Below are 42,219 nucleotides of genomic sequence, written 5' to 3'. Positions count from 1 at the left end.
ATCACCCAGCGACTCCAGATGCTGGATGTTCACCGTCGAGACGACATCGATCCCCGCCGCCAGCAACTCCTCCACGTCCTGCCACCGCTTCGCATTACGCGAACCAGGAACATTGGAATGGGCCAGTTCGTCCACCAGAGCGACGGCGGGAGCGCGTCGCAGCACCGCGTCCACGTCCATCTCGGTGAAGACCGCGCCCCGGTACTCCAGCTCCCGGCGCGGGATCTGCTCCAGCCCGTGCAGCATCACCTCGGTACGCGCCCGCCCGTGGTGCTCCACGAACGCCACCACACAGTCCGTACCGCGCTCCACCCGCCGATGTCCCTCGGACAGCATCGCGTACGTCTTGCCGACGCCCGGTGCCGCACCGAGGTAGATCCGAAGCTTGCCGCGTGTCATGTTTCCCATTGTCTTCCAGTGACTGCTGCGTACGCAGCGTCGACCTTACGGCCAACGATGTCGACAAAAAGAACGAGGAATGGGGCGGAGAGCGTCTTTGACGCAACTCTGACGCGGCGAGAACCCCGTGGAAAGCCCGGCTGGACGCGAAATGCCGGGCGCCGGATACCGGGCGCCCGGCCGAGATCGAGGCGGCGATCCGGTTCAGTTCGGGTTGTCGCCGTGGGTGAGCGTCTCCCAGGCGACGAACAGGTTGTTGCTGCCGGCCGGACGGTTCTGCTGGGTGAGCGTCTGGGTGTTGGTCATCGCGATGCCCAGCCGGTTGTGCAGGGCGTTGTATCCCACCTCGGTGACCGGCCCGAGTCCGAGGGTGAGGGAACCGCCGCACAGCCAGCTCGGGACGGCCGTGCCCAGCTGGTACTTGGACTGGAAGCCGAGCGCCTGCCGCAGCCGCTCGCCGACATCGGTGCCGTACAGGTCCTGGCCCTGGATACGGCTGGTCTCGGCGATGTGGGATATCGACGAGATGCCGTAACCGGTGTGCACGAAGTCGCGGCAGGTCTCCTGGGTGAGGCCGGTGACGAAGGTGGACTGGCCCTGCCAGTAGCTGACGATCTTCGCCGTGGTGTCGAGGTTCTGGCTCGGCACCGTCTTCGGCACCGCGCCGTCGGTGGAGAGGTAGACGTAGGCGGCCGTACGCGTCCGGAACTTCGCCATCGCCTTGTCGTACGACGTCTTGTCCTCGAGGAAGACGGAGATGCCGACGGCGGCCTCCATCATGGTCAGTTCCCAGTTGCCGTTGGAGTTGGAGCCGTTGATGATCTCGGGGAGGTAGACGTCACGGAGCGTGCTCGCGAAGCGGCCGGAGTTGGTCCACGTTCCGGTGTACGTGTACTTGATGATCTCGGCGGCCTTGGTCCAGGACGAGCCGGCCCAGCCGGTCTGTAGCGGCGCGTTGCTGTTGGTGTGGTCCTTGATCACGGCGGACCAGGCGTCCATGAGCGCGATGGACTTCTTCGCGTACCGGTCGTCCCGGGTGATGTACCAGACGAGGGCGTCGGTGTACGCCGCTATCGCGTCCTCACGCTCGTCGGTGCAGCCGTAGTTGGGGTTGGAGTACGAGCCGCACTCGACGGTGGCCCGGGGCTTGGGGGTGCGGTTCAGGTCGGCGTACTTGCTCGCCAGCATCTGGTCGTACGCGCCCTTCCAGGGCTGGGCGCCGGCGTTGACCTGGGTACGGGCGAAGTCCAGCTGCCCCCTGGAGACGGTGACTCCGGGGTGGACGAAGGTGGCGGGGGCGGCTTCGGCCGGACGGGCGGCGGGCCAGACGAGGGCGCCCGCGACAACGGCGGTGACGGTGGCGAGGAGTGCGGTACGGCGCATGGTGGGGGGCCATCCGTTCTCGTATGTGAACTGTGAGCGCCTGCATGAACAGAGGCGCTGGGCCGAGAACATAGGTACAGACCAACCGCCCGTCAAGGGATCGCGCACGAACGCCCGGGCGCACCACACACGCTCCGCCCGTGCGCCCGGGCGCACGACGAAGGGCCGCACCCCCGAAGGGAGTACGGCCCTTGTGTACGTCCGTGCTCAGCGCACCTCGGTGATCTCCGGTCCGCGCTGCAACTGGCCCATGCCGCCGGAGAAGCGCGAACCCGCCTCCTCCTGCTGGACGCCCTCGGGGACCATCTGGGCGTCGTTCGGCAGCTTCAGGACGATCGGGTCGCGGGGGGCCATCGGGCCCTCGCCCCGGACCACGACGGTGTCCCGGAAGATCTGCTCCAGCAGACCGGCCGCCTGCGGCTGCACCGCGCCCTGACCGGAGATGACCCCGCGCAGGAACCAGCGGGGACCGTCCACACCGACGAACCGCACGACCTGGAAGCCGCTCGTGCCGTCGGGCAGCTGCACCGGCACCTGGGCCCGCAGCTCCCAGCCCAGCGGACCCTCGACCTCGTCGACGATGCCGCCCTGCTGGGTGATGCCCGAGCCGATCTCCTCGCGCACCTCGCCCCAGATGCCCTCACGCTTGGGCGCCGCGAAGGCCTGGAGCTGGATGGCGCTGTCGCGCAGCACGACGGTGGCGGCGACGATCGCGTCACCGGCCACCTCGACCCGCAGTTCCATGCCGTCGACTCCCGGCACGAACAGACCGCCGAGGTCCACGCGGCCCTCGCCCGGTTCGCGCACCTCGGTGTCGTCCCAGGGTCCGTCGGGCCGCGGCTCGGGTTCGAGCCGCACGCGCTCGCGCACGCCCCCTTCGTCCGTCTCGGTGTCGACGCTGTCGACGACCTGCTCGGCCTCGCCGGCCGCGCCGTCGGCGGCATCCCTGTTCTTGCGACGTCCGAACACGTCACTGTCCTTCCCGGTCGGATACGACCGAAGCGTATCTATACCCACCCGTTGTGCCGCCCTTGGCGGCCTCACCGCTTGTGCCGCTCACGCCGCCCACCGCGGCATGGCCGCCGGTCGACCCGAAGCCCCCCTCGGCCCGCGCCGATCCGGGAAGTTCCGCCACCTCCTGGAAGCGGACCCTCTCGACCTGCTGGACAACCAGTTGGGCAATCCGGTCGAAGCGCTCGAACCGCACCGACTCGTGCGGGTCGAGATTCACCACGATCACCTTGATCTCCCCACGGTACCCGGCATCAACCGTCCCCGGGGCATTCACCAGGGCCACGCCGCAGCGGGCGGCGAGCCCGGAACGCGGGTGCACGAAGGCCGCGTACCCCTCGGGGAGGGCGATCGACACCCCGGTGGGGAGCACGCCCCGCTCGCCCGGCTTCAGCTCGCGGCTCTCGGTGGTCCGCAGGTCCGCGCCCGCGTCACCGGGCTGCGCGTACGACGGAAGCGGCACCTCGGGGTCGAGGCGCCGGATCTGCACGTCCAGGGGGGCACGGCCGCCGGCGCTCACGGGTTCACCTCGAAGGCACGGGCACGCCGGATCTGGTCCGGGTCGCTCATGGCGGCCCGGATCTCCTCCTCGCGGCCGTGGTTGACGAAGTGCTCGACCGCGACCTCGATGAAGAGGGCGTCGGCGCGGACGGCGACGGGCCCCTCCGGGCCGCCGATGCGTCCGGTGGCGGTCGAGTAGATCTTCCGTCCGGCCACCGCCGTCACCTCGGCCTCCAGGTGCAGCGTCGTACCCACCGGGACGGGCCGTACGAAGTCGGTCTCGAGCCGTCCGGTCACGGCGACGGTCCGCAGCAGCCAGTTCAGCGAGCCGAGGGTCTCGTCGAGCGCGGTCGCGAGCACACCGCCGTGCGCGAGCCCGGGAGCGCCCTGGTGGGCGGCCTGCACGGAGAACTCCGCGGTGATCGTGACGCCCTGTCCGGCCCGTGCCTCCAGGTGCAGCCCGTGGGACTGCCCGCCGCCGCATCCGAAACAGTGTTCGTAGTGGGCACCGAGGAGCTCGCCGGGTGCGGGAGCATCGGGGTGCCGCACCGGCTTCGCGGCGTCGGCGGGAGGCTGAAGAGCCAGGGAAGTACCACTCACAGCCGCAGACCTTACCCGCGCGTCGGTGCGACCCCGACACCGTGCCAAGCTTGGCCCCATGCAGCACACCGCCACCCCGTACGAAGAACGCCTGACCGCCCCCCGCTCGTGGTGGCTCATCTCGTTCCTCGTGGGCGTCGCCCTCGCCCTCGTCCTGCTCCCCTTCGGCCCCCTGCCGACGCTCGGCGGACTGGTGGGCGGAACGGCGGCCGCGGCGGTCACGGCCAGCGCGTACGGCTCCCTCCGCATCCGGGTCGTGGGCGACTCCCTGATCGCGGGCGAGGCGAAGATCCCGGTGTCGGCGCTCGGCGAGACCGAGGTCCTGGACGCCGAGGAGGCCCGTGCCTGGCGCACCCACAAGGCCGACGTGCGTGCCTTCCTCCTGCTGCGCGCCTACATCCCCACGGCGCTGCGCGTGACGGTCACCGACCCGGCCGACCCGACGCCCTACCTGTACCTGTCGACCCGCGAGCCGGAGCGCCTGGCGCAGGCTCTGAAGGCCGCCCGGGAGGCCGCGGCGTAACGTCCGGGTCCGCCGGGAGCCCGCGGAGGTCGCGACGGCCTGGAGACGGGCTGGAGGGCCGGGAACGGCTCACTGGGTCCGTCGGCGCCCTCGCCCGCCCGGTCTCAACCCCCCAGCTCCTTACGTCCCAGGTCCTTGGAGATGTCGCCGAGCTTCAGCGGGTCAGCCGGAGATTCCAGCGGCGGCAGCTCGGGCAGCTCGTCCCAGGGCACCTGCATCTTCCGCAGGTCCGTCCGGATCCGGGCGGCGAGTTTCTTGGTGTCGCGGCGGTTCATGACCGCGCCCACCGCGGCGCCGACCATGAACGGCATCAGGTTCGGCAGGTCCCGGACCATGCGCTTCATGATCTGCTGCCGGAGCTCGCGTTTCATGTGACCGCCCAGGGCGGCGTTGACGGTCGACGGCTTCATCACGTCGATCCCGCGCTCGCCCGACCACGAGCGCAGGTACACGGTGCTGCGGTCCTTCAGGGGACCCGGCGGCCGCACGCCGTACACCTCGTGGAGCTCGGCGATCAGCTTCAGCTCGATCGCCGCGACCCCGGTGATCTCCGCGGCCAGTTCGGTCGGCATCGCGGGCGGCACGGGCAGCATCGCGGCGGCCCCGACACCCGCTCCCACGGTCGAGGTCGCGTTGGCGGCGCCCGCCACGAGCTTGTCGGCGAGCTCCTCCGGCCCCAGGCCCGGGAACTGCCTGCGGAGCGCCTGAAGGTCCCGTACGGGGACCCGTGGGGCGATGTCGATGATGCGGTCGGCCAGGTACGCCAGACCCGCCCTGGCACGGCTGCCGCCCTTGCGGACGCCGTCCTTGGCGAGGTCCCTGGCCTTGTCGCGGATCGCCGCGGCCCGTCGCCTGGCGACGGGTGCGGGAGTCTCCACCGGCGCCGGGAGGTCACCCCGATCGCCTGCCGGTTCGAGCGAGGCCGAGCCGGGCGACAACTCTGTCGCACCGGATGAGCCCCGCTCGTCGTCATGCGCGCCGCGCGGGCCGTCGGACGGCCCGTGGTCCGCTCCCCGCAGGGGGAAGCGGCGCTTCCGAGGTGGGGTCGAGCCAGTCACGGCCGACCCGCCCTCAGTCGCAGTCGCGACAGATCGGCTGGCCGTTCTTCTCGCGGGCCAGCTGGCTGCGGTGATGCACCAGGAAGCAGCTCATGCACGTGAACTCGTCCTGCTGCTTCGGCAGCACTCGGACGGCCAACTCCTCGTTCGAGAGGTCGGCTCCGGGCAGCTCGAGGCCCTCGGCGGCCTCGAACTCGTCGACGTCGACGGCCGAAGCGGACTTGTCGTTCCGCCGGGCCTTCAGTTCTTCAAGACTGTCCGAGTCAACGTCGTCGTCGGTCTTGCGTGGGGTGTCGTAGTCGGTTGCCATGGTCGCTCTCCCCCTCTGGGTATCTGCGGTGTCTCCAGCGCACTAACGCGTGAGAGGCCGGACTTGTGCCCGACCTGAGGCGGAGATTTTGCCTCACATCAAGGTCTGTTACTCAATCGACACCCAACCGGACTCCTCAAGAGTGATCGGCTTGGATGGCGATCGGGACCGTACACGGTCCTCGTGCCGCTCTTCAAAGGCGTCTCACCGTGTACTTCCCGTGATCACGACGCCTGAAAACCCGTATTTTACCGGCTTTATGGCCTCAGTCATGATCACGGAGAGTAGATGGCGCGAAAATCGCTTTTGTGATCGATCACACAAGGAGCCGCTGGTCGACTGTCCCGAAAATTCAGCGCAAAGCGAACATCCCCGCGTGTGTCGGGGCCATGGTCTCAGATCGGTAGCGTGACCCGCATCACGAGACCGCCCCCTTCCCTCGGCTGGGCCGCGATGTGCCCGCCGTGCGCCCGGGCCACGGACCGCGCGATGGACAGACCCAGGCCTACGCCCTTGTCGCTGCCCGTGCGCTCCGTACGCAGCCGCCTGAACGGCTCGAAGAGATTGTCGATCTCGTACGCCGGAACGACCGGTCCTGTGTTCGACACGACCAGGACCGCCTGGCCGTGCTGGACCTCGGTGGTGACCTCGACCCAGCCGCCTTCGGGAATGTTGTAGCGCACGGCGTTCTGCACCAGGTTCAGCGCGATCCGCTCCAGCAGCACGCCGTTGCCCTGGACGACGGCCTTCTTCTGTTCGCCGCGGATCTGCACGCCCTTGGCGTCCGCCTCCGCGCGCACCTGGTCCACGGCCTGCTCGGCGACCTCCGCGAGGTCCACCGGCTTGCGCTCCACGACCTGGTTGTCGCTCCGGGCGAGCAGCAGCAGGCCCTCCACGAGCTGCTCGCTGCGCTCGTTGGTCGCCAGCAGCGTCTTGCCCAGCTGTTGCAGCTCGACCGGCGCGGTGGGGTCGGACAGATGCACTTCGAGGAGCGTGCGGGTGATCGCGAGCGGGGTCCTCAGTTCGTGCGACGCGTTGCCGACGAAGCGTTGCTGGGCGGTGAAGGCGCGCTGGAGGCGCTCCAGCATGTCGTCGAAGGTGTCGGCCAGCTCCTTCAGCTCGTCGTCCGGACCGTCCAGCTCGATACGGCGGGAGAGGTCCGAGCCCGCCACCGCGCGCGCGGTGCGGGTGATCCGGCCGAGCGGCGACAGCACCCGTCCGGCCATGGCGTAGCCGAAGGCGAAGGCGATGACCGCGAGGCCCAGCAGGGCCAGCAGGGACCGGCTGAGCAGGTCGTCCAGGGCGTGCTGACGCTGTTCGTTGACGCAGTCGTTCATCGCCTTGTTGAAGACGTCCGGCGCGGCCTGGGTGGGCAGGTCGCAGATCTTGCTGGTGACCTTGCCCTCGGTGATCTTGAACGGCAGGTCGCTGCCGACGTCGAGGGCCTGGGCGGCCAGCAGATAGATGATCGACAGCAACAGGATGCCGGCGATCAGGAACATGCCGCCGTACAGCAGCGTGAGCCGTATCCGGATGGTCGGGCGCAGCCACGGGAAGGGGGGCTGCGGCCTCCTGGGGTCCCAGGTGGGTTTCGGAGGCGCCTGGGGCGGCGCGGGCGTGGTGGCCACCGCCGGTCAGATCCGGTAGCCGGAGCCGGGGACAGTGACGATGACGGGCGGCTCGCCCAGCTTGCGCCGCAAGGTCATGACCGTCACGCGCACGACGTTGGTGAACGGGTCGGTGTTCTCGTCCCAGGCCTTCTCGAGGAGCTGCTCCGCTGAGACGACCGCGCCCTCGGAGCGCATCAGCACCTCCAGGACGGCGAACTCCTTCGGCGCGAGCTGGACTTCCTTGCCGTCGCGGAAGACCTCGCGGCGGTTGGGGTCGAGCTTGATGCCGGCCCGCTCCAGGACGGGCGGCAGCGGCACGCTGGTGCGCCGGCCGAGAGCACGCACGCGTGCGATGAGCTCGCTGAAGGCGAACGGCTTGGGCAGATAGTCGTCGGCACCGATCTCCAGGCCTTCGACCCGGTCGCTGACGTCGCCGGACGCGGTGAGCATCAGCACGCGCGTGGGCAGCCCCAGCTCGACGAGCTTGCGGCAGACGTCGTCGCCGTGGACGAGCGGGAGGTCGCGGTCGAGGACGACCACGTCGTAGTCGTTGACGCCGATGCGCTCCAGGGCGGCCGCGCCGTCGTACACGACATCGACGGCCATGGCCTCCCGGCGCAGTCCGGTGGCCACCGCATCGGCGAGCAGCTGCTCGTCCTCGACGACGAGTACGCGCACGTCGCTGGTCCTTCCTGTGTCCACCCGCACGGCGCCTCGGGCGCACGCGGGCAGGGGGTTCGTGGGTGTGGCGTCCATCCTGCCCGTTTCGGCCATAAGTCGGCGGTAAGGCGGGTGGGAGCGCTCCGAAGTCCGGGTGATCGGCCCGGGAATAGCGGATTTTCTCGTCGGGTTGAGGTTTCCACGGAAGAGAGCGGGGGGAGGACGCTTTACACCCCGCGATCACGCTCCGCTTGTGCCGCAACACCATGCGGTACGTCACCGTCCGCTTACCGCAGAGCGGTCGTGGGTGCCCGGCACCGTGGCCGCCCGGCAAGGGCTGCGCCGGGCATCCACAGGAGACGTGATCGCCCCTTCCGAACGGCACACCCCCGTGCCATCGACCCACGACCCTGGACGAGGGGGCGCAGCATGGACGCTTTCACCGCAGGACTTCTGCAGCGCATAAAGGCGACCGAGTCCGACCTGACGCGGGCTCGGAACGAGGGCGACGACTTCCTCGTCGAGGTGGAACAGGGCGAGCTCGACGACCTGCACCGCCTCGCCGCCGAACATGGCGTGGAAGTCGTGTCCGCCGCCTGAGCGGTTCGTACGCACGAGAGCGGGGCCCCGGGCGATCCAGTGCCGAGGCCCCGCTCTCGTGTTTTCGTGCCCGTACGGCGTCTTGTACGGCTCGCTCGCCCGCCGGCAGCCGTGAGCCGCCGGACTCGGCTCGCCTCGGCCGTCGTGCTCAGGTTCGGCCGTCGTACTCCGGTTCGCCGTGGCGGCTCCGGTCCGCCGTCAGTCGTGCCAGGCGCCGAAGTCCTCCAGGAGCCGCTGGAGGGGCTCGAAGACGGCGGGGGTCCCCGCGACCGTGAGTTCACCCGAAGGGCGCTGCGCGGGGCGGCCACCGGTCAGGGCGCCCGCCTCACGGGCGATCAGGTCGCCCGCGCCGTAGTCCCAGGCGTGCAGCCCGCGCTCGAAGTAGCCGTCCAGGCGGCCCGCGGCGACGTCGCACAGGTCGACCGCGGCCGAGCCGCTGCGCCGGATGTCGCGCAGCAGCGGGATCAGCTTGCGCGCGACCTCGGCCTGGTGCGCGCGGACCTCGGAGACGTAGTTGAACCCGGTCGAGACCAGAGCCTGGTCCAGCGGCGCCGGAGGCCGGCAGGCGAGCCTGCGCTCGCCCGTCCAGGCGCCGGTGGCCCAGGCCCCGCCGCCGCGGACCGCGTGGTAGGTCTCGCCGCGCATCGGGGCGGCCACGACCCCGACGACGGTCTCGCCGTCCTGCTCCGCCGCGACGGACACGGCCCAGGTCGGCAGCCCGTACAGGTAGTTCACCGTGCCGTCGAGGGGGTCGATCACCCAGCGGATCCCGCTGGTGCCCTCGCTGGCGGCGCCCTCCTCGCCGAGGACACCGTCGGCGGGACGGCGGTCGGCGATCAGGCTGGTGATCAACTTCTCCGCCGCGATGTCCATCTCGGTGACGACGTCGATCGGGCTCGACTTGGTGGCCGCGACCGCGAGGTCGGCCGGACGGCCGTCCCGCAGCAGCTCGCCCGCGCGGCGGGCGGCCTCGTGGGCGAGTTCGAGCAGTTCCGTGTGCAGGGGGTCGGTCACGGCGTTCCTCACGCGTAGGGGCTGTCGGCGCCCGCGGCGGCGGGCCGGGGGGCGCGGGCCGGGCAGCAGCCGACCGGGCAGAGGTCGTGGCTCGCGCCGAGGGAGCCCAGGGCACAGGGCGTGACCCGGCGCCCCCTCTCGCTCCCGGCGCGTTCCAGGATCAGCTCCCGGATCGCGGCGGCGAAGCGGGGGTCGGCGCCGACCGTGGCCGAACGGCGCACCGGCAGTCCCAGCTCAGCGGCCCTGGCCGTGGCCTCCGTGTCGAGGTCGTAGAGGACCTCCATGTGGTCGGAGACGAAGCCGATGGGGGCCATCACGACCGCCGGGGCGCCGGCCGCCTGCCGCTCCTCCAGGTGGTCGCAGATGTCGGGCTCCAGCCACGGGACGTGCGGTGCGCCGGAACGGGACTGGTAGACGAGCTGCCAGGGGTGGTCGACGCCGGTGCGTTCCCGTACCGCGTCGGCGATCAGGCGCGCCACGTCCAAGTGCTGCGCGACGTACGCCCCGCCGTCGCCGTGGTCCTCGACGGGGCCGGAGGTGTCGGCCGCGGACGTCGGGATGGAATGCGTGGAGAAGGCGATGTGCGCGCCGTCCCGGACGTCCTCGGGGAGGTCGGCGAGGGAATGGACCACCCCGTCGATCATCGGCTCCAGGAAGCCGGGGTGGTTGAAGTAGTGCCGCAGCTTGTCGATCTTCGGCGGCTCCAGGCCCTCGGCCGCCAGGGCCGCGAGCGAGTCGGCGAGGTTCTCGCGGTACTGGCGGCAGCCCGAGTACGAGGCGTAGGCGCTGGTGGCCAGGACGAGGACGCGGCGGCGGCCGTCGGCGGCCATCTCGCGCAGGGTGTCCGTGAGGTAGGGCGCCCAGTTGCGGTTGCCCCAGTAGACGGGCAGGTCCAGGCCGTGTGCCGCGAAGTCCTTGCGCAGGGCGTCCAGCAGAGCGCGGTTCTGGTCGTTGATCGGACTGACCCCGCCGAAGCGGAAGTAGTGCTGCCCGACCTCTTTGAGGCGTTCCCTGGGGATGCCGCGCCCGCGCGTCACGTTCTCCAGGAACGGAACCACGTCGTCCGGGCCTTCCGGGCCGCCGAAGGAGAGCAGGAGCAGGGCGTCGTAGGGGGTGGCATCGAGCGCGTCTGGCATGAAGTCGATCCTGCCACCCGGCGCCGACCGCCGGGATCTCGGCCCGCACCACGAGTGCGTTAGGGTCACCTAACCCGTAATCTGTAACAACGCTCTTCACGCCTTACCGGATCCCCGGAGACACCCGTGCCCAGCCCCTACCGCGCCCTTTTCGCCGCCCCCGGTTCCAAGGGCTTCTCCGCCGCTGGGTTCATCGGCCGGATGCCGCTGTCGATGATGGGCATCGGCGTGGTCACGATGATCTCCCAGATCACCGGGCGCTACGGGCTGGCGGGCGCGCTGTCGGCCACGATCGCGCTGGCCGCGGCGGCGGTCGGTCCGCAGATCTCCCGGCTGGTCGACCAGTACGGCCAGCGCAGGGTGCTGCGCCCGGCGTCGCTGGCCGCTCTCACCTCCGCGGCCGGGCTGCTGATCGCCGCCCGCTTCGACTGGCCCGACTGGGTGCTGTTCGTGTGCGCCGCGGGCATCGGCTCCGTACCGAGCCTCGGCGCGATGATCCGCGCGCGCTGGGCCGCCCTGTACCGGGGCACCCCGCAACTGCACACCGCGTACTCCTTCGAGTCCGTGGTGGACGAGGTGTGCTTCATCTTCGGGCCGATCATCTCCATCGGGCTGTCCACGGCGTGGTTCCCGGAGGCAGGCCCGCTGCTCGCCGCCTGCTTCCTGGCCGTCGGCGTCTTCTGGCTGACCGCGCAGCGCGCCACCGAACCCGAGCCGCACCCGCGTGCGTCGCAAGGAGCCGGCGGTTCGGCGCTGCGCTCGCCCGGACTCCAGGTCCTGGTGGCCACCTTCGTGGCGACCGGCGCGATCTTCGGGGCGGTCGACGTGGTCACCGTGGCCTTCGCCGACGAGCGGGGTCACAAGGCCGCGGCGAGCATCGTCCTGGCGCTGTACGCGGCGGGATCCTGCACGGCGGGCGCCGTCTTCGGACTGATGCGCTTCAAGGGGACGCCCGAACGTCGCTGGCTCCTGGGCGTCTTCATGATGTCCGTGAGTATGATCCCCCTCCTACTGGTCGGAAACTTGCCGTTCCTGGCCGTGGCGCTGTTCGTTTCGGGACTGTCCATCGCACCGACGATGATCACGACGATGTCCCTCATCGAAGAGCACGTACCTCGCGCACAACTGACCGAGGGCATGACCTGGGTGAGCACCGGGCTCGCGGTCGGCGTCGCGCTCGGTTCCTCGGCGGCCGGCTGGGTGATCGACGCGGCCGGTGCGCGCGCCGGGTACGGGGTTCCGGCGGTGTCCGGGGCCGTCGCGGTCGCGGTCGGTTTCCTGGGGTACCGCCGGCTCAGCAGGCCGGCTCCGGGTCGGGGAGGCACCGTTGAGCACGACAGCGAGCGGCAAGAACGGCACGTGGCGTAACTGGGGCGGAAACGTCTCCGCCCGACCCGCGCGGGAGGTCACGCCCGCCTCCGTCGAGGAGCTGACCGCGGCCGTACGTGAGGCCGCCGAGGACGGCCTGACGGTGAAGGCCGTGGGGACCGGGCATTCGTTCACCTCGATCGCCGCCACGGACGGCGTATTGATCCGCCCTCAACTGTTGACGGGCATCCGCGACATTGACCGTGAGGCCGGGACCGTCACGGTCGAGGCGGGTACCCCGCTCAAGAGGCTCAACCTGGCCCTGGCCCGTGAGGGTCTGTCGCTCACCAACATGGGCGACATCATGGAGCAGACGGTCTCCGGGGCCACCAGCACCGGCACCCACGGCACCGGCCGCGAGTCCGGCTCGATAGCCGCCCAGATCAAGGGACTGGAGCTGGTCACGGCCGACGGTTCGGTGCTCACCTGCTCCGAGAAGGAGAACCCGGAGGTCTTCGCGGCGGCCCGCATCGGCCTGGGCGCGCTCGGCATCGTCACCGCGATCACCTTCGCCGTGGAGCCGCTCTTCCTGCTCACGGCCCGCGAGGAGCCGATGCCGTTCGACAAGGTCCTCGCCGACTTCGACGAACTCTGGGCCGAGAACGAGCACTTCGAGTTCTACTGGTTCCCGCACACCGGCAGCACCAACACCAAGCGCAACAACCGCAGTGCGGGACCTGAGCGGCCGGTGGGGCAGCTGACCGGCTGGTTCGAGGACGAGTTCCTCTCCAACGGCGTCTTCCAGGCGGTCCAGTTGCTCGGCCGGGCGGCGCCGGCGGCGATCCCCGGAATCGCCCGGCTGTCCAGCAAGGCCCTGTCTGCGCGCACGTACACGGACATCCCGTACAAGGTCTTCACCTCCCCGCGCCGGGTGCGCTTCGTGGAGATGGAGTACGCCGTCCCGCGCGAGGCCCTGGTGGAGACACTGCGCGAGCTGAAGGCGATGGTCGAGCGCTCCGGCCTGCGGGTCAGTTTCCCCGTCGAGGTGCGTACCGCTCCGGCCGACGACATCACCCTGTCCACCGCTTCGGGCCGGGACAGCGCCTACATCGCCGTCCACATGTTCCGGGGCACGCCCTATCAGGCGTACTTCACCGCCGCCGAGCGCGTCTTCACCGCGCACGAGGGCCGGCCGCACTGGGGCAAGGTGCACACGCGGGACGCCGAGTACCTGGCCGGGGTCTATCCGCGCTTCGGCGAGTTCACCGCGCTGCGGGACCGCCTTGATCCGGAACGCCGTTTCCAGAACGACTACTTGCGGAGGGTCCTGGGGTAGTGGCGGACCCGTCGGGCGTCCCGGCCGAAGCCGACGGACCGGCACCCGGGCCGTCCCCGGCGGTGGCGCTCGGAGTCGGGTCCGGGCTTCGCGTCGCGGCGCCGCCCCCCGGCTCACCGGCGCCGCTCGACGGGGTGGCACCGTCGGTCGGCTCCGGTGTCGTGGAGGCGGCGGGCGAGGGCGAGTCGCCGCCGGAGCCCGGCCCGGAGTCCGTACCCGAATCCGCGTCCCCGTCGGGGTCGGTGTCGGAGGACGTGCCGGAGCCCGATCCGGAGGACGACCTGTCGTGGCCGGAGAGGGCGTCGCCGACGGTCGTGCCGCCGCCGCTGAAGCTGCTGCCGGACACCAGCTCGTACGTGGTGATTCCGGCCATGGTCACCCCGAACACCAGGGCGGCCGCGACCACCGGCCGCTTCCAGCTCCTGACCCGGGCGCGATAGACCGTGCCCTGCGTGAACCGGTCGGCGGGCGGGGACGCCTGGGCTTCGGGCGGCGTCCCGGCGGCCCGTGACAGGACGGTCGCCTCGGCCGTCCGGGACAGCGCGGCCGCCTCGGCGGTCCGGGACGGAACGGCGGCCTCGGCGGTCCGGGACGGAACGGCGGCCTCGGCGGTCCGGGACGGAACGGCGGCCTCGGCGGTCCGGGACGGAACGGCGGCCTCGCGGAACTGTTCGCCGGTCCGGCTGAAGAAGTGCTGGAAGAGCGTGCCGCCACAGGTGGCGACGACGCTGACCATGCCCGCGCCGAGGATCGTCCCGTACACCCCGAAGTAGGAGGCGAGTTTGGCCGCCACCACCGCGGCCACCGCGCCACCGGCGACCTGAGGGACACTCAGATCGATCCGCTTCCTCTCCTTCACCTCCTCCCCGATGCCGGACTCGTCCACGTCAGCGGGCCTTTCACGCATTCCGGGGCCTTGCCTGCCTTTCCCTTGCTCGATCGGCTGTTCCGGCTTGATCACCGGCTCGGTCGCCAGTTTGATCAACCCACCTGCACGAGAAAGGGACGTATGGACGAAACCATTAGTTCCGTTTCTGGTGATTGCGTGAAGTACGCCACGTTTGGGGCCGCCGAACCCCCGAGGGACGGCCAAGTCCCATCCCCTGCGAGAAGTTGAGCGGCGCGCCAATCCACGCACGTGGCCCAAATGGAGTACTGTTGCGAGCCCTGGGTCCGGTCTCCCGCCAGGGCGTCCGGGGCCATGCCTGACCGCCGGGAGGGGGCTAGTTGCACAGGGTGACGGAGTTTGTCACTTAGCGTTGCGAATAGGTAACCGTGCCATAACGGCGTACGCGGGCTCGTGCCCGACACGCCGGGCAACTCGGCAAGGTTGTGGCAGGCTGCACCCGGGCAGGCCACACTCGACTAGCGGAAGCAGCGACGCACGTGACGTCGGCAGGCACCACCCGGGAGGTCCCCATGCCCGAACTGCGTGTCGTGGCCGTCTCGAATGACGGCACACGGCTGGTGTTGAAGGCTGCGGACAGCACGGAGTACACGCTTCCGATCGACGAACGACTCCGTGCCGCCGTGCGCGGCGACCGTCCCCGCCTCGGCCAGATCGAGATCGAGGTGGAGAGCCATCTCCGCCCCCGCGACATCCAGGCGCGGATACGCGCAGGCGCGACCGCGGAAGAAGTCGCCCAGATGGCCGGCATCCCCGTCGATCGTGTGCGCCGCTTCGAAGGCCCCGTGCTGGCCGAACGCGCCTTCATGGCCGAGCGGGCCCGGAAGACTCCGGTCCGTCGGCCCGGCGAGAACGCCGGTCCCCAGCTCGGCGAGGCCGTACAGGAGCGACTCGTCCTGCGCGGCGCCGACAAGGACACCGTCCAGTGGGACTCGTGGCGTCGCGACGACGGCACCTGGGAAGTCCTGCTCGTCTATCTGGTCGCGGGCGAACCGCACTCGGCGAGCTGGACGTACGACCCGCCCCGGCGGCTCGTGCAGGCCGTCGACGAGGAGGCGCGCTCGCTGATCGGCGAGTCCGACGACCTCGCCGCGCCCGAGCCCAGCTTTCCCTTCGTACCGCGTATCGCCCGGCTGCCGCGCGACCGCCCGCTGGACCGTGCCCTCGACCGGGACCGGCCGAGCCTGCCGGCCCCGCCGCCCGAGCCGGTCGAGGAGAGCGCGAGCGAACGGGACTCGCTGACCAGCCTGTTGGAGGCGGTGCCGAGCTTCCGGGGCGACCTGGTGGTTCCGGAACGCCCGGTGGAGCCTCCCGTGGAGGAGCCCGTCGAGGAACCGGAGGCCGAGGAGCCCCCGGCGCCCGCCGCCTCCGCCGGTTCCGCCTACGCGGACGTCCTCATGCCCCGTTCCGTCCAGAGTCACCGTGACCGCCTGGTCGGTGCCACCGACCGCCAGGCCGAGGCGGACGGCGTCCGCCCCGGCCGCCGGGCCGCGGTCCCGAGCTGGGACGAGATCGTGTTCGGGACGAGACGCAAGAAGCAGGAGTAGTCCCGCGGTACATGACTGAGGGCCCGCGCCTTAAGGGCGCGGGCCCTGCCGCTTCCTCACCCGGGCGCGCCGGTCGCGTGCGAGCCCGACGATGCCCGGCCCGCCCGTCAACCGTACGCAACGGCGCGCACGCCCCCTGCCGTGAGCGACGGCGCACGCGCGTCCGGCGCGTGTGCCGTCATACGCACCCTCCGCCGTGAGCGACGGCGTACACGCGTCGGCGCGCACGCTCCTCCCACAGGTGACGGCGTGCGCGCCCACCGGCGCGGGTCCCCGCACGCGACCGCGTGAGCGCCTCCACCGTGATCCCGACGCACCCGCCCGCGTGCGCCCCTTGCCGCACGTCCCGGCGGACGACGTCCCGTCCTGCACACGCCGTCGACGACCGAACAGGCTCTGCTGTGGGGAGACGCCGTCGGCGACCAGGGAGACCCGGTCGCGCGTGGACGCCGTAGGAGACCGGCCTGATGACCGTCGGCCGCGGGGGCGGCGGCGCCGTACCCCCTACTGCGGATCGGGTCCCACCGCGACGGGCCGCGACGGATCCGCCGACCACTGCGACCACGAACCCACGTACAGCGCCGCCGGAATCCCCGCGACCGCCAGCGCGAGCACCTCATGGGCGCCCGAGACGCCGGAGCCGCAGTACACGCCCACCTCGGTGTCGCCGGAGGCGCCCAGCGTCTTGAAGCGCGCGTTCAGTTCCTCGGCGGGCAGGAATCGCCCGTCCCCCGCCACGTTGTCCGTCGTGGGCGCCGACACCGCGCCCGGGATGTGACCGCCGACCCGGTCGATCGGCTCCACGTCACCGCGGTACCGCTCCCCCGCGCGCGCGTCGAACAGCACCCCCGACCGGGCCAGCGCCGCAGCCGCGTCGGCGTCCAGGAGACCCGCGGCCCCCGGCACCGGCTCGAAGTCGCCCTCGGCCGGGGCGGGCACGTCCACCGACAGCTTCCCTTCCCAGACCGGCAACCCGCCGTCGAGGACCCGCACGTCCGGGTGACCCGTCCAGCGCAGCATCCACCACGCGCGCGCCGCCGCCCAGCCCTGTCCGCCGTCGTACACGACCACCGGCACCGCGGACGACACACCGGCCCTGCGCATGGCGGCGCCGAAGTCCGCCACGTCGGGCAGCGGATGACGGCCGCCCGGGCCGGGCGTGGAGGCCAGTTCCCGGTCCAGGTCGACGAAGACGGCGCCGGGAACGTGCCCGGCCTCGTACTCGGCCCGGCCGTCGAAGGCCGGCGCACCGGCGGCCTTGGCCAGACTGAGCTGCCAGCGGACGTCGAGCACCAGCGGCGGGCGCTCCCCTGACAGCTCGTTCGCGAGTTCTGATGCGGAGATGATGACGTTCATGACCACCATCCTTGCGCACGGGGTGGCCCGAGCCTCCATGTCCGGCTACTCTGCTCGGCCGGGCAGGCGCGATCACGTGGCGTACGGGATCGGGCACATGCTGTACAACTGATCGACCCCCGTGGGTCATCGGGCCGAAACGGACGAGAAACCTTACAGCGGGCATTCTCCGGCCAGGGACCCACCGCTCCAGGTGTGCCCGGTGAGCACGGCATCACGGGCGGTGCGAGCATCGGCACGGGTGCGGAGAGCGGAAGCGACGCGGCCACCGCGAGGGGCCGAGGAGAGAGTGACGATGACCCAGGCACGGGAGTCGGCCGGCCCGAACGACGAAGCGCACACCCCCTACGCGTCCGGCACGCCCTGCTGGGTGAGTCTGATGGTGCACGGACTGGCGACGACCCAGGACTTCTACGGAGAACTCTTCGGTTGGGAGTTCCAGCCGGGCCCCCCGCGGCTCGGCCCCTACCTGCGGGCCCTGCTGGACGGCCGCGAGGTGGCGGGCATCGGCCAGCTGCCGCCGGACCTCCACCTGCCGATCGCCTGGACGCCCTACCTGGCCTCGGCCGACGTGGACCAGACCGCCGAGACCGTACGGCTGTGCGGCGGCACCGTCGGGGTCGGCCCGCTGGACGCGGCCGAAGCCGGGCGGATGGCGATCTGCTCCGACCCGTCGGGGGCCGTCTTCGGCATCTGGCAGGCGGCGGCGCACCGAGGCGTCGGCATCACAGGCCTGCCCGGCCTGCCCGGTCTTCCCGGCACGCCGGGCACACCCGCCTGGAACGAACTGCTGACCGTCGAGTCGGTAAGCGTCGCCAAATTCTATGAATCGGTGTTCGGTTACGAGGAGGAGCCGGTGATCTCCGCCGACTTCGACTACGTGACGCTGCACGTCGAGGGCCGCCCGGTCGCCGGGATCCACGGCGTGGGCCACGCCCTGCCCCGCGACAGGGGACCGCACTGGATGACGTACTTCGAGGTCGCCGAGGCGGACGAGGCGGTGGCCCGGCTCGTCGCGCTGGGCGGGCAGGTGCTCAAGCCGCCCCGGGACAGCGAGCACGGGCGCGTGGCATGGGTGGCGGATCCGGAGGGCGCCCGCTTCTCACTGGTCGAGAGCCCGCACTGACCTCAGGAGGCGGACACCGGCAGTACGTCCGGCGACAGCGCCGCCGCGCGCGCCGTGGCCCCCGTCATACGGCGACGGTGGTGGCGGCGGCACAGCACCTCGTAGCCGATCTCGTCCGCCGACTGATTGACGTCGCCCACGACCACCTGGGCGCCCTCGACGACCATTTCACCCCCGACCGTGCGGGCGTTGTGGGTGGCGCGGGCGCCGCACCAGCACAGGGCCTCGACCTGGAGCACCTCGACCCGGTCGGCCAGCTCCACCAGCCGCTGGGAGCCGGGGAACAGCTTGGAGCGGAAGTCGGTGGTGATACCGAAGGCGTAGACATCGACCCCCAGGTCGTCGACCACGCGCGCGAGCTGGTCGATCTGCCCCGGAGACAGGAACTGCGCCTCGTCCGCGATCACGTAGTCCGCGCGGCCGCCCTGCGAGAGATGGTCGACGAGGAACGCGTACAGATCCTGTCCGTCCTCGACCTCGACCGCGTCCGTGACCAGACCGAGGCGGGAGGACAACTTGCCCTCGCCCGCACGGTCGTCACGCGTGAAAATCATGCCGACCAGCCCGCGCGCGGAGCGGTTGTGCTCGATCTGGAGAGCCAGTGTCGACTTCCCGCAGTCCATCGTTCCGGAGAAGAACACCAGCTCGGGCATGGGGAGTTGAGCACCTTTCGGCGGAAGGGGACGGTGGGGGGAACAGGGGTGGGCGACAGGCAGCGGGACCTCAGGAGCGTACTTCGAGCAGGGGTACGAGCTGCTCGGCAGGGGTCATCGAGCCGTGGTTGCCGACCATCGCCGACTCCTTCGGTTCCCGCTCCGTGGCGATGATCAGTACGTCGTCGTGCGCGGCCGCGACCACGTCGCCGATGCGCGCGTACACACGTTCGTCGATGTGCGGACCGAACCAGCCGGCCGCGATCGCCTCGTCCCGTGAAGCCACCCAGAACTGTTCGCCGAGCACCTCGCGCCAGCAGGTCAGCACGTCGTTCTCGGCGCCCGGGACCGCGTAGACGTGGCGGGCGCGGCCCTCGCCGCCCAGCAGGGCGACTCCGGCGCGCAGTTCCCAGTCCTCGTCGAAGTCGATGCGGTGCTGCTCGTCGAACGGGACGTCGATCATGCCGTGGTCGGCGGTGACATAGAGCGCGCTGCGCGGCGGCAGCTGCTCGGCCAGCCGCTGCACCAGCCGGTCGACGTACATGAGCTGGCCGCGCCAGGTGTCGGAGGCGACGCCGTAGCGGTGGCCCGCGCCGTCGAGCTCGGCGTAGTACGTGTAGACCAGGGAGCGGTCGCCTGCGGCCAGTTGCTCGGCGGCGAGGTCCACGCGCTCCTCACCGGACAGCCGTCCGTGGAAGGTGCCGCCGCTGAGCGCGACCTTGGTCAGCGGGGTGTTGGCGAAGGTCGGCGACGAGACCTGGGCGGCGTGCACACCCGCCTCCTGGGCCAGCCGGAAGACGGTGGGGTACGGCTGCCAGACGGCCGGCGAGGTCCAGGGCTTCCAGCGGAGCTGGTTCATCAGCTCGCCGGTGGCGGGGTTGCGGACCGTGTAGCCGGGCAGGCCGTGGGCGCCCGGCGGGAGGCCGGTGCCGACGGAGGCGAGGGAGGTCGCGGTGGTCGCCGGGTAGCCGGCGGTGATCGCGCGGCCGGTGCCGCCGCGGGAGCTCGCGAGGAGCGAGGTCAGGTAGGGGGCCTCGTCCGGGTGCGCCCTCAGCTGCTCCCAGCCCAGACCGTCGATCAGGAACACGCAGTTGCGGTCGGCGGCGGTCAGCTCCGGGATGGCCGTGGACATCCCGGGAACGCCCATGCCCGCGGCGAGCGTGGGCAGCAGATCGGCGAGCGAACCCGAGCCGTACTCGGGGACGGGGGCGGAGCCGACGGCGAGCGGTTCGGGGTGGCCCCAGGCGACGGAGTCGGAGGGTGACGGATGGGACATCAGGGGGTGACGTCCGCGGTCGCCTCGGAGATGGCCTGCGCGAAGGAGAGAGCCTGGCGGACCGTCTCCGGGCCGTCCCCGGCCTCGCTGACCCGCAGGCTGAGGTCGTCCGCCGTCGAGCTGCCCGTGTAGCCGTGGTCGGCGTCGCAGTTGGGGTCGCCGCAGGCGGCGGGCTCGAGGTCGATGCGGGAGACGGCGCCCCAGCCGATGGTCAGCACGATCTCGCGCGGGAGCGTGCCGGGCGCGTAGGACTCCGGATTGGCGACCACGCGGCTGACCACCACGGACGAGATCCGGCCGATCTTCACGGACTCGGTGGACGTCGTGGCGTACGGCGTCGGGGAGGTGGTGTCGGCGGCCTGCTCGTCGGTGTGGCTCACGATGAAGCGGTTGCCGGTGAGGACCAGCACGGTCACGTGCCGGCGCACCTCGTTCTGGTCGAACGTGGTCTCCTGGTGGACCAGGTACGACCGGATCGGCTCGCCGCCCACGGCGGCCTCCACCGCCTCGCCCACGAGGGCCGGGTAGTAGCCGCTGCGCTCGATCGCCGCTCGCAGCCCCTGGGTCGTCGTACTGGTCTTGGCCATGACGTCCATCCTACGGGGGCGCACTGACTGCGAGGCACCGCTCGGGACACGGGAGCGTTCCCCGCGGACGAAGCTCAGCGTTCACCGCGCGGGAAGCGCCCGGGAACCGAGATCCACTCGGCGGGAGGGGAGCGCCGGGGGGCCGGGATCCACTCGGCGGGAGGGGACCGGGATCCACTCGAGTACGGGGATGGGGCGTCCCGGGGTCGAGATCCACCGAGTACGCGGGGGCGCGTCCGGCGCAGGGTCGGCTCAGTACGCGGGAAGCGTCCGGGGGCCGAGATCGTCGCGGGCCGGGGGCGGAGCCAGCCGTACGGTGGCGCCCAGGACGCTCAGCCCCCGCGGGGCGACGACCACCGGCTCCAGGGTGACCGCGACGACCTCGGGGTGGTCGTCGACCAGCCGGGACACGCGCAGCAGCAGTTCCTCCAGGGCGGGGGTGTCGACCGGCGTCGAGCCCCGCCAGCCGAACAGCAGCGGTGCCGTGCGGATCGAGCGGAGCAGCGAGGCCGCGTCGCGGTCGGTGACCGGCACGAGCCGGTGCGCCATGTCGCCGAGCAGCTGGGAGGCGGCACCGGCGAGCCCGAACGACAGTACGGCCCCGGCCGCCGGATCGATGACCGCGCGGACGACCGTGTCGACCCCGCGCGGCGCCATCGACTGCACCACCGGACGCAGTTCCTGCGGCTTCCCGAAGAGTGCGGTCAACTCGGCGTACGCCCTGCGCAGTTGCTCCTCGTCCGCCAGGTCGAGACGTACGCCACCGAGGTCGGCGCGGTGCCGCAGGTGCGGTGCGGTGGCCTTGAGGGCCACCGGGTAGCCGAGGGTGCGCGCGGCTTCGACACCCGCGTCGGGCGTGGGCGCGGGTACGGCCGCGCGGACGGCGATCCCGTACCGCCCGAGCAGTTCGCAGGTCTCGTCCATGCCGAGCGTGAGCCCCTGCCCGCGCGCGAGCAGGCCGCCGATCAGTTCGGCGGCGCCCTTCTCGTCGATGTCCTCGTACTCCGGCACCTTCCCGGGGTCGGCGGCCTCGTGTCGCCACTGTCCGTACTTGACGGCTTCGGCGAGAGCGCGGACGGCGCGTTCGGCGGCGGGGTAGGCGGGGATGAGGCGAGGTCCGGTCTGGGCTACTTCTGACGTCTGGTCGGGAGTGAGCGATTTTGCGGCGTCGGTGGGTGGGCGTTCAGCGGGGAGACGGGGGTACCCGCGGTCGGGCGACGCGGGGGGTGACGACGCGAGGGGTGACGACCCAGGGAATGACGACGTGGGGGCGACGTCGGTGGACGTCGAACCGGCGTACGGTGCGGTACTCGCCGCCGCCGACAGCGCCTCCGCGAGCCCCCCGAGCTCCACGTGCACCACGAGCACCGGCTTGCCCGGCACCTGCTCGGCGGCGGAGCGCAGCGCTTCGGCCAGCATCGCGTCCTCGACGGACGCGCCCCCGATCGCCGGGATGGCGGTGACCACGACCGCGTCGCACGTCTCGTCCGCCAGCGCCCTCGACAGCGCCTGGCGGAAGTCGTCCGCCGTGGCCCCCGTCGTCAGATCCACCGGCGGCAGCGGCCGCAGCCCCTCGGAGAGACAGGCGTCGTACGTCAGCACGCCCAGCGACTCGGAGTTGCCCAGGATCGCCACGCGGGGGCCGGCCGGCAGCGGCTGGCGCGCGAGCAGCAGTCCCGTGTCGACCAGTTCGGTGATGGTGTCGACGCGGATGACGCCGGCCTGCCGCAGCAGCACCGACACGGTCGCGGGCGGCAGCCGGGTCGCCCGGACGGCGTGCCCCTGAGGGGCGGAACCGGCGCCCTGCACGACGACCAGTGGTTTCGCCGCGGCCGTGCGGCGTGCGAGGCGGGTGAACTTGCGCGGGTTGCCGAGGGACTCCAGGTACATCAGCGCGACATCGGTGTCCGGGTCGTCGTACCAGTACTGAAGGACGTCGTTGCCGGAGACGTCCGCGCGGTTGCCGGACGAGACGAAGGTGGACACGCCGGTCACCCCGGTGACCCCTCCGCCGCGCCGGTGCAGGCGCGACAGCAGGGCGATGCCGATGGCGCCGGACTGCGCGAACAGCCCTATCCGTCCGGGTCGCGGCATCTCGGGGGCCAGCGACGCGTTCAGCCGGACGTCCGGGGAGGTGTTGATGATCCCGAAGGCGTTCGGGCCGATGATGCGCATTCCGTACACGCGCGCGTGGCGCACGAGTTCACGCTGGCGCTCGCGCCCCTCTGGGCCGCTCTCCGCATACCCGGCGGAGACCACGACGAGTCCCTGCACACCGTGCTCGCCGCACTCGGTGACGACGTCGGGCACGCGCTCGGTCGGCACGGCGACGACCACGAGGTCGACGGGCCCCTCGATGTCCCGCACCGAGCGGTGGGCGGGCACACCGCCGAGCTCCTTCTGCCCCTCGGGCAGCGCCTTGTTCACGGCGTGGAGGCTTCCGGTGAAGCCTGCCTGCCGGATGTTGTCGAGGATGCCGCGGCCCACCCCGCCCGGGGTACGGCCGACGCCGACCACCGCGACGGACCCCGGCACGAGCAGCCGCCGTACGGACCGCGCCTCGGCGCGCTGCTCCCGCGCGCGCTGCACGGCGAGCGAACGCTCCGTGGGTTCGAGGTCGAACTCCAGGCGCACGACACCGTCCTCGAAGCTGCGCTTCTGGGTGTAGCCGGCGTCCGTGAACACCTTGATCATCTTGGAGTTCGCGGGGAGCACCTCGGCGGCGAAGCGGCGGATGCCCCGCTCGCGCGCGACGGCCGCGACGTGTTCGAGGAGGGCGGAGGCGACGCCCCTCCCCTGGTGCGCGTCCTGCACCAGGAAGGCGACCTCGGCCTCGTCGGCGGGAGCCGAGGCGGGCATGCCGTCGGCGCCGATGCGGTCGTAGCGTACGGTGGCGATGAACTCGCCGCCGATCGTGGCCGCGAGTCCCACCCTGTCCACGAAGTCGTGGTGTGTGAAGCGGTGGACGTCCTTGGCGGACAGCCGCGGGTACGGCGCGAAGAAGCGGTAGTACTTCGACTCGTCCGAGACCTGCTCATAGAAGCTGACCAGGCGGTCGGCGTCATCGACGGTGATGGGCCGGACGCGCGCGGTGCCACCGTCACGCAGTACCACGTCCGCCTCCCAGTGGGCGGGGTACTCGTGTCGGTCGTGCCGGTCCGCCGGGTTCTGCATGGGCCCCAGAGTACGGCTCGCGTACGACAACGGCGCGAGGCAGTCTGTGGAGGACGGACGTCGGATCGAGGCCGCGATCCGACGCCACTCCCGGGACGGGACACCGGACCGCTCCGGGCACATATCTCGATATGGAACACTGGTCTAGACAACCCTGAGTACTGAAGGGCAGCATCACATGGCTGAGCGCCGCGTCAACGTCGGCTGGGCCGAGGGCCTCCACGCCCGTCCCGCCTCCATCTTCGTCCGAGCCGCCACGGCCGCAGGCGTCCCGGTCACGATCGCCAAGGCCGACGGCAACCCCGTCAACGCGGCCTCCATGCTGGCCGTTCTCGGCCTCGGCGCCCAGGGCGGCGAGGAGATCGTCCTCGCCTCCGACGCCGAGGGCGCGGACGCCGCGCTCGACCGTCTGGCGAAGCTGGTCGCCGAGGGGCTCGAGGAGCTTCCCGAGACCGTCTGAGCATCGCCTTCGGCGCGGCTCTACGCACGCCACTTCTCGCAGCAGCATTGCCCGCGGCACTAGTCACGGCACTGCTCGCAGTACTGCTCACAGCACGCGGTGGAGCCGCGTCGGCCTTCCCGGCCGGCGCGGCTCCGCCGTTTTCGCCGGGCCTTTCACTCCCGCCGCTCCACCGGAATTGCCGGGACCTGCCAATATCGGCGCCCACTCCGAGATCGCCTCGAAGTCACCCCGCGGGCATACGAAAGACGTGCGGCCGGAAATTCCCGGCGCATGCGAATGAGGGCAGCGGAAATACACCCCCGCTGAATACCGCCTCTTTGTATACGGCGCCTTTGTTAATGCCGCAGGCTCGTCATGTTTACGGGGTGTTGCGAAGTCCTCACACGGTCCGCGCGCTCCCCCGCCCGGTGAACCGCGGACGGTGCGCGGCGCTCGCCCGCTCGGTGTGCAGCGCCGTGACCGCCCGCGCGCGTTCGGCGTCGCCGCGGGCCACCGCGTCCACGATCGCGCCGTGCTCGGCCCATGACTCCACCGGGTCGGCCGGCGCCTCGATCGCGTACATCCAGGCGATCTTGTGCCGCAGCTGGGTCAGCGTGGCGGTCAGGGCGTGGCTGCCGGACGCCTGGGCGAGCGTCTCGTGGAACCAGCCGCCCAGGGAGCGCAGGTCCTCGCTGTTGCCCTGCCTGGCCCGCTCCTGGCCCAGGCGGACCAGGCCGCGCAGCACCTTCAGATGGGCCTCGGTCCGCCGCTGGGCGGCCCGGGACGCGCCGAGCGGCTCCAGGAGCACGCGCATCTCCAGCAGGTCGGAGGCTTCCTGCTCGGTCGGTTCCGCGACGCACGCGCCCGCGTGCCGACGGGTCACCACGAAGCCCTCGGCCTCCAGGGTGCGCAGCGCCTCCCGGACGGGGACGCGCGAGACGCCGTAGCGTCGCGCGAGGAGTTCCTCGGTGAGCCGGCCGCCGCGCTCGTAGACACCGGCGACGATGTCGTCCCGGATCGCCGTGCATACCGAGTGCGCCGGAATACGCATGACCGACCTCCGCCTTAATGCCCGTGAAACGTCGCCGAGTGACGTGCGTTCTGCGACTCTATGGCAATCGGACGTAATTTCCGACGGGCGGCCGGAATCCAGGGATATTTTTTGGACAGGAAGGCCTCCGAAAGGCCGAAAGCCCCGGCTCGGGGAGCCGGGGCTTCGGTATGTCTCGCCGACTGCCGTCAGACGTTCACACCATGCGTGCGGAGGTAGGCGACCGGATCGATGTCCGAGCCGTATTCGGGGGTGGTCCGGGCCTCGAAGTGCAGGTGCGGGCCGGTGACGTTGCCGGTCGCGCCGGAGACGCCGATCTGCTGGCCCGTGACGACCTTCTGGCCCACGGAGACGCCGATGGACGACAGGTGACCGTACTGGGTGTACGTGCCGTCGTTCATCTTGACGACCACCTGGTTGCCGTACGCCCCGCCCCAGCCGGCCTCGACGACGGTGCCGTAGCCGACCGTGTGGACGGAGGTGCCGCTGGCCGCGTGGAAGTCGATGCCGGTGTGGCTGCCGGACGACCAGAGCGAGCCGCCGCTGAGGTAGCCGGTGGAGACGTAGGAGTGCGCGATGGGCGTCACGAAGGTGTTGAGCCGCTCGCGCTCGGCCTCGCGGGCGGCACGCACCTTGGCCGCGTGCTCCGCCTTGGCCTTCGCCGCGGCCTTCTCGCGGGCGACCTGCAGGGCCGCCTTCTCCTCGGCGGCCTGCTTCTGCGCGGCGGCCTGGGCGTCGATCTGTTCGGCGACCGAGTCGCCGATGGTGATGACCGGGGTGAGGCCCGTCTGCTCGACGGAGTTCTCGGCGGCGAGGGCGGGGGCCGCGAGGGTACCGATGACGCCGGTGGTGGCGAGGGCCGCGATGCCGGCTGCCTGAGCGCTGGTGCGCTTCATCCGGCCGGGACGACGATGCTTCCCGGGGGCGCACATGAACGCCATGTAGAGGCTGGTTCCTTTCCTTCCCTCTCGCCTACCGGGTTAGCTGACGGGTTCGGAGCAGGAAGGTCTCCTACGGACCCCCTCGCGGCACGCGCGGGCGTCCGATTCACCCCAGGGACTGCATGGGTCCCCGGCTCCCCTGGCTCGCGCCGTACGGGGACTCGGCGATGACTGTCCGCTGCCGCGGGTGCGGCGCACTGCCTGACGGACAGACCGCCTGACCGTACGGGCGCCGTCTTTCGATCCTCAAACGGATCGCCGCTTTTGTAGCGCATCCCACAGGGCAGACAGGCAACTCTCCCCCAATTCGGACACTCCGCGCACATGGCGGGGCCCTGGTGACCCATCGGTCACCAGGGCCCCGCACGCGCGTGCCTCCGCGTCGTCCCTACTCGGCGGACACGACCGTGACCGCACCGATGCCGAGGGCCTCGACGGGCTCCCTGATCTGCGCCGCGTCCCCGACGAGGATCGTCACCAGACGGTCCACCGGGAAGGCGTTCACGACCGCCGCGGTGGCTTCCACGGTGCCGGTCGCGGCGAGCTGCTGGTACAGCGTCGCCTGGTAGTCGTCGGGCAGGTGCTGCTCGACCTGGTCGGCCAGCGTGCCCGCGACGGCCGCCGCGGTCTCGTACTTCAGCGGCGCCACCCCGACGAGGTTCTGCACGGCGACGTCACGCTCCGCGTCGGTCAGCCCCTCCGCGGCGAGCGTGCGCAGCACGGTCCACAGGTCCTCCAGGGCGGGACCGGTGTTCGGAGTGTCCACGGAGCCGCTGATGGCGAGCATCGCGGCGCCGGTGGCCCCTCCGGCGGAGGTGGGAGCGCCCGACCTGAGCACCTGCCCGAACGCGCGCACCCCGTAGGTGTAGCCCTTCTCCTCCCGCAGGACGCGGTCCAGCCGGGAGGTGAGGGTGCCACCGAGGCAGTACGTGCCGAGCACCTGGGCGGCCCACACCCGGTCGTGCCGGTCGGCACCGATGCGGCCGATCAGCAGCTGCGTCTGGACGGCGCCGGGACGGTCCACGATGACCACGCGGCCGGTGTCGTCGGCGCTCACCGGCGGCACGGGGCGGGGCGCGGCCTGGGAGCCCTTCCAGGCGCCCAGGGTGTCGCCGAGAAGCTCGTCCAGGTCGAGGCCCGCGAGGTCGCCGACGACCACGGTGGTGGCCGTGGCGGGGCGGACGTGCCGGTCGTAGAAGGCGCGCACGGCCGCGGAGTCGATCTTCGTGACCGTCTCCTCGGTGCCCTGGCGCGGGCGCGACATGCGCGAGGTCGCCGGGAACAGCTCCTTGGAGAGCTCCTTGGCGGCACGGCGTCCGGGGTTGGCCAGCTCGTGCGGGATCTCGTCGAGCCGGTTGCGCACCAGCCGCTCGACCTCGCTGTCCGCGAAGGCGGGCGCCCGGAGGGCGTCGGCGAGCAGGCTGAGCCCCTTCTCCAGGCGCGAGACCGGCACTTCGAGGCTCAGCCGGACGCCGGGGTGGTCGGCGTGCGCGTCGAGAGTGGCGCCGCAGCGCTCCAGCTCGGCGGCGAACTCCTCGGCGGAGAGTTTGTCGGTGCCCTCCGAGAAGGCGCGCGCCATGATCGTGCCCACCCCGTCGAGGCCGGCCGGCTCGGCGTCCAGCGGCGCGTCGAGGAGCACCTCGACGGCGACGACCTGCTGGCCGGGGCGGTGGCAGCGCAGGACGGTCAGCCCGTTGTCCAGGGTGCCGCGCTCGGGCGCCGGGAACGCCCAGGGCCTGGCCTCGCCCGGCCGGGGCTGCGGGTGGAACTCCATCGTGGTGAGCTCGGTCACTGGGCCGCCTCGGTCTCGTCGGTGGCTTCCACGGTCGCCGCGGACTCCGGGTCTTCGGTGCTCTCCGCGGCCTCGGCGTCGTCCAGGGCCTCGGGGGCGGTGGGCTCGTAGACGAGCACCGCGCGGTTGTCGGGGCGCAGGCGGGCCTTGGCGACCTCCTGGACCTCCTCGGCCGTCACGTCCAGCACCCGCTGGACGGCGGTCAGGGCGAGCTGCGGGTCGCCGAACAGGACCGCGTAGCGGCACAGTTCGTCGGCGCGGCCGGCCACCGTGCCCAGCCGGTCCAGCCACTCGCGCTCCAACTGTGCCTGCGCGCGTTCCATTTCCTCGGCCGTGGGGCCCTCCTCGGCGAACCGGGCGAGCTCCTCGTCGATGGCGGTCTCGATGACCGGCACCTCGACGTCACCGGACGTCTTCACGTCCAGCCAGCCCAGGGAGGGCGCCCCGGCCAGCCGCAGCAGGCCGAAGCCGGCCGCCACCGCCGTACGGTCGCGCCGTACGAGCCGGTTGTAGAGGCGGGAGGACTCGCCGCCGCCGAGCACGGTCAGCGCCAGGTCGGCCGCGTCGCACGCGCGCGTGTTGTCCTGCGGGAGCCGGTAGGCGGCCATCAGCGCGCGCGCCGGGACCTCCTCCTCGACGACCTCGCGCAGCTGCCCGCCGATGACGTCGGGCAGCGAGCCGTCGCGCGGGGCGGGCTTGCCGTCGTGCGAGGCGATGGAGCCGAAGTACTTCTCGATCCAGGCGAGCGTCTGCACGGGGTCGATGTCGCCGACCACGGAGAGCACGGCGTTGTTGGGCGCGTAGTACGTCCGGAAGAACGCGCGCGCGTCCTCCAGGGTGGCCGCGTCCAGGTCGGCCATCGAGCCGATCGGCGTGTGGTGGTACGGGTGGCCCTCCGGGTAGGCGAGGGCGGTCAGCTTCTCGAACGCGGTGCCGTAGGGAACGTTGTCGTAGCGCTGGCGGCGCTCGTTCTTGACGACGTCCCGCTGGTTCTCCATGGACTCGTCGTCGAGCGCGGAGAGCAGGGAGCCCATACGGTCGGCCTCCAGCCAGAGGGCGAGCTCCAGCTGATGGGTGGGCATGGTCTCGAAGTAGTTGGTGCGCTCGAAGCTGGTGGTGCCGTTGAGCGAGCCGCCGGCGCCCTGCACCAGCTCGAAGTGGCCGTTGCCCTTGACCTGCCCGGACCCCTGGAACATCAGGTGCTCGAAGAGGTGAGCCAAGCCCGTACGTCCCTTGACTTCGTGACGGGAGCCGACGTCGTACCAGAGGCACACCGCCGCGACCGGGGTCAGATGGTCCTCGGAGAGCACCACGCGGAGGCCGTTGGCCAAGCGGTGCTCGGTCGCTGTCAGGCCCCCGGAGCCTGCCTCGGCTGTGGCCGTGTGACCCATGGGCATGTACGTCCCTTCGATCGCGGTCGCGGTCCTCGGACCGCGCGATTCGTGCCTGTCCTGCCACTGTATGCAAGCGGACCGACCGTGGGCGAAGTTCCCGCGGGACGTACGCCGAGAGCGAGATCGCGTAGCCTGCGGGCAGTCGTGGAGTGAGGCGCCTTCCACACCGGGCCGGGCGGCCGACGCCGGGTCCTCGCCCGCACTGTCAGTAGCGCGGTCCACAATGGTCCGCGTCAGAACCCGTTCACGCTTCAGCAAGGAGCCGGCAGCGATGGCCCGCCGCAGCACGAAGACCCCGCCGCCCGACGACGCGTACGAGGAGCGGATCCTCGACATCGACGTCGTCGACGAGATGCAGGGCTCCTTCCTCGAGTACGCGTACTCGGTCATCTACTCCCGCGCTCTGCCGGACGCCCGCGACGGCCTCAAGCCGGTACATCGCCGCATCGTCTACCAGATGAACGAGATGGGCCTGCGCCCCGAGCGTGGCTACGTCAAGTGTGCGCGTGTCGTCGGCGAAGTGATGGGCAAGCTCCACCCGCACGGCGACGCCTCGATCTACGACGCCCTGGTGCGCATGGCCCAGCCGTTCTCCATGCGCGTGCCGCTCGTCGACGGCCACGGCAACTTCGGTTCGCTGGGCAACGACGACCCGCCGGCCGCCATGCGGTACACCGAGTGCAAGGCCGCCGAAGCCGCCAGCCTGATGACGGAGTCCATCGACGAGGACACCGTCGACTTCGCCCCCAACTACGACGGCCAGGAGCAGGAGCCGGTCACCCTGCCGGCCGCCTTCCCGAACCTCCTGGTCAACGGCTCGTCGGGCATCGCCGTCGGTATGGCCACGAACATGCCGCCGCACAACCTCGGCGAGGTCATCGCGGCCGCCCGCCATCTGATCCGCCACCCGGGCGCGGACCTGGACGCCCTGATGCGGTTCGTCCCGGGTCCCGACCTGCCCACCGGCGGCCGGATCGTCGGCCTGACCGGCATCCGGGACGCCTACGAGTCGGGCCGCGGCACTTTCAAGATCCGCGCCACGGTCTCGGTGGAGACCGTCACGGCCCGCCGCAAGGGCATCATCGTCACCGAGCTGCCCTTCACGGTCGGTCCGGAGAAGGTGATCGCCAAGATCAAGGACCTGGTCGGCTCGAAGAAGATCCAGGGCATCGCCGACGTCAAGGACCTCACCGACCGCGAGCACGGCCTGCGCCTGGTCATCGAGATCAAGAACGGCTTCGTGCCGGAGGCGGTCCTGGAGCAGCTCTACAAGCTGACGCCGATGGAGGAGTCCTTCGGCATCAACAACGTCGCCCTGGTGGACGGCCAGCCGCTCACCCTGGGTCTCAAGGAGCTCCTGGAGGTCTACCTCGACCACCGCTTCGAGGTCGTCCGGCGCCGCTCGGAGTTCCGGCGCACCAAGCGCAGGGACCGTCTGCACCTGGTGGAGGGCCTGCTGACGGCGCTCGTCGACATCGACGAGGTCATCCGGCTGATCCGCTCCAGCGACAACTCCGCGCAGGCCAAGCAGCGCCTGATGGAGCGCTTCTCGCTGTCGGAGATCCAGACGCAGTACATCCTGGACACCCCGCTGCGCCGTCTGACCAAGTTCGACCGGATCGAGCTGGAGTCGGAGAAGGACCGGCTCAACACGGAGATCGAGGAGCTGACCCGCATCCTGGAGTCGGACGCGGAGCTGCGCAAGCTGGTCTCGGCCGAACTGGCCTCGGTGGCGAAGAAGTTCGGCACCGAACGCCGTACGGTGCTGCTGGAGTCGGCGGGCGCCGCGACCGCCGCCGTGCCGCTCCAGGTCGCGGACGATCCGTGCCGGGTGATGCTGTCCTCGACCGGTCTGCTGGCCCGCACGGCGAACGGCGAGCCCTTCCCGGAGGACCCCGACGCCAGACGCACCAAGCACGACGTGATCATCTCGGCGGTGCCGGCCACCGCGCGCGGCGAGATCGGCGCGGTCACCTCGGCGGGCCGCCTGCTGCGGATCAACGTCGTCGACCTGCCGCAACTGCCGGACACCGTGTCCGCGCCGAACCTGTCGGGCGGTGCCCCGCTGACGGAGTTCGTCTCGCTCGACGGCGACGAGACCCTGGTCTGCCTGACCACGCTGGACGAGTCGTCCCCCGGCCTGGCCGTCGGCACCGAACAGGGCGTGGTCAAGCGAGTGGTCCCGGACTACCCGACCAACAAGGACGAGTTGGAGGTCATCACCCTCAAGGACGGTGACCGGATCGTCGGCGCGATCGAACTGCGCACCGGCGAGGAGGACCTGGTCTTCATCACGGACGACGCGCAACTGCTGCGCTACCAGGCCTCCCAGGTCCGTCCCCAGGGCCGTGCGGCGGGCGGCATGGCGGGCATCAAGCTCACCGAGGGCGCGAAGGTGATCTCCTTCACGGCGGTCGACCCGGCGGTGGACGCGGTCGTCTTCACCGTCGCCGGTTCGCGCGGCACCCTGGACGACTCCGTGCAGACGACGGCCAAGGTCACCCCGTTCGACCAGTACCCGCGCAAGGGCCGCGCCACCGGAGGCGTCCGCTGCCAGCGGTTCCTGAAGGGCGAGGACTGCCTGTCCCTGGGCTGGGCGGGCCCCGTCCCGGCACGGGCCGCGCAGAAGAACGGCACCCCGGCAGAGCTCCCGGAGATCGACCCGCGCCGCGACGGCTCAGGCGTTTCGCTGGCGAAGACGGTGGCGGTGGTGGCGGGTCCGGTGTAGGTCGGCGCGTTGGTCGGGGTTGCGGGGGCGCCGGCTTGCTGGGTCGGCGGGGGCGCCGGCTTTCCTGGGGCTGCGGGGGGGCTGGCTTTCCTGGGGTTACAGGGGCTGCCTGATCCATCTGGCGTGGGGGTCGGTCGGGTCGGTCGGGCCCGTGTGATCAGCCGAGGCCGTCCGCTTCACCCCGCTCACCCGATTCATCCAGCCCTTCCCCTTCCCCTTCCCCTTCTCCATCATCTGGCTCGCGTACGTAACGGAGGACACCCCACATACCGTGCTCGTCGACGGTGTGCGGGGCGTCGCCCTGGCGGCAGGCCTCCAGTTCCTTGCGGAGGCCTGGTCCGTCGATACCGGAGCCGATGAGCACGAGCTGGGTGACGCTCGGACCGTTGGCCGGCCAGGGCTCCGGGCGGAAGCGGAGGAACGGTCCGACGGTGTGGACGGCGTACCGGTTGTGGACGTCGTACGCGCCGAAGTCGACGTAACCCTTGATCCGGTAGAGCCCCCCGGGCCTGCTGTCGAGGAAGGTCATCAACCGGCGCGGTTCCAGGGGGACTTCGGAGACGAAGGACAGGCTGTCGTACGCCGCGTGCAGGTGACCGCCGTGGTCGCCCCCGCCGTCGTGACCGTGCGGGTCGCCGTGCGGCCCTTCATGGAGCGCTTCTTGAAGGTCGTCGTGCAAGTCGTCGAACGACAACTGCCCGATGCGCTCCTCGCTCGGCCGGCAGTCGAAGAGGAACTCGGGGTCGACGCGGGCGTAGGTGGCGGGGACGACCGCGGCACGGTCGGCGAGGGACCGGACCAGGCCGAGGACCCGCTCGCCGTCCGCCACCCGGTCGAGCTTGTTGACCACGACGAGGTCGGCGAGGCCGAGGTGCCGGTCGATCTCGGGGTGCCGGGCGCGGGTGTCGTCGAACTCGGCGGCGTCGACGACCTCGACGAGTCCGCCGTAGACGACCCGCGGGTTCTCCGTGGCGAGCACCATGCGCACGAGCTCCTGCGGCTCGGCGAGTCCGCTGGCCTCGATGACGATGACGTCGATACCGACGGCCGGGTTCGCGAGCCGTTCGAGGTAGACGTCGAGCTCACTGGCGTCGACGGCGCAGCACAGGCACCCGTTGCCGAGGGAGACGGTGGAGTCGCCGAGCGCGCCCGCCACGGCCATCGCGTCGATCTCGATGGCACCGAAGTCGTTGACGACGGCGCCGATGCGGCTGCCGCCGCTGTGATGGAGGAGGTGGTTGAGGAGCGTGGTCTTGCCGGAGCCGAGGAATCCGGCGAGGACGATCACCGGGATCTGCGGGGTCGGCTGCGGGGGCGACTGCGGACCCGGGCTCGGCTGACGCAACGTGCGACCTCTCTCGCGCCGACGCGTGCACCGGCTCGCGAACCGGCGCACGTGCGAAGAATGAATGCCGCCCCAGCATACGAGCCAGGAACAAATCACGGCTGAGTGAACGATTGTTAGCAGCGCTGACGGGGCAGACGTTGGGCATGGCGCCGAAGTGTGCGACCCTCGCTTCCTTCCGTGCGCCTCCTCTCCGCCTCCCCCGCCGATCAGAGCCGCTCGGCACCCTGGAGGCGGCACGCGCCGCCCATCGCTCGCCGGCCCCCACCAGTCGACCCGCACTCCGACGGCCGGCGGACGGTCGCCTGAATCGGGGGTTGACATGGCCACACGGAAGAACGCAGCGCGAAGGCTGGGAGTCATAGCGGCCTGCCTGCTGCTCGCCACCAGCACAGTGACGCGGGCCACGCGTCAACGCCGCCTCGAGGAGGCACGTCTGGATAGGAAGCGGCTCGAACTCGAGGAACTTGATTCTCGCCGCAGGGCTCTGGCCCACCAGCAGCGCATGCACTGGGAACTTCTGGTCAAGGCCATCGACGATCCCTCCTTGGCGGCGGTGATCGACACCTACGACAAGACCATTCCCGCGGAGAAGCGGCGTCTCTTCCTGTACGCCAACGCGTGGTACGTCAACACGTACCACCTCTACCGGGCAGGGATTCTGGACCAGGAGGAGTTGTACGGGCATCTGCGCGAGTTCTTCCAGAGTCCACTGCTGCGGGAGTACTGGGAGGCTTCCAAGGGGCAGCGCGCGACCCTGAAGCAGTCTTCCGACGAGGCCAGGATCGGTCGCATGGTTGACGGCCTCATCAAGGATCTCGACGAAGCCGACACCGACGAGTGGTGGGTCGTGGGCAACCCGCCGACCGATTGACCTGCGCCGCACCAAGCCAACTCTTGGGTAACTACGACACGGGCGCGTGTCTTTCGCCCGTGTGGGCACGTACGCCTCATGAAGCCCAGTAACCTGCTGCCCACCAGTGTGCCCAATGTAAGGACCGATATCCCTTGAAGATCGTGCGCCGCATCGGTGTGCCTCCAAGCGCCCGCGGTAGTGCCTCAGGAGCCAACTGCCCGGATGTGTTCGAACTCAGTGATGGCAACTTCGCCGTCATCGGCACCGAAGCCACCGAGGCGCTGGACGGGGAACTTCCCCTTGACGCCAGCCGTGCAGACTACGAACGCATCGTCATCGTGAGCCGGGAGACCCTGATCCGCGCCAAAGCGGACATCCCCGACGCCTGACGCCATCGCACGAGCACGCGTCCACCCTGCCCCGTGCCGTCACACAGCCCGGCCGCCGCAACCGTCGAGCGTACCGGGCTCCTCTCGCGAGCCGCCGGCACCCCGTCACCGCTCGTTCATCACCGATGAGGCCTGGCGCCAGAACGGCACCAGGCCACATGCGTCCCTCAGGCCGTGTCAGGCACCGCCACCGGCGCCCCCGGCCCCACATACCGCGCCACCGGGCGGATGATCTTCGAGTCCTCCGCCTGCTCCAGGATGTTGGCGCTCCACCCCACCACGCGGGCCGCCGCGAAGGTGGGGGTGAACATCTCGCGCGGCAGGCCGCAGAGTTCCATGACCACGCCCGCGTAGAACTCGACGTTCGTGTGGAGCGCGCGTCCCGGCTTGAGTTCGGCGAGGATCGCCTCGACGTGGCGTTCGACTTCCACGGCGAACTCGACACGCGGGCCGCCGAAGCGCTGGGCTGTCTCGCGGAGCATCCGGGAACGCGGGTCCTCGGTGCGATAGATCGCGTGGCCGAAGCCCATGATGCGCTCGCCGGCGAGGACACGGGCCCGGATCCAGGGATCGATGCGGTCGGGCGTGCCGATCGCATCCAGGGTGTCCAGCGCCCGGCTGGGTGCACCGCCGTGCAACGGCCCCGACAGCGCACCCACCGCACCGACAAGGCAGGCCGCCACGTCCGCCCCGGTCGACGCGATGACGCGTGCCGTGAAGGTTGACGCATTGAAGCCGTGATCAATGGTTGAGATCAAGTATTGCTCGACGGCCCGGGCGTGCCGCGGGTCCGGCTCGACCCCGGTCAACATGTACAGGTAGTTCGCCGCGTACGACAGGTCCGCACGGGGCTCCACCGGGTCGAGCCCCTGCCGCAGCCGATGCAGTGCGGTGAGCAGCGTCGGTACGGCCGCGGCGGCGACGACCGTGTCCTCGCGGCGCTGTGCGGCGTCGATGTCGTACACCGGGCGGAAGCCCTTGGCCGCGCCGAGCAGGGACAACGCCGTACGCAGGCCGGCGAGTGGTCCGGACTGTCCGCCGGCCACCGCGATGGCCGGCAGTGCCGCTCGCACGTCGTCGGGCAGCCGGCGCAGCGTCGCGGTCCGGGCCGCGAAGGCGGCGCTCTGAGCGGCGTCCGGGAGCTCGCCGTGGACCAGCAGGTGCCAGACGTCCTCGAAACCGCGGGTCCGGGCGAGGTCGACGGCGGAGTACTGGCGGTAGTGATAGAAGCCCTCGATGCCGCGGACGTCACCGATCCGGGTGTCGGTGACGACGACGCCCGCAAGGGCCCCGCGGTACGTCGACAAGAGTGGCAGCCGACCTGTTGACGGACATGATTTCCTCCCTGGAATTGATTCGACTGTCCATGGTTGACTGTTGCCCTGTCAATATTGATTGGATCAAGACATCAGAAGGCGACTACGGTGACCCCCATGCGCGATCAAGAACCCGACTCCGCTCACCCCGGACGGCGGCTGAGCACCAAGGAGGCCGCCGAACTGCTCGGCGTGAAGCCCGAGACCGTGTACGCGTACGTGAGCCGCGGTCAGCTCAGCAGCCAACGCGCGCCCGGCGGCCGCGGCAGCACCTTCGACGCCCAGGAGGTCGAGGCGCTCGCCCGGCGCAACAGGCGGGACAGCGGCGTGAGTTCGGGCACGCCCTTCGACCTGTCGGTACGCACCCGCATCACGCTCATCGACAAGGACCGGTACTACTTCCGCGGCGTGGACGCCACCGAACTGGCCGCGCGCCACTCCTACGAAGAGATCGCCGAGTGGCTGTGGACCGGACGACTGCGCCCGGGCATCGCGTTCACCGCCTCCGAGGCCTCCGTCGCCGTCGCCCGTCGCGCGGTCGGCGCCCTGCCCGAACACAGTGGCCCCGTCGACCGGTTGCGGGTGGCCGCGATCGCCGCGGCGGCGGCCGACCCGCTGCGTTTCGACCTGTCCGAGGACGCCGTGCTCGGCACCGCGCGCGCCCTCATCCCGACACTCGTCGCGGCGCTGCCACCGGTCAGGCGCGGTCACCGCGACACGGGCCCACTGGCCCACCGACTCTGGACGCGCCTGACCGGCCTGGACGCCGACGAGACGTCACTACAGGCCCTGGACACGGCACTCGGGCTGCTCGTCGACCACGACCTGGCCGCCTCCACGCTCGCGGTGCGCGTCGCGGCGTCGGCCCGCGCACACCCCTACGCGGCGGTCTCCGCCGGGCTCGGCGTGATCGAGGGCCCGCTGCACGGCGCTGCCAGCGGGGTCGCCCACCGCCTGCTGCTGGAAGTGCTCGACCAGGGCGACGCCGCTCCCGTGATCGCGGAGGAACTGCGGGCAGGCCGTCGCGTTCCCGGCCTCGGCCACCGGCTCTACCCCGGCGAAGACCCGCGCGCGCGTGCGCTGTTCACCCTTCTGGAGGAGATGCCACGAGCCGCGCCCGGCCTCGCCGCCGCCCGCGACATCGTGACGACCACCGCCCGCCACACCCCGCTGCACGCCAACGTGGACCTCGCCCTCGCCGTGCTCACCACGTCCTGCGGCATGCCCGCCAGCGCGGGCGAGACGATCTTCGCCGTCGCCCGCACGGCGGGCTGGATCGCGCACGCCCTAGAGGAGTACGGCGAACGCCCGCTGCGTATGCGCCCCAGTGGACACTACGTAGGGCCGAAGCCGCCCCAGCCCCTCCCGGAATAGGGCATACGACCGCGGCCGTACCGCGACGTGGACGCGCCCGGAAGTCACCGGGCGCAACTCAGGTTAGGCTCACCTCTGTGAGTACGTGCACGAGCGTCTCGCGGACCCTCGACGAGCCCATTTCGGGTACCGCGGCCACTGCGAGGACCTGGCTCCTGCTGGAACAGCCGGGTCCCTGGGGTGCCCAGGCGCTCACTTCGAGCCACCTGGATCCCTCACTCGGCCGCGCCCTGGAGGCGGCGGCGACCGGCACGGGCGTACGCATCGCGCTCATCCGGCGCCCCGGCCGTCACGCCGACTTCGGCACATCTCCCCTGCGGCAGGTGTACGCGGCCCATACCACTCCCGGAAACGTGTGGTTGCACAGCGCCATGACCGCCGCCCCCGAACGCCTGCTCGACCTGGACTTCGCCGCTCTGGGCAGGGGGGAGCACCAGACCTTCGGGGCCACGCTGCAAGGCAGGCCACACACCGGTGACCCGCTCGCGCTCGTGTGCACCAACGGCAAGCGAGACCGCTGCTGCGCCCTGCTCGGCCGTCCCCTCGCCGCGGAACTCGCCGCCTCGGGCGTGGAGGGCGTCTGGGAGGTCACCCATCTGGGTGGTCATCGTTTCTCCCCGACAGTGCTCGTCCTGCCGTACGGATACGCGTACGGGCGGGCCGAGGCCCACACCGTCAAGGAGGTCCTCCACGGGGCCCAGAAGGGCCGCATCGTCATCGAGGGGTGCCGCGGGAGCTCCGCCTGGGAGCGGCCGGGCCAGGCGGCCGAGCTGGCCGTTCGCACGGCGGTGCACGAACCCGCGGCCGACGTGCTGAGCGTCGTCCGGACGGAGGGCACGGCGCCGCGCTGGGACGTGACCGTCGCGCACGTCGACGGCCGCCACTGGCGGGTCGTCGTGGCGCAGGGTGCCTCGCTGCCGCCCCGCCCGGAGAGCTGCGGCACGTCGATCCTGGGCGCGCCGGCCCGCATGGACGTGGTGGCGGTGCGCGAGCTGACCACGGCGGCGCTGGCAAGCTGAGTTCTCTCGGTCGTGCGGCGTCCCGGGCGCTGTGTCGACTGGAGAAGCGCCCCGCCTCGACCTGATCCTGCTGAACCACTATCCGCCCGACGAGACTCGGCTGGAGGTCGTCCAGAAGATGCGTCGGCGCAGCGACCGAACCGACGTGATCATGGTGACGGGGGTCCGGACCATCGCTTCGGTGCAGGCGGCGATGCGGCAGGGTGCGCTTCAGTACGTGTTTAAACCGTTCGCCTGCGCGGGCCTGCGCGCCGGACTGGTGGCGTACGCAAAAGCTGCGCCGCACCCTGACGAAGGCGGCGAGGTCGAACAGGCCCATGTGGACCGCATGTTCGGTGCGCTGTCGGCACATTCGGAAGCTCCTGGAACGCACAGGCCAGCCACCCTGACCTCAAATACGGCGACGCGGGCCACCCGGAACACCGTTGCGTGTGGGAGACCCGCGCCTGAGGCACGGCCCATGGGGGCGGGGGAAGGGACCGTGCCCTCCCTCTGTACGTATGTCAGCCCGCGGTCTTCTCGACGGACTCGGCCGTGTACGTCTTGCTCAGGTCACCGTCGGCCGCACGCGAGAACTGCACGCTCACGACGACGGGTCAGTACGACGGCAAGGCGACCGCCGCCCCTCGTACCGCTACACAGCCCCCGCCCCCGTCAGCGAACGCACCTCGGTCTCCGCGTGTTTGGCCTCGTCCGGCAGTTCGGCGGAGGTGACCGTGCCGAGCCAGCCGGCGACGAAGCCCAGCGGGATCGACACGAGCCCGGGATTCTCCAGTGGGAAGTACTGGAAGTCGACGCCCGGGAAAAGCGACTGCGGACTCCCCGAGACCACCGGGGACAGCACGACGAGCACCAGCGCCGGCACCAGCCCGCCGTACACCGACCACACAGCGCCTCTCGTGGTGAAGCCACGCCAGAACAGTGAGTAGAGCAGCACCGGCAGATTCGCGGACGCTGCGACAGCGAACGCGAGCCCCACGAGGAAGGCGACGTTGAGGTCACGGGCCAGCAGGCCGAGGGCGATCGCGACCGCCCCGATGCCCACCGCGGCGGTCCGGGCCACGGCCACCTCGCTGTACGGCTCCGTTCGCCGACGCCGCAGCGACGCGTACAGGTCGTGTGCCACGGACGCCGAGGAGGCGAGCGTGATCCCGGCGACCACCGCGAGGATCGTGGCGAAGGCGACCGCCGCCACGATCGCGAACAGGACCGTGCCCCCCGTCGACTCCGCGCCACCGCCCAGGTCGAGCGCCAGCAGGGGAACCGCCGTGTTGCCGGCCGCGTTCGACGCGCGCACCGCGTCCGGGCCCACGATCGCCGCCGCCCCGAACCCGAGGACGATCGTCATCAAATAGAAGCCGCCGATGAGCCCGATCGACCACACGACCGAGCGCCGTGCGGCCCGTGCCGTGGGCACGGTGTAGAAGCGGGACAGGATGTGCGGCAGGCCCGCCGTGCCGAGGACGAGAGCAAGCCCCAGGCTGATGAAGTCGAACCGCGCGGTCCAGTCCCCGCCGTACTTCAGTCCCGGCGCCAGGAACGCCTCCCCGTGACCGCTGCGCGCCGCCGCGGAAAGCAGCAGTCGGTCGAAGTCTCCGTGGAAACGCATCAGGACGAGGACGGTCAGCACGATGGTGCCCCCGAGCAGCATGACCGCCTTGACGATCTGGATCCAGGTGGTGGCCCGCATCCCTCCCAACGACACATAGATCACCATGAGCGCGCCGACGCCGATGACGGTCCAGGCTTGTGCCGCCTCACTCGTCCGCCCGAGGAGCAGGGCGACCAGGCTGCCCGCGCCCACCATCTGCGCCACCAGATAGAGAACGGACACGGTGACCGAGGAAGTTCCCGCCGCGATCCGCACCGGGCGCTCCCTCATCCGTGCCGCGACCACGTCGGCGAGGGTGAACCGACCGCAGTTGCGCACCAGTTCCGCGACGAGGAACAGCACGACCAGCCAGGCCACGAGGAATCCCACGGAGTAGAGCAGCCCGTCGTAGCCGAAAAGCGCGATGAGACCGGAGATACCGAGGAAGGAAGCGGCCGACATGTAGTCGCCCGCAATGGCAAAACCATTCTCTAGGGGTGAGAAGAGCCTGCCGCCCGCGTAGAACTCCTCCGCCGAGCCGTGCCGGTTGCGGCTCACCCATGTCGTGATCCCCAGGGTCACGGCGATGAAGGCGCTGAACAGCAGCAACGCCAGGGTCTGGTGATTGCCCGTCACGACATACCGCCTCTGACTCCTCGGGTCAGTTCCTGAGTGTCCCAGCGCAGTTCGAGCGCGGCCCGGTCCCTGCGCAGCCGCGCGTGCCGGGCGTAGGCCCAGGTGAGCAGGAACGTGCTGAGGAACTGGCCGAGCCCGGCGAGCATCGCCACGTTCACGGCCCCTGCCACGGGTCGCGCCATGAACCCCGGCGCGGTCGTCGCGGTCACCACGTACGCCACGTACCAGCCGAAGAAGACGGCGACCGCCGGCACCACGAACCTCCGGTACCGGCTGCGCACCTCCTGGAAGGCCGCACTCCGCTGCACCTCGAGGTAGACCTCGGCCATGGCCACCGCCCGGCCGTCCTGTTCCCGGCGTGCTTGCGGAACCTGAACCGCCGGCGGCGACGTGGCGGCCGCCTCGCCCCAGCCCGAGGCGAGTGCGTCGTACCAAGGGTCGTCGTACGGCTGGACTTCCGGCGCTGCGGCAGGCGATGAGGCGAGCCGTTCGTGGTTCTCGTCCGGACTCTCTGGAGCGCCCTCGCCTCCGCGTGGGTGCCCGTTGCTTGACTGCATGCCCAAGCATGGACAGATAGGGAAGATCCCCGACTATCTTCCCCCTGCTCTTCACCCCATCAGGTGACTCAACCTGCTGGTGGCCGGGCCACGCCCTTCGCGAACGCGTAACGCACCGCCTGGGCGCGGTCTTTGAGCCCGGTCTTGGCGAACAGGTTGTTGATGTGGGTCTTCACGGTCGCGGTGGAGACGTGCAGTCTGCGGGCGATCTCCTGGTTGCTGAGCCCCTCGGCGATCAGCGCCAGCACGTCGATCTCGCGCGCGGTGAGTCCGTCGGGTGCCTCGGTGGGCGCCACCGGAACAGGTTCGGGTTCCGACAACCGCTCCAGCAGCCGTCGTTGGATGCTCGGCGCCAGCCCCGCCTCGCCGGACAGCACGCTGTGCACGGCCCGCACGATCTCCTCGCCTCCGGCGTCCTTGGTGAGGTAGCCGCGCGCCCCCGCCTTCAACGCCGGAAACAGCGAGTCGTCGTCCGCGAAGGTCGTGAGCACCACCACCTGCGTCCCGGGGTACTGCGACCTGATGCGCCGGGTCGCCTCCACCCCGTCGCACCGCGGCATGCGCAGGTCCATCAGCACCACGTCAGGGCCGAGTTCCGCCACCAGCTCGACCGCCTCGTCCCCGTCCCCCGCGGCACCGACGACCTCGATCCCGGGCAACAGCCCCAGCAGCATCACGATGCCCTCCCGGACCACGGTCTGGTCGTCCACGAC

The 42,219-nt window shown here is 71.0% G+C and carries 36 protein-coding genes, 3 pseudogenes and 1 riboswitch (1 of these 40 cut by a window edge); of the genes and pseudogenes, 13 read left to right on the top strand and 26 right to left on the bottom strand.

Annotation, left to right across the window (positions count from 1 at the left end; genetic code table 11):
- The 5 genes from ACWCQK_RS27490 to ACWCQK_RS27470 all read right to left on the bottom strand — a co-directional run.
- A partial coding sequence (locus ACWCQK_RS27490; protein WP_451159314.1) for a histidine kinase occupies positions 1-399 on the bottom strand: 399 nt, incomplete at its 3' end.
- A 204-nt stretch (positions 400-603) separates the two neighbouring features.
- Entirely contained in the window at positions 604-1,782 is a 1,179-nt protein-coding gene (locus ACWCQK_RS27485) for an alginate lyase family protein (protein ID WP_451159312.1), read from the bottom strand.
- Between the two features lie 207 nt (positions 1,783-1,989).
- A complete protein-coding gene (locus tag ACWCQK_RS27480) occupies positions 1,990-2,751 on the bottom strand; it encodes a DUF3710 domain-containing protein (RefSeq protein ID WP_451159310.1) in 762 nt (253 codons plus the stop codon).
- Position 2,752: 1 nt separating this feature from the next.
- Positions 2,753-3,313, bottom strand: a complete 561-nt coding sequence (dut, locus tag ACWCQK_RS27475) for a dUTP diphosphatase (RefSeq protein ID WP_451159308.1) — start codon at positions 3,311-3,313, stop codon at positions 2,753-2,755.
- Complete coding sequence (locus ACWCQK_RS27470; RefSeq protein ID WP_451159306.1) at positions 3,310-3,894, bottom strand: PaaI family thioesterase; 585 nt, start codon at positions 3,892-3,894, stop codon at positions 3,310-3,312. Before ACWCQK_RS27470 ends, dut begins: the two co-directional genes overlap by 4 nt.
- 58 nt (positions 3,895-3,952) lie before the next feature.
- Between ACWCQK_RS27470 and ACWCQK_RS27465 the strand changes: the two genes are divergently transcribed.
- Positions 3,953-4,417 carry a DUF3093 domain-containing protein gene (locus tag ACWCQK_RS27465; protein WP_451159304.1) on the top strand — a complete coding sequence of 155 codons (465 nt, stop codon included), beginning with the start codon at positions 3,953-3,955 and terminating at the stop codon, positions 4,415-4,417.
- A 104-nt stretch (positions 4,418-4,521) separates the two neighbouring features.
- Here the strand turns inward: ACWCQK_RS27465 and ACWCQK_RS27460 are convergent, their stop codons facing one another.
- The 4 genes from ACWCQK_RS27460 to ACWCQK_RS27445 all read right to left on the bottom strand — a co-directional run bounded on the left by ACWCQK_RS27460 (position 4,522) and on the right by ACWCQK_RS27445 (position 8,073).
- Positions 4,522-5,475, bottom strand: a complete 954-nt coding sequence (locus ACWCQK_RS27460) for a hypothetical protein (protein WP_451159302.1) — start codon at positions 5,473-5,475, stop codon at positions 4,522-4,524.
- Positions 5,476-5,488: 13 nt separating this feature from the next.
- Positions 5,489-5,785 carry a DUF4193 domain-containing protein gene (locus ACWCQK_RS27455; RefSeq protein ID WP_003993510.1) on the bottom strand — a complete coding sequence of 99 codons (297 nt, stop codon included), beginning with the start codon at positions 5,783-5,785 and terminating at the stop codon, positions 5,489-5,491.
- 395 nt (positions 5,786-6,180) lie between these two features.
- The gene (locus ACWCQK_RS27450) at positions 6,181-7,413 is read right to left on the bottom strand and encodes a sensor histidine kinase (RefSeq protein WP_451159300.1); all 1,233 of its coding nucleotides are present in this window, start codon (positions 7,411-7,413) and stop codon (positions 6,181-6,183) included.
- A gap of 6 nt (positions 7,414-7,419) precedes the next feature.
- Positions 7,420-8,073, bottom strand: coding sequence for a response regulator transcription factor (locus ACWCQK_RS27445; RefSeq protein WP_009340866.1), 654 nt, complete (start codon positions 8,071-8,073; stop codon positions 7,420-7,422).
- A 411-nt stretch (positions 8,074-8,484) separates the two neighbouring features.
- Here ACWCQK_RS27445 and ACWCQK_RS27440 point away from each other — a divergent pair, with 411 nt between their 5' ends.
- Positions 8,485-8,655, top strand: a complete 171-nt coding sequence (locus ACWCQK_RS27440; protein WP_451159298.1) for a hypothetical protein — start codon at positions 8,485-8,487, stop codon at positions 8,653-8,655.
- A gap of 198 nt (positions 8,656-8,853) precedes the next feature.
- Here ACWCQK_RS27440 and ACWCQK_RS27435 read toward each other — a convergent pair whose 3' ends face one another.
- Positions 8,854-9,669 (bottom strand): inositol monophosphatase family protein, encoded by an 816-nt coding sequence (locus tag ACWCQK_RS27435; protein WP_451159296.1) that lies wholly within the window; start codon positions 9,667-9,669, stop codon positions 8,854-8,856.
- 8 nt (positions 9,670-9,677) lie between these two features.
- Positions 9,678-10,805 (bottom strand): ferrochelatase, encoded by a 1,128-nt coding sequence (locus ACWCQK_RS27430; protein ID WP_451159294.1) that lies wholly within the window; start codon positions 10,803-10,805, stop codon positions 9,678-9,680.
- A 126-nt stretch (positions 10,806-10,931) separates the two neighbouring features.
- Here ACWCQK_RS27430 and ACWCQK_RS27425 point away from each other — a divergent pair, with 126 nt between their 5' ends.
- Positions 10,932-12,173, top strand: a complete 1,242-nt coding sequence (locus ACWCQK_RS27425; RefSeq protein WP_451159292.1) for an MFS transporter — start codon at positions 10,932-10,934, stop codon at positions 12,171-12,173.
- Complete coding sequence (locus ACWCQK_RS27420) at positions 12,133-13,449, top strand: D-arabinono-1,4-lactone oxidase (protein ID WP_451159290.1); 1,317 nt, start codon at positions 12,133-12,135, stop codon at positions 13,447-13,449. The genes ACWCQK_RS27425 and ACWCQK_RS27420 overlap by 41 nt, the downstream gene beginning before the upstream one ends.
- On the opposite strand, the gene ACWCQK_RS27415 is transcribed toward ACWCQK_RS27420, so the two are convergent.
- Positions 13,376-14,356 carry a hypothetical protein gene (locus ACWCQK_RS27415; protein WP_451159288.1) on the bottom strand — a complete coding sequence of 327 codons (981 nt, stop codon included), beginning with the start codon at positions 14,354-14,356 and terminating at the stop codon, positions 13,376-13,378. The genes ACWCQK_RS27420 and ACWCQK_RS27415 overlap by 74 nt on opposite strands.
- Positions 14,357-14,868: 512 nt before the next feature.
- Here ACWCQK_RS27415 and sepH point away from each other — a divergent pair.
- A complete protein-coding gene (gene sepH, locus ACWCQK_RS27410; protein ID WP_451159286.1) occupies positions 14,869-15,903 on the top strand; it encodes a septation protein SepH in 1,035 nt (344 codons plus the stop codon).
- A gap of 504 nt (positions 15,904-16,407) precedes the next feature.
- Here sepH and ACWCQK_RS27405 read toward each other — a convergent pair.
- Positions 16,408-17,259 carry a sulfurtransferase gene (locus tag ACWCQK_RS27405; protein ID WP_451159284.1) on the bottom strand — a complete coding sequence of 284 codons (852 nt, stop codon included), beginning with the start codon at positions 17,257-17,259 and terminating at the stop codon, positions 16,408-16,410.
- 295 nt (positions 17,260-17,554) lie between these two features.
- Between ACWCQK_RS27405 and ACWCQK_RS27400 the strand changes: the two genes are divergently transcribed.
- Positions 17,555-18,385: a VOC family protein gene (locus ACWCQK_RS27400; protein ID WP_451159282.1), complete on the top strand. Its 831-nt coding sequence runs from the start codon at positions 17,555-17,557 to the stop codon at positions 18,383-18,385.
- Between the two features lie 2 nt (positions 18,386-18,387).
- Here ACWCQK_RS27400 and ACWCQK_RS27395 read toward each other — a convergent pair whose 3' ends face one another.
- The 4 genes from ACWCQK_RS27395 to ACWCQK_RS27380 all read right to left on the bottom strand — a co-directional run bounded on the left by ACWCQK_RS27395 (position 18,388) and on the right by ACWCQK_RS27380 (position 24,075).
- On the bottom strand, positions 18,388-19,038 hold the full coding sequence (locus ACWCQK_RS27395; protein WP_451159280.1) for a thymidine kinase: 651 nt from the start codon (positions 19,036-19,038) through the stop codon (positions 18,388-18,390).
- A 70-nt stretch (positions 19,039-19,108) separates the two neighbouring features.
- Positions 19,109-20,314, bottom strand: a complete 1,206-nt coding sequence (locus ACWCQK_RS27390; RefSeq protein ID WP_451159278.1) for an alkaline phosphatase family protein — start codon at positions 20,312-20,314, stop codon at positions 19,109-19,111.
- Positions 20,314-20,910, bottom strand: coding sequence for a DUF5998 family protein (locus ACWCQK_RS27385; RefSeq protein ID WP_451159326.1), 597 nt, complete (start codon positions 20,908-20,910; stop codon positions 20,314-20,316). The genes ACWCQK_RS27390 and ACWCQK_RS27385 overlap by 1 nt, the downstream gene beginning before the upstream one ends.
- Before the next feature lie 243 nt (positions 20,911-21,153).
- Complete coding sequence (locus tag ACWCQK_RS27380; protein ID WP_451159276.1) at positions 21,154-24,075, bottom strand: bifunctional acetate--CoA ligase family protein/GNAT family N-acetyltransferase; 2,922 nt, start codon at positions 24,073-24,075, stop codon at positions 21,154-21,156.
- Between the two features lie 178 nt (positions 24,076-24,253).
- Here ACWCQK_RS27380 and ACWCQK_RS27375 point away from each other — a divergent pair, with 178 nt between their 5' ends.
- On the top strand, positions 24,254-24,535 hold the full coding sequence (locus ACWCQK_RS27375) for an HPr family phosphocarrier protein (protein WP_030021209.1): 282 nt from the start codon (positions 24,254-24,256) through the stop codon (positions 24,533-24,535).
- A gap of 338 nt (positions 24,536-24,873) precedes the next feature.
- Here the strand turns inward: ACWCQK_RS27375 and ACWCQK_RS27370 are convergent.
- From ACWCQK_RS27370 to ACWCQK_RS27355, 4 genes and pseudogenes are all read right to left on the bottom strand, one after another.
- Positions 24,874-25,568, bottom strand: a pseudogene (locus tag ACWCQK_RS27370) (GntR family transcriptional regulator).
- A 188-nt stretch (positions 25,569-25,756) separates the two neighbouring features.
- A complete protein-coding gene (locus tag ACWCQK_RS27365) occupies positions 25,757-26,509 on the bottom strand; it encodes a M23 family metallopeptidase (RefSeq protein ID WP_451159274.1) in 753 nt (250 codons plus the stop codon).
- Between the two features lie 13 nt (positions 26,510-26,522).
- Positions 26,523-26,686, bottom strand: a riboswitch (cyclic di-AMP (ydaO/yuaA leader).
- 211 nt (positions 26,687-26,897) lie between these two features.
- Positions 26,898-28,301, bottom strand: a complete 1,404-nt coding sequence (locus tag ACWCQK_RS27360; RefSeq protein WP_451159272.1) for a M16 family metallopeptidase — start codon at positions 28,299-28,301, stop codon at positions 26,898-26,900.
- Complete coding sequence (locus tag ACWCQK_RS27355; protein WP_451159270.1) at positions 28,298-29,698, bottom strand: M16 family metallopeptidase; 1,401 nt, start codon at positions 29,696-29,698, stop codon at positions 28,298-28,300. Before ACWCQK_RS27355 ends, ACWCQK_RS27360 begins: the two co-directional genes overlap by 4 nt.
- Positions 29,699-29,966: 268 nt before the next feature.
- Between ACWCQK_RS27355 and ACWCQK_RS27350 the strand changes: the two genes are divergently transcribed.
- Positions 29,967-32,423, top strand: coding sequence for a DNA gyrase/topoisomerase IV subunit A (locus ACWCQK_RS27350; protein ID WP_451159268.1), 2,457 nt, complete (start codon positions 29,967-29,969; stop codon positions 32,421-32,423).
- 157 nt (positions 32,424-32,580) lie between these two features.
- Here the strand turns inward: ACWCQK_RS27350 and ACWCQK_RS27345 are convergent, their stop codons facing one another.
- On the bottom strand, positions 32,581-33,768 hold the full coding sequence (locus tag ACWCQK_RS27345; RefSeq protein WP_451159266.1) for a CobW family GTP-binding protein: 1,188 nt from the start codon (positions 33,766-33,768) through the stop codon (positions 32,581-32,583).
- A gap of 322 nt (positions 33,769-34,090) precedes the next feature.
- Between ACWCQK_RS27345 and ACWCQK_RS27340 the strand changes: the two genes are divergently transcribed.
- Positions 34,091-34,642 carry a DUF6082 family protein gene (locus ACWCQK_RS27340; RefSeq protein ID WP_451159264.1) on the top strand — a complete coding sequence of 184 codons (552 nt, stop codon included), beginning with the start codon at positions 34,091-34,093 and terminating at the stop codon, positions 34,640-34,642.
- Positions 34,643-34,776: 134 nt separating this feature from the next.
- Positions 34,777-35,013, top strand: coding sequence for a hypothetical protein (locus ACWCQK_RS27335; RefSeq protein ID WP_451159262.1), 237 nt, complete (start codon positions 34,777-34,779; stop codon positions 35,011-35,013).
- 167 nt (positions 35,014-35,180) lie between these two features.
- Here ACWCQK_RS27335 and ACWCQK_RS27330 read toward each other — a convergent pair.
- Positions 35,181-36,348: pseudogene (locus ACWCQK_RS27330) on the bottom strand (citrate synthase/methylcitrate synthase).
- Between the two features lie 98 nt (positions 36,349-36,446).
- Between ACWCQK_RS27330 and ACWCQK_RS27325 the strand changes: the two are divergent.
- The 3 genes and pseudogenes from ACWCQK_RS27325 to ACWCQK_RS27315 form a co-directional block, all read left to right on the top strand.
- Positions 36,447-37,703 (top strand): citrate synthase family protein, encoded by a 1,257-nt coding sequence (locus ACWCQK_RS27325; RefSeq protein ID WP_451159260.1) that lies wholly within the window; start codon positions 36,447-36,449, stop codon positions 37,701-37,703.
- 77 nt (positions 37,704-37,780) lie between these two features.
- Entirely contained in the window at positions 37,781-38,722 is a 942-nt protein-coding gene (locus ACWCQK_RS27320) for a sucrase ferredoxin (RefSeq protein ID WP_451159258.1), read from the top strand.
- 49 nt (positions 38,723-38,771) lie between these two features.
- A pseudogene (locus ACWCQK_RS27315) lies at positions 38,772-39,172 on the top strand (response regulator); the annotation flags it as partial.
- A 184-nt stretch (positions 39,173-39,356) separates the two neighbouring features.
- On the opposite strand, the gene ACWCQK_RS27310 reads toward ACWCQK_RS27315, so the two are convergent.
- From ACWCQK_RS27310 to ACWCQK_RS27300, 3 genes are all read right to left on the bottom strand, one after another.
- The gene (locus ACWCQK_RS27310) at positions 39,357-40,949 is read right to left on the bottom strand and encodes a solute symporter family protein (RefSeq protein WP_451159256.1); all 1,593 of its coding nucleotides are present in this window, start codon (positions 40,947-40,949) and stop codon (positions 39,357-39,359) included.
- The gene (locus ACWCQK_RS27305) at positions 40,946-41,506 is read right to left on the bottom strand and encodes a DUF485 domain-containing protein (protein WP_451159254.1); all 561 of its coding nucleotides are present in this window, start codon (positions 41,504-41,506) and stop codon (positions 40,946-40,948) included. The genes ACWCQK_RS27310 and ACWCQK_RS27305 overlap by 4 nt, the downstream gene beginning before the upstream one ends.
- 68 nt (positions 41,507-41,574) lie before the next feature.
- Positions 41,575-42,219: the 3' portion of a response regulator gene (locus ACWCQK_RS27300; protein WP_451159252.1), read on the bottom strand. It continues 39 nt past the right edge of the window; 645 of the gene's 684 nt are visible here — the last part of the coding sequence; its start codon lies off the right edge, out of view; the stop codon is at positions 41,575-41,577.

This window comes from Streptomyces sp. NPDC002306 (assembly GCF_053593435.1).
The sequence above is the reverse complement of the archived record's forward strand: the minus strand, read 5'-3'. Positions and strand labels throughout refer to the sequence as shown.

What these genes read in the sequence shown, in the direction of transcription:
- ACWCQK_RS27485 (WP_451159312.1), bottom strand. Translation starts at nt 1,782, where the DNA reads ATGCGCCGTACCGCACTCCTCGCCACCGTCACCGCCGTTGTCGCGGGC.
- ACWCQK_RS27465 (WP_451159304.1), top strand. Translation starts at nt 3,953, where the DNA reads ATGCAGCACACCGCCACCCCGTACGAAGAACGCCTGACCGCCCCCCGC.
- ACWCQK_RS27455 (WP_003993510.1), bottom strand. Translation starts at nt 5,785, where the DNA reads ATGGCAACCGACTACGACACCCCACGCAAGACCGACGACGACGTTGAC.
- ACWCQK_RS27440 (WP_451159298.1), top strand. Translation starts at nt 8,485, where the DNA reads ATGGACGCTTTCACCGCAGGACTTCTGCAGCGCATAAAGGCGACCGAG.
- ACWCQK_RS27430 (WP_451159294.1), bottom strand. Translation starts at nt 10,805, where the DNA reads ATGCCAGACGCGCTCGATGCCACCCCCTACGACGCCCTGCTCCTGCTC.
- ACWCQK_RS27415 (WP_451159288.1), bottom strand. Translation starts at nt 14,356, where the DNA reads ATGCGTGAAAGGCCCGCTGACGTGGACGAGTCCGGCATCGGGGAGGAG.
- sepH (WP_451159286.1), top strand. Translation starts at nt 14,869, where the DNA reads ATGCCCGAACTGCGTGTCGTGGCCGTCTCGAATGACGGCACACGGCTG.
- ACWCQK_RS27405 (WP_451159284.1), bottom strand. Translation starts at nt 17,259, where the DNA reads ATGAACGTCATCATCTCCGCATCAGAACTCGCGAACGAGCTGTCAGGG.
- ACWCQK_RS27400 (WP_451159282.1), top strand. Translation starts at nt 17,555, where the DNA reads ATGACCCAGGCACGGGAGTCGGCCGGCCCGAACGACGAAGCGCACACC.
- ACWCQK_RS27395 (WP_451159280.1), bottom strand. Translation starts at nt 19,038, where the DNA reads ATGCCCGAGCTGGTGTTCTTCTCCGGAACGATGGACTGCGGGAAGTCG.
- ACWCQK_RS27390 (WP_451159278.1), bottom strand. Translation starts at nt 20,314, where the DNA reads ATGTCCCATCCGTCACCCTCCGACTCCGTCGCCTGGGGCCACCCCGAA.
- ACWCQK_RS27385 (WP_451159326.1), bottom strand. Translation starts at nt 20,910, where the DNA reads ATGGACGTCATGGCCAAGACCAGTACGACGACCCAGGGGCTGCGAGCG.
- ACWCQK_RS27380 (WP_451159276.1), bottom strand. Translation starts at nt 24,075, where the DNA reads ATGCAGAACCCGGCGGACCGGCACGACCGACACGAGTACCCCGCCCAC.
- ACWCQK_RS27375 (WP_030021209.1), top strand. Translation starts at nt 24,254, where the DNA reads ATGGCTGAGCGCCGCGTCAACGTCGGCTGGGCCGAGGGCCTCCACGCC.
- ACWCQK_RS27365 (WP_451159274.1), bottom strand. Translation starts at nt 26,509, where the DNA reads ATGGCGTTCATGTGCGCCCCCGGGAAGCATCGTCGTCCCGGCCGGATG.
- ACWCQK_RS27355 (WP_451159270.1), bottom strand. Translation starts at nt 29,698, where the DNA reads ATGCCCATGGGTCACACGGCCACAGCCGAGGCAGGCTCCGGGGGCCTG.
- ACWCQK_RS27350 (WP_451159268.1), top strand. Translation starts at nt 29,967, where the DNA reads ATGGCCCGCCGCAGCACGAAGACCCCGCCGCCCGACGACGCGTACGAG.
- ACWCQK_RS27340 (WP_451159264.1), top strand. Translation starts at nt 34,091, where the DNA reads ATGGCCACACGGAAGAACGCAGCGCGAAGGCTGGGAGTCATAGCGGCC.
- ACWCQK_RS27325 (WP_451159260.1), top strand. Translation starts at nt 36,447, where the DNA reads ATGCGCGATCAAGAACCCGACTCCGCTCACCCCGGACGGCGGCTGAGC.
- ACWCQK_RS27305 (WP_451159254.1), bottom strand. Translation starts at nt 41,506, where the DNA reads ATGCAGTCAAGCAACGGGCACCCACGCGGAGGCGAGGGCGCTCCAGAG.